Here is a 57,671-nt window from a genome sequence, read left to right as displayed (position 1 = left end):
GACAGACCAGATCGTTCCATTGCATCACCCCCATCTTGATAACTTTTTTTTCTTCTGCAAATGTGGCAGTGGAAATACACAACATCATCAAAACACTGATTAACACGGTAAGCTTTAACTTCATAATTTCTCCAGATTGATTACTTGTTATTGTTTATATTTTCACGGTTTTTCACCGGAACCGCCTCTTGTTTTTTTTTCGTGGGATACCGTTTCTCAGTTCATATTTTCCATGGGTTTTCCCTGAATGCCCCGGAGAAGACTTCTGCGCGTCACAACCCCCACGATTTTGCCCTTGGAAATCACGGCAACCCGATCGGCGTCCACATCTGTCATCATTTCCACCAGATGATCCAGATCATCTGTTTCATCCACAGTGGGAAAACTGTCCAGTTTGGCATCTTCAAATCGCTGTAAAAAATCCTCAACAGGATACATGACCGAATGGGCCGTAACAAGGTGCAGTCGGGAGATCCCGGCCACAAAATCAGCCACATAATCATCCGCAGGATTGGTGACGATCTCTTCAGGTGTGCCTGTTTGAACAAGAATGCCATCCTTCATAATGGCAATGTGATCACCGATGCGTATGGCTTCGTCCAGGTCATGGGTTATAAAAAGAGTGGTTTTTTTAAGCTTGGACGAAAGCTCTAAAAACTGGTCCTGGAGCTGGCGTCGAATCAGGGGGTCAAGGGCACTGAAAGGCTCATCCATGAGCAGAATATCCGGATCAGAGGCAAGGGCCCTGGCAAGTCCCACCCGCTGCTGCATTCCACCGGAAAGCTCTTTGGGGAACTGATCGCCCCACCCGTTGAGCTGCACCAATCCCAATGCCCTTTCTGCAGCCTCATTTCTCTCCTTCCTGGGAACCTTTCTTACCTCAAGTCCAAAGGAAACATTGTCTCTTACATTTCTATGGGGCAAAAGGGCCATGTTCTGGAAAACCATGCCGATCTTTTCCGATCGTAACTGTCGCATTTCCGGCTCACTCAAGGCGTTGACATCCTGGCCGTTGATGAGAATCTGGCCGTCGGTGGGCTCTATTAATCGATTGATATGACGCATCAAGGTGGACTTGCCGCTGCCGGAGAGCCCCATGATACAAAAGATTTCACCCCGGTCAACGGAAAAAGAGGCATCCATCACACCCACAACACAGCCATAGGTTTCCAGGCATCTTTCCTTATTGAGATTTTCATTTTTCACCGCTTCATGGGCACGTCGATGGTTTTTCCCATAAATTTTCCACACATTGCGGCACTCAATGGCGGGCACCCCGTCCGGTGTCCCTCCCCGGGATATCGATGAATCGGTGTTCACCGTGGTGTCTGAAGATGATTCACTGTTTTCAAATGTCATAAAAAGCCTCTATTCCTTAATATAACTGCCACGGGCAGACCGTATTTTAAACCGGATCTGCCCACAGCAAAGCATGAAATACGCCCCTGATTTACGGCGTATTTCATATAAAAATCAGCACATTCCCTTTAAAAGGAATGCATTATCCATTACCCCCCAACTCTTACACGCAGCCCCATATCCTTTAACAAATCCACTTTACGGTTCATCTCATCATCCCCTGGAGAGCGTATTCCCTCCAGACCATAGGAAAGAGACAAACGCCGATAGGTTTCAATGCCCAGGCGATGGTAAGGCAGCAGTTGAATTTCTTTTAATTTTTTCAATCCCCGGCAAAACAATCCCAACGCTTTGATGTTGGCATCTTGATCATTTAAGGTGGGAATCACCGGCATACGCACAATAACGGGAAAAGAACGGTGGGTTTCATCTATTTTTTTCAAATTCTCAAGAATCAGCCCGTTGTCCACCCCGGTAATCTGTCTGTGAATATTAGCATCCAGATGTTTAAGATCATAAAACAGAGTATCTATCCAGGGAAGAACGTTCTCAATGTTCTCCCAGGGGACATGACCACTGGTTTCAACAGCAGTATTTATCCCCTGCATCACACATCCTTCCAAAAGCGCCGCCACAAAATCTTTCTGCACAAGGGGTTCCCCCCCACTGACAGTGACGCCGCCACCGGAATGGTAATAAAACACAGAATCCTTACCCAGTTCCCTTAACATCTCATCCACAGTGGCATTGTATCCATAGGCAATGCGGGCACCGGCAGGACAGCCATCAACACATTGCCTGCAATCCTTACAAAGTGTCATATCCGTTGTGAAAATATCCCCTGCATCATCATGGGAAATGGCCCCTTCCGGGCAGGTATCCACACAGGTAAAGCAGTTGGTACATTTATTTTTATGGATTCCAAAATCCGTTGTTTTTTTCTGGGACTCGGGTGTGGAACACCACCGACATCCCAGCGGGCATCCTTTGAGGAAAATCACCGTGCGCAGTCCATCCCCGTCAAAGGTGGACAACTTTTCAATTCTCAATATTCTGCCAACGGTCATATTAACAGCATCCCCCGGCTTTGGCAGGTACAAACTCCTCTTGGACCGTACGATGGATAATCTCATCTTGAACCTCGGGACAGAGCTCCACAAAATAAGCTGTATAACCCGCCACCCGGATCAAAAGATCTTTGTGTTGTTCCGGATGTTTCTGGGCATCCATGAGAACTTTTTTATCCACCACATTAAATTGAGCGTGGAAAACCCCCAGGGAACAAGCACTTTTTAACAGAGACATAAGATTTACCGGTCCCCTTTCATCCTTCATCAATTCATTGGAAAGCTTCATGTTCAAAAGCGTTCCCGAAGAAAAAAGATCATGGGGAATTTTGGCAACGGACTTAAGCACGGCACTTGCGCCATTGACATCGGTGCCGCCGGTGGGGCTCAGGCCGTCCGTGAGGGTGGTCCAGGCCTTTCTGCCCGACGGCAGAGCACCCACCACTTTTCCCAGGGGGACATGGGCTGTGACAGGAAGCACGCCGGACATGAGCTTACCGTATTTACTGTCCTGCTTATTGGTGTTCACAGCAATGTGGGTCATCATTTCTGCTGCCACCCGGTCTGGATTGTCCAGGTCATTGCCGTATTTTTCCGCATCCAGACATTTTTTCTGAATGGCTTCAAAGCCCACAAAATCAGCATCCAATGCCTGGATAAGCTCATCCATGGTCACCATTTTCTTGTCAAACACCAACTCTTTTACAGCGGCAATGCTGTTGATGAAATCGGCAATACCATCATAGATAATACCGTTGCCACACTCGTATTTGGTGCCGCCATGGGCGTAATCCGTGGCCGTATCAATGCAATTTCTAAAAGTCAAAGAGATAAAGGGCACCGGCCGGTCATCCCAAACCTCATCCAGTACATTATTGGCCTCCACCACTTTTTTAATGATGTAGTCGATCTGCTTTTTGGCGGCATCGGCAAACTCTTGGTAGGTGGTGAAACTTCTTGGATCACCGGTGTCAAGACCGAGTTTTTTGCCGCTTTTACGATGAACGCCCCGATTCATGATAAATTCCACAATACTGCCAAGATTCACATCGGCACTGACATATCCCCGGATACGACCGCTAAGATTGGTTTCAACACATCCGCAGGGGTTCCAGTCATAGGCTTCGTGCAGGGGAACGCCTTTGTTCTGCATCATCCGGATGCCGATCTCATCATTGTGAAAGGCAGGAAATCCATTACCGGTGTTGATGCAGTCGGCACATTTTCTAAGAAAAGAATCCGGATTCTTGGCAAGGTTATAACGCACGGACAAAGACGGTTGATAAAGCATGGTATCCATGGATGCCTGGATCACCATGTAAGACAAATCATTTACAGCATCCTGACCGAATTTATCAATACCGCCGGCACACACGTTTTGGAACATGGTGTATCCATTGGCATATTCTGCAGTGACCCCATCCTGGAACAAGCAGGGTTCTGCAAGTTTTACCCAGGTACAGCAAAACAGCTCCTGGGCCTGTTCCGGAGTGATGCGTCCTGCCTCAAGATCTGCTTTATAGTAAGGATAGAGGTATTGATCAATGCGTCCCAAGTTATAGCTTGCAGCATTTTGCTCCATGAAAATGCTGGAATGATACAGATAAACAAACTGAATGGCTTCATGGAAAGTACGGGCCGGTCGGGCCGGGATCCGGGAGAACACTTGGGCAACGGCCTCAAGTTCTCCACGACGGGTGTCATCGGTCTCCAGGGCTGCCAGACGAAGGGCCTCTTGTCTGTATCGCTCTCCCAGTATTTTCATGCCTTCCGCTGCTGTGATCATGGCATTGAGGTAGGCAATTTTGGGATAATGGTTGGGCTTGGACAGATCATATTCAGATTTTTTCTGTTCAATGTAGGCGATGATGCCGTCCATGCCTTCGCTCAAAAGTTCTTCATAATCCGGGGTGAGCTCGCCCGGTCCCCGCACGGCTTTTCTATCAATGTAGATAACGGCATTTTCTTTAAGATCAACAATGTCTTGGGGAGCCTGGGCTTCCCATTTTTCAAAATTGGATCGTCCCAGCCAATAGGGCTTGATCTCCTCTCTGAACAGTTTTTTATCTTCTTCAGAGATGTAAAAAGGATCGTAGGGACGATTGCTGATGGTATCCAGCTCTTTATCAAGCACAGACCAGCACACGTCGGCACACAACACGCCCCCCCGGGCCATCTTGCCGGAGCAGCCCACAATGAGTTCATTATCCCAGATGGTGACGGTTTTTTCTGCACACACATCTTTAAAGGCCTGGGCTTTTCGCATTTCCCTGGGAAGGGCTTCTGTTTTTTTGAAACTTTTGGTCAAGATCAGAGCATTTTCAATGTCCATGGTGGGGGTGGCATTGATAACGCGGTCACGGAGTTTATTTATTCTGTCCATGTATGAAGCTGTTTGATTTTCAGTTCCCATTTCAATATCTCCTTAAAATATAACATTTAATATCGCAACTCTGTAATATATGATAATAAAGCCGCCGCCGGGAACCGGACAAGGGCATTGTATTTTAAAAATTCAGTTGACGGTGTGCGATTTCATACCTTTGCTTTTTCCACCGTTTGTCATGCGAAATGCCGACGAACTTCCCAATATGAGCATTTCCTACATCCATTGTACCAGATGACCGTTGTTGTATCTGTGTATCTAAAACACAATGCAAAGCATGTGCCACAAAATAAAACAACCCAAACCACAACTCATAAATTCTTTATTATTAAATAGTTACGCTAAAAACTCCCACTAAAAACACTGAATAAAACATGAAAATCCCCATTTTTTAACTTTAAACGGATATTGTTAAATTTAAAATTTTATTTAAATAGGTATTCTTTTTTTTAAATGGTGTGATAAAAACAAGAGCTTCGCCAAAGTCAAAATAAATTTAACACTTGGCATTATGTAAAAAGGCAATGTTCAATTACCCGGCAGAGCCCTGGGGGGCCGGCCTGTGTGGAATATTGGAAATTAAAGGAAAGGAATATAATGGGGCTTGGTTCTAACTTGGCCCAGTGCATATGCACAAAACACCCAACAATTTAATATTGCAAATGATTTCAAATAATTAACTCTTTATACCTGATACATACTGCCAACGGTGGGCGAACATGAAACCAAGCACAAATAATGCTTATTCAACAGCCACATGAATACCCAGTTTTTTAATTCTGTATCGAAGGGCCTGGGGGGAAAGATTGAGGAATCTCCCGGCTTTTGAGATATTATAACCGGCTCTTTTAAGGGCTTTTTCAATATAAATTGTTTCAATGCTTTTTAAAGTGGAAGACAGGCATATTTTCCCTGTATCTTCAAATCCGGCCAGAGGGCCCGGAAAAGCCTGATTGTGGGTGGATTTAGATGCAGGAGAAAGCAATTGCCCGTTGATCATCCTTGCATCACTGCTTGTCCCGCCATCGCCCTGGGTCAGGCGACGATAATTATTCACAAAATAAGACGACAGGTGATGTTCATAAATAATACTGCTGCCATGGAGCAGGGTGAGACATGCTTTCAAGGTATGCTCCAGCTCTCGGACATTACCCGGCCATGGATATTTATATAAAATTTCATACACAGCATCGGATATGCGGATGGCGCTCCCCTTGGATCGGGCCACCCACCGTGCCAGAAAATGCCGACACAGCAAAGGGATATCGTCCCTGCGATGTCTCAAAGGCGGAATCTCCAGCACCACCACCCCCAGACGATAAAAAAGATCTGCCCGGATTTTATTTTCTTCCAGGGCCCGGGCCGGGGAGATATTGCAGGTGGAGATAAATCTGACATCCACAGGGATTTCTTTTAGTGCGCCCACCCTGCGGATTTTTCTCTCCTGGATCACCCGAAGCAGTTTGGCCTGGAGCTCCAAAGACATGGAGTTCAACTCATCCAGTAAAAGGGTTCCCCCTTTGGCCTCTTCAAGCAGCCCTGCACGGTCCAGGGCCCCGGTAAAGGCCCCTTTGGAGGTACCAAAAAGGGTGGTTTCAAGAAGATTGTCCGGAATGGCGGCACAATTGATGGCCACAAACGGGTTTTCTTTTCTATGGGAAGCCGTATGAATGGATTGGGCAAACAGTTCTTTACCACAACCGCTTTCCGCCCAGATGAAAACGGAAAAATCTGTGTTGCTGGCGGATTTTGCATAATTAATGGCGTGCTTAAGCTGAGAATCTTCACCAATAATGGAATCAAACCGATACTGTTTTTTTTCCCGGGGAATGGGACTGGGCACCATTTGGGCACTGCCATTTTCATGACGTTCCATGAGCCGCTGGCTCACCTGAAGATTCAGGGAAAAATGAATCACCCCCTCCACCTGCCCCCGGGACATGAGGGGAAAGGTTGAACACAGAGAATTCACCAGCTTTTTCTTATGGGTGTAGTAAACAACCGTCTTTTTGAGAATGGGTTTTTCTGTTTCCATGGCCATGATGGACATGTGGCAGTCCCTTTCCAGGGGATAAAAATCCACCATGGATTTGCCCAGGGCATCTTCATCCTGGAGATCATCGGTCAAGAGAAAAAGACGGTTCATATATCGAAATATACCGTTTTTATCCAACACCATCACCCCAAGCAGTGAATTGTCCCAAATTTCACAATAGGCCGGAGAAAGCACCGTATCCATGTTTAATTCTTTGTCCGGCATCACATGATTCCTATATCTGTTTCAAGATCCTTTAACACTCGATAATCCGTGATATCGCACTGAAGGGGAGTAACAGAAATAAAACCTGCATTGACAGCGGCATCATCTGTGGTTTCAATTTCACTTTCGGGCAACATATTTCCATACCAGAAATAGGAGCGCCCCCGGGGATCATCCCTTTTATCAAACCGTGTGGAGATATTTTCCATGGACTGACAGGTGGTTTTAACGCCCTTGACTTCACTGATTTTTCCTGCCGGGGCATTGATGTTCACAAAAGTGCCCCGGGGCAGGGCATTGTAATTTATTTTCTGAGAAATGGTTTCCGTATACATGGCCATACCTTCAAAATCCATTATTTTGCCGATTTTTATGGACACGGCCAAGGCAGGCAATCCGTTCAAGGTGGCTTCCCTTGCGGCCCCGGCAGTGCCGGAATAATGGATATTCACCCCGGTGTTGGAACCGGCATTGATACCGGAAATTACCAGATCCGGCGGGGTGTCAAAGATATCAAAAAGAGAAAGCTTCACGCAATCCGCAGGCTTACCGCTCACGGCATAGATACAGCTGGCACCATTCTGGGAAATCTTTTGCATGCGCAGGGGTTCATTAATGGTGATACCATGACCCACGGCGCTTCGCTCACCTTCCGGGGCCACCATAATCACTTCATGGTGCTGTTTAAACTGTTTGTAAAGTGCCTGGATTCCAGGCGCTTTGTAACCGTCGTCATTTGTCAGTAATATTCTCATTGCCGTGCCTTTTATGGAATTTTTCATTTAACAATCAAAAGGGAAACAGAGTGCGGTGTGCCCATGGCAGTTATAATCAAAAAAATTTATATTATGCCACTGCCCACGATTTGTCAAAAAAAATGCCCTGCACCGCAAAGAGCTAAAAAAAAGGACAGAATGTCTTTCATTTTTTTAACTTGAGATTTTCTCTTTTTTTAGACACCCCATTAAAATCAACACCCCATATATTTTTATACTTTTATTTACAATGGGTTACAATCAACATTCTCCCATACCCCTTTGGTGGCACTTGTCTTGCTAATATAATAAAAAATACCGATCACACCAAATCATATTTTAAAAGAGGAGCATTCAATGGGTACAGATCAAAACTTAAAAAATCTGCACGAAGCAACAATGGAAGTCATTGAAACTTCAGGGGTAAGGCTTCACCATGACCGGCTGTTGGAAATCGCACAGAGCAAAGGCATTAAAGTTAAAGATAAGAAAGTTTTTTTCACCCGGGAGCAGCTCATGGAATGGGTGGGAAAAGCCCCTTGTGAATTTAAAATTTTTGCCAGAAATCCCGCCAATGACATGACCGTTGGCGGGGATCACATAGAGCATGTTTCCTACAACTCCGGGTTTCCATACATTGCAGACATGGAAGGCACCCGGAGGATGGCCCTTTTCAGCGATTATATGAATTTTGTCAAACTGGTCCATACCACCCCGTTTTTTAATATTAACTGCGGTGTCATGGTCACACCGGATGATATCCCCAATGATGATAACCTTTATCCCAGAATGCTCTATGCCACACTGCTTCATTCAGACAAGTGCATGTTCGGGGGCATGGGCGGCAAAACAGAAAGCCAAGTCACCATGGAAATGCTCAAAATCATGTTTGACACTGACAAAGAGGGCCTGATAAAAAAACCAAGAATCATCAATCTGGTAAGCTCCCTTTCTCCTTTGCAGTTTGATGAAAAAATGCTGGACACGCTTCTGGTCTATGTGGAACACGGTCAGCCTGTTATTATTGCTCCGGCTGTCATGGCAGGCTCCACCGGCCCCATGACCATGGCAGGCGCCATTGTTATTTCCAATGCCGAATCACTGGTGGGGGTTGCCATTACCCAGCTGGTACGACCGGGGACACCGGTTGTTTATGGCTCGGCCACTGCCAACACAGACATGAAATCCGGTGCCTTTACCATTGGCACCCCGGAATCTGCCCTGGCGGTTAAATATTGTGCCCGCCTTGCCAAAATGTATGGGGTTCCCTGCCGGGGGGGCGGTACCTTAAACGATGCCAAAAATCTTTCCGTCCAGGCCGGGTACGAGAGCATGATGGTTCAGTTTGTGGCAAATCAGGAAAAAATCAACTTTAATTTCCACAGTGCCGGGGGGCTGGACAGCTATGGCTCCATGTCCTATGAAAAATTCGTAACGGACCTTGATATTCTGGGACGAATTAAATATTACCTCAACGACTTGAACACAGACACGGATCACCTGGCCGTGGATGTGATCAACCAAGTGGGGGTGGGCGGAGAATACATCACCAACATGCACACGGCCATGAATTGCAGGAAAACGCCTTTTCTGTCTGACATCAGTGTCCAGGGCCCTGCCAAGGCCGGTACCACAGCCAATGAAGCCCTGGTTCAAAAAATGCACAAAAAACTGGATGCCATGTACAGTGCCTACAAACAGCCGGAAATTGATCGAGCCGTGGTGGAAAAGCTGGATGCATTCATGCAGTCCATTGATGTGGATCTTGATCAATTAAAAGAAAAAATTTCATCGTAAATATTCGGGCCCCACCCCATATTCACTCATTTGGGCCTGCTCACCTTAGCAATAATATGCTACGCAGTCCCAACTAAGCAAATATGGGGCACCGGCCAAACATTTACAGAACCAACCCGAATATTTACATTTCATCTTGAGAAAACACAATGGATTCAGTCCCATAAGACGTGTAACTTTCAGGTTCATGGTTGTAATTTTGCCCCAGGCAAAATATAACCATGGACATGACTGAGCTGATCTTAACTGAAAAACATTCTGTGGCCGCTGACTTTGCCAAGGCCCTTGGCGTTAAAACAAAAAAAGACGGTTTTTTTGAAGGGGAAAACTACGTCATCACCTGGGCTGTGGGCCATCTGGTGGAACTGTATGCCCCGGATGATTATGATCCCGGATTAAAAAAATGGCGCATGGAAACATTGCCCCTGATTCCAGACACCTTTAAATACAAGCCCATGGGGAAAACCCTCAAACAGTTTAAAACCATTAAAAATCTGGTTAAACAATCCCGGTTTTCCCGCATCATCATTGCCACGGATGCCGGTCGGGAGGGGGAAGTGATTGCCCGCACCATCCTTCTTCAATCCGGGGTGGTGGACAAAGAACGCATGGTGAGATTCTGGACCAGCCAGGCCCTGGTACCCAAGGTGGTGAGAGCCACCATGGAGCAGCTGCAGCCCCTGACCCATTACGATCGCCTGTGGCGGGCAGGCTACTACCGCCAGGTGGCAGACTGGCTGGTGGGCATGAACCTCACCCGGGCCCTCACCGTGCGCCTGGGGGATCTTTTTTCCGTGGGCCGGGTGCAAACGGCGGTGCTGGCCCTTCTGGCCCAACGGAAACAAGAAAGAGAAACCTTTGTGCCGGAGCTGTTCTGGCTGATAAAAATTCGGTTTAAAAGCGATAAAGGGGAATGGACCGGCCACTGGTTTAAAAACAAACAGACCCGTATTACCCAAAAAGAGACAGCCCGGACGCTTCACCAACATCTTAAACAGGAGACCGATCCCGGCACCGTACTTTCCCTGACAAAAGAGAAGAAAAAAGAGCCACCGCCCCTGCTTTTTTCCCTCACCGACCTCCAGCAGGAGGCCAATGCCCGCATGGGATTTCCTGCAAAAAAGACGCTGGCCGTTGCCCAGTCCCTTTACCAGGATAAAAAATGCCTCTCCTACCCCCGTACGGACTCCAGGGTCCTTGGCACCACAAGCCTTAATCTGGTCCGGGATATTCTTGCAAAATGTCAAACAGCCTACCCCGATATCTTTGCCGGGGTGGACCCGCAACAGGTGGCGCTATCCAACAAACGGGTGTTCAACGATGCCAGACTCACCGACCACCATGCCCTGATTCCCTTTAAACCCATTCCCGCCGGTGCAACCCCTGATGAAAAAAAAATTTTTGACCTGGTGTGCCGACGCTTTGCCGCAGCATTCCACCCCCATTGCCATTTTGAAAACACCCACCTCATCACAGAGTTTGGCAAAGAAACCTTCCAGACCCGGGGCAAAGTGATCCTGGAGCCCGGCTGGCGGCGGGTGTATCACATCAAATCCCGAAACAAAGACGAAGCAGAGCCCATTCCGCCCCTGTGCAAAGGGGACACCGGCACCCCGGAAAAGATATTGTGTGAAGAAAAAAAGACCACCCCGCCCCCGGACTACTCCGATGCGCTGCTGTTAAAGGACATGACCAACCCCGGAAGATATGTGGCCGAAGAAAACATTAAAAAACTGTACCGAGGGGAGATCGGCATCGGGACCCAGTCCACCCGGGCCCAGATCATTGAGACCCTGATCCGGCGCAACTACATTGAACGCACCGGCAAACGCCTGGTGGCCACAGATAAAGGCATCTATCTCATTGAGCAATTAAAAAAATGTGCCACATCTTCGGTGCTCACCTCCCCGGAGGAGACAGCCCGGTGGGAGATGAAGCTCAACGCCATTGCCCTGGGCGAGGCCCCGGACGGTCAGTTTCTAAAAGAGATCAAAACCTTTGTAACCCAGGCGGTGGGTGAACTGCAGACCAAGGTGTTTGATATTAAAAAATTCTCCCAGGCCCTGTCCCGGGCCAATGCAAAGGAGGTGGGCAAATGCCCGGCCTGCGGCAACAGTGTCCGGGAACTTCCCAAACTGTATGCCTGTGACGGAACCGGGTGCGATTTTGTGATTTGGAAACGCATGGCCGGGAAACAGATTTCTCCCAAGATGGCATCCAATTTGTTAAAATTTCGCAAATCAGGTCCATTTAAGGGATTTATTTCCAAAAAGAAAAAACGATTTTCAGCAGGGCTTGTTATCAATAAAGTGGATGGAAAGTGGAAGGTAAATTTTGATTTTAACACATCAAAGGCCCCTGACACCTGCCCACCGGAATCCCCTCTTCATGTTGCCATGGATATGGGTATAATGGATATGAACGAAACGCCTTTTAAAACCCCGCCGGCCCTGTCCCATGAACCATCTTCTTCCGGCACCCCGGACAAAAAGGGCTGCTGCCCCATGTGCAAAGGAAAAATCATTGAGGGGAAAACCGCCTTTGGATGCAGCAACTGGCGACCGGAACACGGCAATTGCCGGTTTGTGATCTGGAAAGAAATTCTTGGTAAACGTCTCACTGAAAAAAATATCGAGACCCTTTTACAGGGTAAAAAAACCCGGGCCTATGTATTTAAACCGTTAAAAGGGGAAAAATTTAAAGCAGCCCTTAAAATGGTGGCAACCCATGGCAATGCCTTTGCCATCCAGATACTTCCTGCTGACATAAAAAACAACACCCTTCACACACAGATTCCCTGCCTCCGGTGAGACATTCAAAGGGCAAAGGACAAAAAAGTTTCGTTATTGACATTACCGAGGCTTTTTTCGTTGGCAAAGGCCTTGGTCGATAACATCAATAACAAAAACCTGACCCCGTCGGCACACTGAGCCCATCGGTACATTTAAAAATACCGGCTTTGAAATGAAGCCCGAAAGTTGAGTTAATAATGGAAGATAAATTGACAATTCACAACACACATCATTATAATACAACCTGTGTTGGAGCCCAACTGAAACCCTCCAATACCTTACTCAACTTTCGGTGTTCGCATTTCCTGGTGGGGTCAGGCTTTCGTTATTGACATTATCGAGGCTTTTTTCGTTGGCAAAGGCCTTGGTCGATAACATCAATAACAAAAGCCTGACCCCGTCGGCACACTGAGTCCATCGGTACATTTAAAAATGCCGGCTTTGAAATGAAGCCCGAAAGTTGAGTTAAAAAATAATTGATTATAAAAAAAACGTCCCAAATCCTTTAAATCAGAAAATTAAAATAAAGGTAAAAATAACACCATTATGCCCAATCCCCCCCAAAGCACTGTTGAGTGGCCCCCGCTTCCTGTGAAGCTGAAAATATTATTTGTTGATGATGAACAAAGCCTTCACAAACTATTCACCCGGATTATAAATAACAGTGCCGTTGAACTTAAAACCGCCCTTAACGGCCTGGAAGCACTGACCATACTGGAAACATTCCCCGCAGACGTAGTCATCACAGACGTTAAAATGCCCCATATGGACGGTATGGAGCTGTTAAAAAAAATACAGGAACACTACCCTGACACCTTTACCATTTTGATCACCGGCTATAGCAATGTCCCGGACGCTGTGACCTCCATCAAAACAGGTGCCTATGATTATCTGAGCAAACCCTTTGACTTTAAAGAGATAAGGGCGCTCATCGAAAACATTGCCCACCACAAAGACCTGTTAGAAGATGAATATCTTGACGTTAATACCACCAATGACCGACGCAAAAATCATCGATTTGAAAACATCATCGGCCGTGACCGTGGTATGTTTGAAATATTTAAAAAGATTCAAGATGTAGCCCCCACCGATGCCACGGTACTGATCACAGGAGAAACAGGGGCAGGCAAAGAACTGGTTGCCAAGGCCATCCACTACAAAAGCTTAAGAAAAGATCAGCCGTTCCTTGCCCTGAATTGCGGTACGGTCAGTGAATCACTCATGGGCAGTGAATTGTTCGGCCATGAAAAAGGCGCCTTTACCGGTGCTGCCACCATGAAAAAAGGCTATTTTGAAATGGCAGACAAAGGCACCCTGTTCCTGGATGAAATTGGTGACGTTCCCCTGCCGGTTCAGGTATCTCTTTTACGCCTTCTGGAGGAAGGCACCTTCCAGCGGGTGGGCAGTACCCGGACCATCAAGGTGGATGTAAGAATTGTCTGTGCCACCAACAAAGCACTCCAAGATCTGGTGCACGAAAATCGCTTTCGGGAAGACCTTTTCTACCGACTTAATGTGGTTCCCATCCATCTGCCGCCGCTGCGGGAAAGGCCATTGGACATTCCTGTTCTGGTGAACCATTTTATTAAAAAATACGCAAAAAAACTCAATAAAAATATATCAGCCATTTCCAGATCAGCCATGGAAAAGCTCAAAACATATCAGTGGCCCGGCAATGTCAGAGAACTGACCAATGTCATTGAGTTCATCGTCATTTTCTGCAAAGGCAGAAAAATTGATGAAAAAGACCTCCCGGCATTGTTTCAAACCGCCTCTTCATCGGAATCTGACAATTTTAATATTCAGCTTAAATCCAGATCCATCAGCCGGGCAGAATCAACACTGATACAAACAGTATTAACAGAAACAGGATGGAACCTGAAACAATCGGCCGAGCTACTGGAGATTGCCCGGGGAACCCTGTACAGTAAAATAAAAAAATACGGTCTCAAAAAACAAGAGGAATAAGGAAATCAATTATTATCAGTATAGAAACGTCTCTTTTTTCTTGTAAAATTCAGATAAGAGATTTAAAAACAACTTAAGCTCCGGTTTGCCAAAGTTCTATTCTTGCATAATGATTTTTATAGATCACTCACCCTCCCTGGATAATGGCGTTTTTGAGTCTGATTTTACAAAAACGGGGTCAGGCCCGGCATCATATGGCCCAAGCCCCATAAAAAGTGAGGAATGAAAATTTTGGGCATTATATCATTCAATTATATTTTCAACCTGCCGGAAAAAAAGCAGATTCACAAAAAAATCCAACTTGATGCCCAGAAACTGAATATCATCAACAACACCCCCAAGACACTTCCGGACTGGACCCGCCTTGACTTCTGCCAATGCCCCCACTGCCCCCTTTCCATGAACACCCACACCCACTGCCCCTTGGCAGTGAATTTGGTGAATATCATCAATGAACTGGATACGCTCTACTCCTACCACAAAATTCATGTAAAGGTGATCATGGAAAACAGGACCATTTCCCAGGAGACAACGGTGCAAAAGGCTCTGGGATCTCTCATGGGGCTGGTAATTGCCACCAGCGGTTGCCCCCACACCCGTTTTTTTAGATCCATGGCCCGGTTTCATCTTCCCCTGGCCGATGAAGAGGAGACCATCAGCCGGGTAACCTCCATGTATTTACTGGGGCAATATTTCACCAAAGAGGAAGGAAATCCTGCGGATTTTCATTTCAAGGGGCTCATGCAGATTTATGAAAATATGCACATCGTCAACAAGGAAACCGCCAAACGGTTGCGGGTGGCAAGCAAGACAGACTCTGCGGTTAATGCCATTATCCTGTTGGATATGTTCACCTATGTTCTTCCCATGTCCATTGACTCCCAGCTCCAGGAGATCCGGCATTTGTTTGACATTGATCCCCAGAACCAACCTGTAAACGATACTACATCCGCAACCCGGATCAGACAAAATCAAGATTAAGCCCCCAATGTTATCCCGGCAAAGAAAATAAGGAAATAACACCATGAAAAAATTGCCCATTGGCGTTCAAACCTTCAGCAAACTGCGGGAAGGTGGCTACTGCTATGTTGATAAAACAGAGTTAATTTATCAATTAACCCACAGGGCCGGTGATTATTATTTTCTTGCACGGCCCCGTCGTTTTGGTAAATCTTTACTGGTAAGTACCTTAAAGGCAGCCTTTTCCGGCCAAAAAACACTTTTTAAAGGGCTTTATCTGGAAAACAACTGGGACTGGGACATTAAATATCCTGTCATTGATATCAGTTTTGGCAGGGGCATTGTTGAAAGCAGGGCCATTCTGGAACAGCGTATCAAAACCATGCTGGAGGAGCATGCCCACGCCTTCGGCATTGAATTAAGGAATGAAAACCTGGCCGACAGATTTGCCGAATTGATTCAAAAGCTTGAACAAAAATACCAACACCGGGTGGTAATCCTTGTGGATGAATATGACAAGCCCATTCTTGATAATATTGATACCCCTGATATTGCCATGGAGATACGGGAGGGTTTAAAAAATTTTTACTCGGTGATCAAGGACAGGGATGCCCACATACGGTTTGCCTTGCTGACAGGTGTGAGCAAATTCAGTAAGGTGAGTATTTTCAGTGGTCTTAATAACCTCAATGATATCAGCCTTGAAAAACGATATGCCACCTTGTGTGGATATACAACCGATGAAATCAAACAAATTTTTGCTGATTATCTGAATGACGTTGATTTTAAAACGCTTGGGAACTGGTATGACGGCTATAATTTTATGGGAGAACATGTTTATAATCCCTATAATGTGCTCCTCTACCTGGATAATCGGACTTTCCGGAACTACTGGTTTGAAACCGGCAGCCCCTCTTTTCTTGTTAAACTGATACAGAAACGGCAGTATGCGGCACCACAATTAGAACAGGTGAAAATCAGTGAACGCATGCTTTCCAGTTTTGATATTGATCACATTGAAATTGAAACCCTTTTATTTCAGACTGGCTATTTGACCATTAAAAAGGTCACTCAACAGGGTCCAAGAAGAATTTTCCAATTAACTTATCCCAACCTGGAAGTAAAAATGAGCCTGGCTGAAAGTCTGCTCACCGGCTTTGTCCGCCACCCTCTGGAACAGGAACAAAATCTGTCTGCCACCTATAAAGCCCTGCAGCAGGGGGACATGAATGCATTAAAATCTGTTTTCCATGCCTTTTTTGCCTCCATTCCCCATGACTGGTATCGTAAAAACCAACTGGCCGGGTATGAAGGGTATTATGCATCCATATTTTACTGCTATTTTACGGCCCTGGGATTGGCGGTGACGGCGGAAGACACCACCAATAAAGGACAAATTGATTTAGCGGTGAGGCTTGATAACAATATTTATGTCATGGAGTTTAAGGTCATCGGTAAAACAGGTGATGCTGGAAGCGCATTAAAGCAAATCAAAGACAAAAACTACCATGATAAATTCCTGGGAACGGGGGTTGTTATTTATATTGTTGGTGTGGCTTTTAATAAAGAGGACAGAAATATTGCCGGGTTTGAGTGGGAACAGATCTCCCACTGAAATGTTCACGCCATGATTAAATCTTGATTGCCCACTCAGCCATTGTCCACCCTCCCCAATCCATAAAGTAGTACGTTATCAGCAATATTCCCCGGTGTGTGCAAAAATCACACACCCTGAATTCAAATCACAAAAAATCATACTACAGAATTTCAAGCAGCCTATCCCACCGTTATTATCTATCATTATCCCATCTCACAACATGCCCAATTCCATAAACGTCCCTTATTCCGGTCGATTCAACTTACCGTGTTGAAATTTGAACACAATCAAATTTCTATGATTTTTATATTTAATATCAATTGGTTAGCAACAGATAAAGCCCATCACCCCTCTTTGAGGTTGAATTTTAAACACTTTGCAGGGTGATTGTGAATAAACCATTTTGAGATTTCATATACAACTCTAAGGTAGTTGAGAAATCAGTATGACAAAATCCTAATAAAAAAGCTGTGATAAGCGCTGTGACTCTATGTTTGAATAAAAACATTTTTTTTATATGGAAATTTACCAAGGATGGCACGGTTGCTGCTAAATAACATAAGCAAGAACAAAAAATGACATAACATGAAAATACACCAACACCGGAAAGTTAAAAGAACCGATTATATTTTAATACAATTTAAAGATAGCAATTCAAACAGCAGAAGTAAGGAGGCACAACATGAAAAAGAGATTTACAGCATTAATGGCAATGATTATGACCGTTGGAACGATCTGCATGGCAACTCAAATTATGGCAGCAGAACCAAGTTCAACAACAAATACCGTGGGGGGTGCGGTAACGTTTACAGCGGATTGGACAATTACTGAGGCGACAGCATGGACACCGTTTCAAGCAATTAGTGTAGAGAATCTAAGACAAGATGAAATGACACAACTAGACTTCATCGCCTGCACAGACTTGGATGTTAATGGAAAATTTAAAATTTCTGCCAAAATGGATAATTGGACTCTTCCTAACACATATAATAGAACCCATACTGATGCAAAATATAAAGATGACACAACCAATACAGGCCTCTCGATAAAAGTAACAGTCGATGCAGGTGGCGAAACAGGAACGGGAATACTGGCAACAACAGGAACTTTTGGTTCGCAATATACAACAATTACTAATTCAGACGCTCAAATCCTTACAGGTGGTAGTTATACTACAGGTCATGTGAGCGGTGTAGAAAACGCACAATTTAGCGTGGATGCAAAAGTTCTCATTGATTATAAGACAACCGTCACGGGAACCTATGGAAACACAATCACCCTGACATTTGCAGAAGATGCAACTGCTGATATTTAAAGTCAATAAAAGATAGCTTAAAAAAGAGGAAGCTTTAAAAGCTTCCTCTTTTTTTGTCATAAAACAAAAAAATACTGTCTATAACCTGTTATTACCCCGGGTTAATACGAACTTACAATATATGATCCCAAGGCGTTGAAAACTTCTGCATAAGCCAGACCCCACATGGTAAAACGCATGACACAGCCCTAAACAAATTGAAAAAGGTACTTGCATATGGTAGGTAAAATTAAATGGAGTTGAGTATGGACCTTTTTTATATATTTACACTTCTTCCAATATTTTTTTAGTATTTACAAAGCCCATCATCACTAAAATGGCCTATAGACTGCTCAGAGGTGCGAATGAAGTCCAGATTAATCGTAGATAGAAAAGGAGCTAAATCATGCCCAAAAACACAATATTTTTTTTATTGTTTATAGCAATCAACATATGGTCCCCTTTGGTCAACGCAAGTTTTGTTACATCTCCTCTGCGCCTTGATTTTAAAATCAAGCCAGGGGAAACAGCCACCCAGCACATCACGATCACCAGCATCGGTAATTCCCCAATTACCGTCAAGACGTTTATAAAAGATTTCAAAATCAATCCAAATGGCAAAGATATAGAGCTATCACCTGGTGAGGTTAATCGTAGTTGTTCCAGTTGGATCGCGTTGCAAAAAGAATTTGAATTAAATCCTGGTGATAAAAATCAAGCTCGCGTCACCATTTCAGTGCCAAAAAACGCCAGCGGTAGCTATTGGTGCGACGTTTTTGCAACTCAAACTTGTGATCCTAAACCCCGTACATTAAAAAAGGGCGAGGTCCAGATGGTTATTGGAATAATACAACGCTGGAAAGTAAGGGTACATGTTGATGTGCCTGTAAACAACGTTAATAATGGTGGTATTACAGATATGCAAATAATACCAGCATCCCAAGATAAGTCACCCAGTATTAATGTTGAGTTTGACAATACTGGGAACACCATCCTGCGATGCAGTGGACGTATTGAACTTAAAAATGAAGAGGGTGAAACCATTAGAGAAATACCATTAGGCAAAAACAAAAAATTTACGGTGTACCCTGAAAGCAAAAAAAATATATTAACTCAAATTACAGAAAAAATATCACCTGGAAATTATGTTGCGCTTGCAGTTATTGATTATGACGGTGATAATTTAATTGCTGGAGAACTGGAATTTGAGGTCAGATAACCGCATCTTACACGTTCCCGTTTACATATCAGAGAGTCAGCAATTTTCAATAGCCCCCTTTATCCTGGGTTTTATCCATGGAATATAACGGCCAGATCTTGTGAAATGGTAAAACAATAATTTCTGACTTCCTCAATAACATATCTCTAAAATGCCGAAAAACATATCGCTATAAATCATAAAGCTGACGTTCCAACCTGAAAAATGGGGCTTCTTCAATAAGGTCGGCCATTTTATGATGGGTTTTTAATGGCAATAATCAAACTCAATCATTACGGTAGGTTGCAACAAACAAGCTTTTATCTCTCGTACGGGGCCCCAGCTTATGCTCAGCCCCGAAAAATGAAAACGTGACATTCAAGCCTACCCCCAAACCAAAGTGGCCGATTTTATGGTCAAATGGTCAAACCCACTACCGCCAATTGAGTTTCTTCATACTGCGTACAAGTTACTTTATTTCTTTTAAAAAAACATATCTCTGCATACGCCCCCGATTACAATAAAAAATCAGTCCCTAAACCATGTACAAGCAAGGACTAAAGATTTTCTATTCTTCCTGAAATGGCATGTATTATGCATTATTTGTTTTAGTATGTTGATAATTAAAAACCATCTTTTGAAAATTACTATAATCTTAGCCATATCCATGCCAATCATATGTCTGGCTGATTATGACACACAAGACAATCAGACAATACAAAAGGTGGGGGGTGCCATACCTGTCATCCAGAAGGTCTATGTTTCCGGCGAGGGCTATCCAGACCTGTTTTCTTCCATTGATGTTAACGATTTTTTACGGGGATTCAAAGAAACCAACACAGGTAAAATCCTTCTTACCGTTATCTCCAACACCCCCTGGAAGGTGTCTGCCCGGGCCGAATTTCAACCAGTAGGAAACTATACCAAACCACCAAGTGATTTTTTTATTAAAATCAAAGATAAAGTTCTGCTCACCAAGGACAATGGTTCCGGTGGAACATTTAATGACGCCTTTGTGGATTTCGGCCCGTTAAAAAATAAAGACCAAGTTATTTGGGCCAACAATAAAGGAGGGGACCATTGCCAGGCCAAAATGGATTACAGGTTACGCCTCAATCCTTCAAAGGATGTTCCAGGGAATTACGCAGCAACAATTACCTATACCATCAGCTCCCCTTAAAATAGCTGATTCATGCCTTGGTTGTTGAAGATTGGGTTTAAATTATGTGTTTATATCAACGATATAAACACATCAGACCAGAACCCGTCAATCACAAAACTCATACCTTTGATGGACTGCCCGCCCATAGGGTGATATGTAGAAATTACCATGACAGAAATTATTTTTCACAAAGCATTACCCAGAGTAAAAACAAATGCATAGTTCAAAAGCATTATCATAAATTTAAAAGGAGCATCCCATGAAAAAAACACTTTACAAATTTCTATCAACCCTTCTGGTAATGGGGGGGGTACCCATGATTGCATGGGCGGATGAAACAGATATAGATGATTTTCAATATGTGGGGGGTACCATTCCCATCATAAGAATCGTTGAAGTTTCCGGCTCAGGGTATGCAAACTTTTTTTCCAGCATTACTGCCGAGGATTATGCAGTGGGTTACAAAGAAACAAACAATGGTGCCACCACATTGACAGTAACCGCAAATACAGAATGGAAAGTGCTGGTAAAAAACGATTCTTTCACCCCCATAGAAGGGTATGTAAAACCAGCATCAGATTTGCATCTAAAGATAAAAAATAAAACCGTTGTTAACGAAGGAGAAGGAGATGGGGGAACCCTGAGTGACGTATTTACAAATTTTGCCCCACTCAGTGAAACTGCCCAGGTGCTCTGGAGCAACACCTCCACCGGAGATAACCGCTGCACCGCTGACATAGATTTTAAAGTCCTTCTCAATGCTGCCAAAGACATTCCAGGTATCTATACCACAACCGTTACCTACACCGTAAGTGCACCATAAAAAATAATTCAATTGCCAAAAGAGACTGGTACAGTTTATCAACAACGATTACGCTTGGCAAATGAACTAATGATCAAATACCGAGTATTGACTTTTCAAAAAATTGCCGATAAAAAATATGATAAATAATCAATGTATTATTAAAAAATTCATACTGACATTAATGCTCCTGTGTCTATCTGTACCTGCCATGGCCGGATACACCGTTGTACCCATGCAGTTCACCCTCCATGCAAAACCGGGGGAAACCATTACCCGCACCATGAATGTCGAAAATATGGGAAACACGCCCATTTCCCTTGAAATCTCCACAAAGGATTTTATCAAGGCGCTCCATGGTGAAGAAAGACAGGTTGAACCTGGAACCGTCCAGCGCGGTTGTGCGCCTTGGATACGGTTTTCACCCAAAAAACTGAATCTGGCCCCCCATGGCATCCAAACCATAAATTTTTCCATGACCATTCCCATGGATGGGAAAGGTACCTATTGGGGAAATATCCTTGTTGCACAGATATCAAAACCCACTCTCAGTAAAACCATCCAACAAGGAAAGACATCTTTTCAGATATTTGCCATGCAGGATATGCTCATCCGTGTCCTTGAAACCGTACCGGGAACAGAAGATAAAAAAGGGACCATCACCGATATTTCCGTAAAAAAACCGCAATCAGGAGGTCAGCCCACCATTGGTGTAATTTTTAAAAATCAAGGAAACTGCCTTCTGAAATGCAGCGGCTACATAGATGTTATGGATGACAATGGCCAAAAAGTTAAAACCGTTCCTCTGGAGTCTGGCCATGCCCCTTTTACGGTCTATCCCGGAGGTCAAAGACAGGTTTATGGACACATTGGAGGAGACCTTCCCCCGGGTGATTATCTGCTTTTAACCGTCATTGACTACGGTGGGGAGGATTTGGTCGCCGGTGAACTGGAAATGGAAATTCAATAACCAGAATAAATTCAACGCTCAAAATAGAAAAGTTAAAAACCGTTCCAATGAAGTGCACACAAAAAAGGTCCAGACAGTGAAGAAAATAAAAAGACAAAACACCTGTTTCATAATAATGGTTGTCATCACCTCCCTGTTTTTCTTCCAACCATCCATTTTGCAGGCAGACGAAACCGCCTCCCCCTCCACCGGGGTGAGTATACCGGTGCTTCAGTCCATACACCTGAGCCCTGGCTCTTTTATTTTCCCCGATGTATCCAGCACAAATCTTGATAAAGGCTTTTTAGAAGCAAGGGATGCGGCCACGGTAACGGTGTCCAGCAATGTGGCCTGGCAACTGACCATCCAATCCGAGGATCCAAACATGGGAAAAGTGAAAAATAATGTAAAACCATTATCGGACTTTCTATGGAAAAAATCCAACGACTCACATTATACGACCATATCCACAGACGGAAAAGTTGTTGATTCCAACTCAGAGTATGCAGATCAGCAAAAAATTAAACTTGATTATAAAATGCTTGTGGGTTGGACAAAAGATGCTCCTGGAACCTATGGCTTGAATCTGAGATTCAGACTCTCCACATTGGAATGAACTCAATTGAAAGTTCCATAATCAAATACTGACAACTCAAGGGAGTCAGCAGTTTTCAATTTACCGTTTATCCAATGTGCCACTTATAAAATTGTGGTGGTCTGAATTTTGTAAATGGTAAATCAATAAGATCTGATTTCCTAATCGTTGAAAACAAATTATTTCAAACTCATAAAACGCCTCCAACAGGGAAATCTTAAGAAAAAAACGGATGGAATGATGAGACAAATCAAAACAATTGTGTTCTTCCTGGCCATGTTGCTTTTTTCATACAATGCCATGGCAGAAGAGCCCACCCTCTCTTTACAGACCTTTTATGCAAGATTTTCCACCCCCACAAAACAAGATCTTAATAGAGGCTATATTGAAAAAGACCGCAGAAATAATATCAATGCTTTTAAAATAACGGTTTATGCCGGAGACGGTCAGGGATGGGAACTCTATGTAAAAGCAAACAGCCACATGTTCTCACCCGGAGCTTACGGCAAAAAATGCGGCGACTTAAAATGGAAATTTGATCATGAAAATAAAAATTCCTACCGGAGAATAAAAACCGGCAATCAACTTGTGGCCACGGGATCCGGCAAAACAGATATCACAAAATATATTGATCTCAAAATGGTGTTAGATTGGTCCGACCCTCCGGCTGATTATAATATCGGTCTCATTTTTTCACTGAAAGTTAAATAATGCTCTTTGAACCCAAATCGTTAATTCTGAGAACAATCGTGCCGGGCAGATACATTCAACCGGCACTGTTAATTGCTATCCTTATTTTTCAAACACCTGTTTTTGCAGCACCCCATGGTGTCACAGTGACACCGCCCGCCTCCAGAACAGTTGAACCCAGAGCATTTACAACCCTGGCTTTTACCATTACAAATACCGGTACCAATAAAGATACCTTTCTTTTATCCCCCCATTTACCACAAGGCTGGAGTACCATCAGCTCCCTTGGTCCCATTACCTTAAAACCCGGTGGGCACAAAAAAAAGCTACTCACTGTTTCGGTTCCCCCCACAGCACTATCCACCATCGCTTACCCCATTGGGCTTACGGTGACATCCAAATTAGATGCCGCAGTCACTGCAACAGCAACGGCCCGGCTGCATATTAAAGACATGCTGGGTCTGCGCCTGACACCAGGCCCCTATCCCGAACTGGTATGGGCCGGTGAAACAGTTCATTATGATTTTGAAATTAAAAATCTTGGCAACAGCAACGATGTTTTTGAAATAAAAGCAACCTCCAGCAGAAAATGGAAATTTAAACTATCAGAAAAGAGAGTGGCACTGGGTCCATATAAAAAGAAAAAAATTCATCTTATTTTAAAAGTACCTTCAGAGGTTCAACAGGATCAATTGCATGTTCTTTCATTCCAGGTGGTCTCAGTGAAAGCAACTCAACAGGGCATGGATATTTCTGATGAAGCAAAAATACGACTAAAAACCATCACCGTGCCGGATAAAGACGGGTCAGTATATCTGGAACTACCGGCGTCCATGGAATTAGAAGTCTCCCAAAGTAATGATCAAAACAATTCCATGCCGGAAACAAGGCTAAGAATTGAAATGGCCGGAGAATTAAGTGAAGAGTACGCCACCCGATTATACTTTAACAATACTTTTTTTGAGGACGACGGCGCAGAAGAGGACTACCGTTTTGATCTGAATAAAAAGGACCAATGGGATCTAAGCATGGGGCATACATTTGCTGACTTTACAAGACTCACCGAAGATTTATCAGGAAGGGGCATCAGCACCAGAACCTACAGCAAACATCTTGAAACCGTTTTCTGGGCAGGCCTCAGCAATGATAATGACAGTGACATTATTATTGATGATGGGGACGAAAAAGATGACAATGACGAATATGATAATGACACGGAAGAGGATGCCTATGCCGTGGGTGCCAGCCTCATAGGATTAATCAATAAAAGGGGAAAAATCAAAGCCACATCCACATTTACCACCCGGAAAGACAATGATTGGAAACGACACTTATACAGCGTTGCAGGTGAATATCAACTTTTTGAACCACTGACAATTTCAGGGGAAATAGCCTATGGGTCTGAGGGCATAAGTGACCGGGAAAAAAAGGACTCTGCCTGGTTCACAAGAAGCGACTTTAGCTGGAATTCAATGGGTTTCAGTGCAGAATACTATCATGGCGGCACCGATTATCCCGGCGGGATCACAGATGAAGAAGGCATTGGTATTTATTCCCAGTATCAGCCCATTGAGCCCCTGACCTTGTGGGTGGATTACCAGAGATATAATGATAATGTGGACAATAATCCTGAAAACATAACAACAAAAACAGAAAAACTCAGATGTGGACCACAGTTCAGATATGGCATATGGCCCACACTTGATATCACATGGGAACTGGAAAAAGAAAAAAACAATAATGAGACCCCCCTGTCCGGAAGGGACAACGTAAAGGAGACCATCTCCCTTGGAATGTACAAAGCCTTCCCGATTTTATCCCTATCCACCAGGGGGAAATGGGGAAGAGACAAAGATAAGCTAAGAGCTAACAGCACACGGACCAGCGAGTACAATGTAATAGTGAGCGGTTACTTCAAGCAATTTAACTGGGAAGTGGGTTATACCAGAGACGAATCCCTGGAAGATGATAGAGACTCTTCTGAAATAAAAGAAAAAATGGAATACAGATTGGGATGTCGCCTGTTCAATCTTCTGGATCTCAATGCAGAGTACACCAATGAGACCTCCCGATGCGACAATGACGAAACAACCAGAGAAGAGACCTTTGATGTTGATTTGACCTTGAGTAAAAAAATAGGCATTGGTAAAAATAATTCCCTTGATATTAAATTTGAAAGTAACAATCTCACGGAAGATAAAGATAAAGAATGGAAAATAGGCCTTATCTGGCGATCAGAATTTGCAGCTCCCATTCCATGGATGAAAACAAAGGGCCGTGTAAAGGGACAACTTTTTCTGGATGAAAACGGTGATGGAAAACGTGGACCAGACGAAAGCGTTTATCCCAAAACCAGGATTACAATGAATAAGATTCATGTGTATACCGATGATAAAGGTATTTTTGAATTTCCTGTGCAAGAGCCGGACACCTATGTTCTGGATATGGATATCTCAAATCTTTCCAGTGGCATTGTGCCGGTGACACCATTGCCAATGAACATTGACCTGAAAAAAGGGGACTCTGTTTTCATGGATATCGCCCTGGAACAGGTTGGCACGATTCAAGGTATGGTCTTTGATGATGTTGACAAAAATCTCACCATCAATGATGACGAGGAAGGATTATCACCCATCAGATTGATTTTATTACGTGGGGACAAAGAGGTCCAGGAAGCGTTCACCGATCAAAAGGGTAAATATGTTCTAAGCGATGTGAAACCCGGTGATTATATCGTCAAAATAGACAAAGCATATCTGCCCCGGAGATATGTCATGACCACACCTGAAACCGTTCCGGTCAAAATCGTGTCCAAAGAACAGCTTTTGGATTTAAATTTTGGAGCCCATGAAAAACCACGCAAAATCATCAAAACCTTTTTCAAAAAGAAAAAATAGCAGAACTGCCATTTTTCTCACACATGTGTTCAATAACTAAACATACCCACCGTTCACTTATTAAACCACTCTGTCCCAAAAAACATTAAGAATTAGCAATTTCCATGCATCATAGCCAAACACATTCACAAAAGCAAAGCGTTCTTAAAAACAAAATCAACAAAAAAAATTAATATTATCAACATATTAACAAGCAATAACAAATCATAAAACCATCGCCGGACATGGTTTGGCACACAGTTTGCTGATGAGGATGAAATACTTTGAATATTAAAAAAACGTTTAAAAGACACCATGGCACATAAAACCGCCATGGAAATCATAAAAAAGGAGTTACAATGCAAAAAACAGATATACTCGTAATCGGTGCAAGTGCCGCCGGATTTGTGGCAGCAACCATGGCAAAAACCATGAATCCCAACAAAGATGTCACCATCATCCGCATAGAAAAGCAGACATTGGTGCCCTGTGGTATTCCCTATTTTGTGAGCCCAGGAGTGAACAGCGATAAAAATGTCATGCCAACGGACAAGGTTTTCCAGGATGCCGGTGTCAACCTTACCATTGGTGAAGTGACAACCATCAACACCGAAGAAAAAAAATGCACCCTTAAAGACGGCCAGGAGATTGCCTATGACAAACTAATCCTTGGCACCGGGTCCACACCGGTGGAGCCCGCCTGGCTTGCCGGTACCCACCTTGACAACGTGTTTTACGTACCCAAAGACAAAGTATATCTGGATAAAATGCAGGGCAAACTTGCCCAGTGCAAAAAAATAGTCACCATTGGTGCGGGCTTCATCGGAGTGGAAGTCTCAGATGAGCTGGTGCAAAATGGCAAAGATGTGACCCTCATTGAAAAACTGCCCCATGCCCTGGCATTGGCCTTTGATGAAGAAATTGCCATTAAGACAGAAGAGGCCATGAAGGCCAGGGGCGTAAAACTCGTCACCGGCATGGGGGTTACGGAAATCCTGGGTAAAAATACTGTCACCGGCGTACGCCTGGAAAATGGAGAAACCATTGAAGCCGATGCCGTGCTTCTGTCCATGGGATATCGTCCCAACATAAATCTTGCCAAGGAAGCCGGTATCACCATCACCCGGGAAGGGTTTATCAAGGTGGATGAATACATGCGAACAGAAACCCCGGATGTCTTTGCCGTGGGTGACTGTGCAGAAAAGATTGACTTTATCACCCGGAAACCCAGCAATATCATGCTGGCCTCCACCGCATGTGCCGAAGCACGGACAGCGGGCATGAACCTGTTTAAACTGTCTGCTGTTAAAACATTTAACGGTACCATTTCCATCTTTTCCACAGCCATTGGCAACCAAGGCTTTGGCGTGGCCGGATTAACGGAACAACGGGCCAAATCCGACGGATTTGATGTAATCTCCGCCAGTTTCCAGGGCGTGGACAAACATCCGGGCACCCTTACGGACACCCACCCGCAGATGGTGAAACTCATTGCCGGCAAAGAAACCGGCATCATACTGGGTGGTGAAGTTGTGGGCGGCCCTTCTGCCGGGGAACTCATTAACACCATTGCCTTTATTATTCAGAACCGCATGACCGTCAATGGTATTTTAACCTCCCAGATTGGCACCCAGCCTCTGTTAACGGCATCACCGGCAGCCTACCCGCTGATGAAAGCCGCAGAAATTCTGGCTAAAAAACGCCTGGGCCTCTAACACGACAACGACATTTTTGGCGACTCACCCCATAATTCGGATAGAGAGTATTGTTCATGGGTTGTTGAAAATTTTTCACAATCAGATGAAATCTAAATGGATTATAAATTCAACTTTCGGTGTTCGCATTTCGTGGTGGGCTCAGGCTTTCGTTATTGACATCATCGAGGCTTTTTTCGTTGGCAAAGGCCTTGGTCGATAACATCAATAACAAAAGCCTGACCCCGTCGGCACACTGACCCCATCGGTACATTTAAAAATGCCGGCTTTGAAATGAAGCCCGAAAGTTGAGTTATAAAATAATCGCCATAGTGCCACGGCCAAGACAAAAAAGGACTGCTGCTTCGCAAATGCATGAAATTCGCGTGTGTCAGCAGTCCTTTTACGCTATTTTCCCCTCCTTATACATTGAATTCCATACCACACATCGGGCTTGATCATAACGTCGACCATTTTTGCAATAAAATTTTAATGGTAAAATAATATCTTTAATTACAAGACATTACGGACTATAAAATCCTATCCACGTATGGTAGCCTAATTGATAATCATCTCCCACGCACCCCACCTTTGATGATTGGCGTCCCCCCCGGATTAACTGTATTGTTTCATCCGCCGCCATGCCTCCAAAAACCGTCAACCATTTTTAGGATCATATGAATTATTTTCTTACAAATTATTGTTTGATTTTACACCGCCACCGGGATATGGTCTTTTTTAAGGCCATTTCCCAAAAGATCCTTTCAAAAAGAGGTGATTTTCATGACCCATCAATGCATTATTTACGAAAAAAAACAAAACATCGGTGTGATAAAACTCAACAGGCCCCGGGTGCTCAATGCCATGAATCGTCAATTGTGGCTGGAGATGCTGGAGGTGCTGGAAGCTGTTCAGCAGGACAGCAAGATCAAGGCACTGATATTCACCGGAGAAGGCCGTGCCTTTTCCTCCGGTGCAGATCTTAAGGATTCCCGGGACAGAACCATTGAAGATTACAGAATTTATCTGGAGTCTCTCCAGGAGGCATCCCGGAAAATCATCCGTTTTGAAAAACCCACCATTGCCGCCATCAACGGATATGCACTGGGTTCGGGGTACGAACTTGCCCTGGCCTGCGATATCCGCATTGCAGCAAAAGATGCCCTTATCGGTTCCCCCGAGGCAAAGGTGACCTCTTCGGTGACCGGAGGGGCCTTTCGCCTGGTTCAGGACCTGGTGGGACCGGGCAAGGCCCGGGAGCTTCTTTTCACTGCAGAAAACATCACAGGAGAGGAGGCGGCCCGCATCGGTCTTGTGAACCTGGCGGTTGCCCCTGAAGTGTTAATGGATGAGGCATTTAAAATGGCCGAAAAAATTGTGGCCAACTCGGCATTTTCTTTAAAATTGATCAAAAAAGGATTGCTCATGGCCCAGGGGGAAACCGGCCTTGAAGCCCTCATGGACTATGAGGTGGAAGCCTGCCTTGCCTGTGTGTCCACCAAAGAACGGGAACAGTCACTGACAAATTTCGAGCAACGTAAAAAAGAATAAAATAACGACATGTTTCATTTTTCAGACAGATGTACCCATTTTCCGGGAAAACTTTATGAAAAAGTGTAAACTACTTTTGAAGCTGTATGAAAGATGCCAAAATAACAAGGGAGTTCAGCCATGCTTGATAAGGTACTCAATGCCAGATCCGTTGCCATTGTCGGCGCCTCAAAAAATAAAACAAAACGAGGATTTCAAGCCATAAAAGCCCTCCAGAACGAAGGATTTGAAGGCGAAATATATCCCATTAATCCCAAGGAAGAGATGATTGCAGGTCTCTGCTGCTACAAGGATATCACCCAGATTGACGGCCCGGTTGACCTTGCCCTGATCACCACGCCGGCCCGCACCATTCCCGGTATTTTAGAACAATGCGGAAAAAAAAAGGTGGCAGGAGCTGTCATCATTGCCGGGGGATTCCGGGAGCTTGGCACCCGGGGAAAAGCCCTGGAAGAGGAAATGATACACACCGCCCAAAAAACAGGGGTTCGCCTCATCGGCCCCAACACCTCGGGTATTATCAACCTTAAATCCCACATGAACCTTGCGGGGATCCCCAATGTTCCCCAGGGGAAAATCGCCCTGGTGTGCCAGAGCGGTAACATGGCCCTAACCCTTATCACCGAAGCCACCGTAAGAAAACACGAAGGATTTACCTATTATGTGGGGGTGGGCAATGAATCTGACATAAAATTCCATGAATACCTTGAATTCTTTAGAAATGACCCCGACACCAAAGCCATCCTCATGTATGTTGAGGGTATGAGTGAAGGGCGAAAGTTTCTCCAGGAAGCCCACAAAACAAGTGTTGAAAAACCCATTATTTTGTTAAAAAGCGGACGATCCGCCACCGGCAAAAAATCAGCAGGCTCCCACACCGGCTCCCTGGCTGGCATGAACGAGGTGGCAAAACCGGCCTATGAACGGGCCGGAATTATTGTCATTGAAAATTCCGATGAACTGTTTCCCGTGGCAAATACCCTGGCCAGCCAGCCGGCCATAAAGAATAACGCCATTGCCATCCTGGCCGACGGTGGCGGACATGCCACCATCGGGGCCGACCTCTTGTCCGATTACGGAATTAGTCTGCCGGAGCTCACAGAGCAGACCCGGAACAAACTGCGTGGCATCCTGCCCCAGGCAGCTTCGGTGGTGAACCCCGTGGATGTGGCAGGGGGTACCGATTCAGATCCCAGCTTGTTTGCCGATTGCGCCCAGATTATTTTAAATGATCCCAATGTGGGGGGGCTTCTCATTGTAGGACTTTTTGGCGGTTATGGTATACGGTTTGAACAAAGTCTTGCCATAGGAGAAGAGGCCGCGGCCCATCAGCTGGGAAACATGGTGAAGAAAAAGAAAAAACCCATTATTGTTCATTCTCTGTACAGCGCCTATGATTCCCATGCCCTGGATCTTTTACGACATTATAATATACCGGTTCACGATTCTTTGGATGTGTCGTGTAAATGCGTGGCCAGTCTTTGTAAATACGGTGCTTATTTAAAATCCTACCATGCTGTCACAAACTTTGTCTTTAACTGGCATGCCCGGGCCAAAAAAACCGGCCAACAGATCATTGCAAAAGCCCTGGAAGAAAATCGCCATGTACTCCTGGAAAACGAAGCCAAAAAACTCATCAAGCTCCACGGTGCCCCCACCTCTGTGGGACATGTGGCAAAGAATGAAACAGAGGCCTGGGATATTGCAAAAAAAATTCCCGGAAAGGCGGTGTTAAAAATTGTTTCACCGGATATTCTCCACAAAAGCGACGCCTGCGGCGTAAAGCTAAACCTGAAAACAGAAACCGAAGTTAAACAGGCATTCCGGGAAATCATTAAAAATGCAGAACACTATCTTTCCGGTGCAGATATCCGGGGAGTCCTTGTCACCCCCATGGCCCAGAAAGGCCTTGAAATCATTATCGGTACCAAAGTTGATGAGCAGTTTGGGCCGGTGATCATGTATGGACTTGGGGGAATTATGGTGGAGATCATGAAAGATGTCACCTTCTGGGTGTTACCTGTTTCTCCCACTTCCTGTAAAAAAATGATTGAAGATACAAGATCTTCTGTGCTTCTGGACGGTGTCCGGGGCCATAAAGGATATGATAAAAAATCATTGAAAAAATTAATTTCCATGTGCTCGGAACTCATTGAAGCCTATCCGGAAATAGAAGAAATGGATCTTAATCCTGTGATTCTTTACGAAGAAGGACTGGATGTGGTGGATGCCAGAATTATTCTGAAAAAACCGCTCCCCGGAACTTGATGTACAGGTAAAACAAATTAACTCTTTACAAAAATAATTTGAACTTGTAACGTTTACGGGCAGTACATTAAAACTGTGTTTCATAAAAAAATGCCCGGTTACCCGGTTTTTTATCATACAAAAGGCAGGGATCTGCCCTGCCATCCACCCCCCAATTATAAAACCGGTTCACGGCATCCATTGTTTGTATCCTTCAAGCAAGGTCAAAAGCACTTTACGCTTTTTACGGCTACCCCGGGTGGTCTTAAAATCCAGGGAGTATTTCAAGTGTCGTTGTGGGCAGACTGAAATCAAAATAAGGTCTGCCCATGGCAGTTATATATGCAATGATGCACAACCTTTTAACTTGGGAGATCAAAATGAAAAAAGCATTTGTTTTAAGCACCGCCATTTTATTTGCAACCATTCTTTTTCTGGGAACCGGTATCACTGAAAGCCATGCAAAAACCACCTTTGTCACCATTGGCACCGGTGGTATCACCGGCGTATATTATCCCACCGGCGGAGCCATTGCTAAGATCGTCAATAAAAAAAGAAAAGAGTACGGCATCAGATGCACTGTGGAATCCACCGGCGGGTCTGTTTTCAATATCAATTCAATTTTATCCGGAGATCTTGATTTCGGCATTGCCCAGTCCGATCGTCAATACCAGGCAGTAAAGGGCATTGCCGACTGGAAGGACAAAGGCCCCCAAAAAGACCTTCGGGCCGTGTTCTCCATCCATGCGGAAACCGTTGACCTCATTGCCGCCGTGGATGCCGACATCAACAGTTTTGCAGATCTTAAGGGAAAAAGGGTTAACATCGGAAACATTGGTTCAGGGCAGCGCCAAAACGCCATTGACGCCCTCGCTGCCAACGGCTTGAACTGGGAAACCGATTTTCATCCAGAAAGCCTCAAGGCAGCCGAAGCACCGGGACTGATCCAGGACGGCAGAATTGATGCTGCTTTTTACACCGTAGGTCACCCTTCCGGATACTATAAAGAAGCCACTTCGGGTGTGCGTAAAGTTAAATTTATCCCCATTTTAAATGTTGAAAGCCTGCTTGCGAAATTTCCCTACTATGCGAAAGCAGCCACCCTGATGAAAAACTACCCAGGGGCAGCCAACAAAGAAGCTTCTGTCCCCACCTTTGGCGTCAAGGCGACTTTTGTAACCTCCGCCGCAGTATCCGAGGATGTGGTGTATGCCATAACCAAGGAGGTATTTGATAATTTTGAAGCCTTTACCAAACTTCATCCCGCCTATGCAGGTCTTACCAAAGAGGCCATGCTCACGGGCCTGTCTGCGCCCTTCCATCCGGGAGCCTTAAAATATTATAAAGAAGTCGGTCTGAAATAACCGCCATGGGCAGGCCTTATTTTATCCCCGGTCTGCCCACAACACCCCATACAACCGGTGAGGTTTGGCAAAGGTTTTTTTAGTTGTCTATATCCTTGATGGTCTCGTAAAAAGTCCAAGGTGCACTCTTTAACCACAACCCATTGAGAGCAATCAAGGCCCAACCCCGCATATGTTGTGGTAAAAAAAATCGTGGACTGACTTTTTAAAGGTCCATCATCCTTAATTTTGGATGAAGAGATATGAGTTATTCCGAAGTTGATACACAAAATAAAGGTCTGGAACTGGCCAGGAAAATGGCCGAGGAAGAAGAAGGCATTGCCCGGCGCCCCCGGGGGGCTGAAAAATGGGTCATCCCCACCATTGCCGTGGGCTGGAGTTTATTTCAACTTTCCATTGCCAGCTGGCTCATCCTGGATTCCACCTATATCCGCTCCATCCATCTGGGGTTTGCCCTGCTCATCGTATTTTTGAATTATCCTGTTCTTTCCAAAAAACGATTTGGCCTGAAATTTCTCTCAGCCACCCACAGAATTCCGCTGTCTGACTATGCCACCGCCATTGTTGCCTGTCTTTGCGCACTCTATATTGTCCTTGATTTTAAAGGTATTACAATGCGTTACGGCGCACCCATTCCACGGGATATTGCGGTGGGAATTCTCTTGACCCTGATGCTTCTGGAGGCTGCAAGAAGAGTCATTGGCCCTGCACTTCCCGTCATTGCTGTCTGTTTTTGCATCTATGCCTTTTTCGGCCCCTACATGCCCGACCTCATTGCCTTTAAAGGAACTTCATTAAATCGATTTGTGGGCCAGATGACCATGTCCACCGAGGGTATTTACGGCATTCCCCTGGATGTATCAGCCACCATTGTCTTTTTATTTGTTCTTTTCGGGGCCATGCTGGACAAGGCCGGAGCCGGGCACTATTTTATCCAGCTGGCCTTAAGCCTTTTGGGGGGATTCAAGGGCGGACCGGCCAAGGCCGCCATCCTGGGAAGCGGGCTCACCGGCATGGTGTCTGGCTCCAGCATTGCCAATATTGTCACCACCGGCACCTTTACCATTCCCATGATGAAAAAAGTGGGATATCCCCCCACCAAGGCGGCAGCCGTTGAGGTGGCCGCAAGCACCGACGGACAGCTGGCACCCCCCATCATGGGAGCGGCGGCCTTTATCATTGCAGAATATGTCAATGTCCCCTATGTGGAAGTGATCAAAGCTGCCGCCATTCCGGCCTTTGCCTCCTATGCTGCCCTGTTTTACATCACCCATATTGAAGCATCCAAATTGGGATTAAAGGGCATGTCCAGAAAAGAGCTGCCGGTATTTTTTAAAACCTTTCTGGGGGGCCTTCATTTCATGCTGCCCATTGGCCTTTTGCTTTATGAACTGGTGGTGGTGCGGCACTCCCCTGAACTTGCCGCATTTCATGCCATCTGGGTGATGACCCTGATCATGCTTTTCCAGGAACCTGTCAAGGCGTACATGGCCAAAGAGCCCGTTGTTCCTGCCATACACCGGGCCGTGAACAACATTTTTTCCGCCATGGCTTCAGGGGCCAGAAACATGGTGTCAGTGGCTTTGGCAACGGCGGCGGCGGGTATCATCGTGGGGGTGGTGGCCCTGGGCCTGGGAGGCTTAATAACGGAAATCATTGATGTGATCTCCATGGGCAATATTTATATCATGCTGGCCATCACCGCCATTGCAAGCCTGATCATCGGCATGGGACTTCCCACAACAGCCACCTACATTGTCATGGCGTCTTTAACAGCCCCTGCCATTGTAACCATTGCAGGTTATCAGGAGTGGTTTGTACCACTGATGTCAGCCCATCTATTCTGCTTTTATTTTGGCATCCTGGCCGATGACACCCCTCCGGTGGGGCTTGCAGCCTATGCTGCGGCAGCCATTGCAAAATCGCCCCCCATTGCCACGGGGCTCCAGGGGTTCATGTATGACATTCGAACAGCCATACTGCCTTTCATGTTTATTTTTAACTCCGATCTCATCCTGCATGAGATTTATTCCTGGCCCCAGGGACTTTTAATTTTTTTCATGGCCTGCATGGGAAACTTTGCCTTTGCATCGGCCACCCAGGGCTGGTTTGTGGCAAAAAACAAAATCTGGGAAGTGCCGTTGTTTTTAAGTGTCACCGTCTGTGCCATGCGGCCCGATGCCATAGCTTCCCTGGTGGGGCTGCCCCATGAACAGCGCTACTATATTTATCCCGTTGCCCTGGCCATTTTCGGTATTATTTACCTGATCCAGAAACCCAGAATGCCCAAAAAACCGGCCATGGCTTCTGTTCTGGAATAACCGGCATGTTCTGTCAGACACAATGAATATTGAAAATGGTATTATGCCGCCGCCCCCCCCCGATGGGCAATGGTCCCGGACCGGAACTGTAGACAGCTCAATTGTCCGGTTCCTATTGCCCATCGGGGGGGGCGGCTCTGCTGAGGTTATCTTGGAGGCTGCCTTTTCTTATAAAAAAACGTCCCAATTAGCACCACGGACAAAGCCACTCTTAACTTAAATGGCTTGCACGAGTTTTTAATTATTAAAATCCTGGACCTTAAGTTGATGGGTCAGGCACTCCAGGTGATCCCTGGGGTCATGACTTACAAAGAGGATGTGGGTGTTACTGTTGGCACTGATGTAATCGATAAGGGCCAGCACCCGGGCCCGGTTGACATTGTCAAGGCCCTGGCAGGGTTCGTCCAGTATCAGGATCAGGGGCAGCTTGACCACGGCCCGGGCAATGAGGGCCAGGCGTTGTTCGCCATAGGACAATGTGGAAAAATATTTTTGCTCTTTTTCCCCAAGCTTTAAAAGCTCAATCCACTTTTTTGCCACATCGATCTGGGTGGCCGTGGGGGTATCATAAAGGCCAATGGTGTCAAAGAATCCGGAAACCACCACCCCGAGCAAGGTGGCACCGGCCCGGTAATCCCGGTGCAGCTCGGCCCCCACAATGCCATAATGGCGCTTTATATCCCAGATACTTTCCCCGCTTCCCCGTTTAATGCCAAACAGGGTCAAGTCCTGACCATAGGCCTTGGTGCTGTCACCGGAAATAAGCTTTAAAAGGGTGGATTTGCCACAGCCGTTGGGCCCCAGGATGTGCCAGTTCTCCCCGGGACGGAATGTCCAGTCAAGGTTGCTGAACACTGGAATGTCATTAAAGGAAACAGAAATATTCTTTGCCCGGACAAAGGGGGCCTCCGGGTCCAGGTGATCGTAGGTAAAACAATCGGGCAGGTGGTGGGGCAAGGAGATATCATGGGCATTGTGCCGTTGCCAGGCCCGGGAAGCTGTCACGGCTTTGCGATCTCCTTTTAAAACGATTTTTCCCTTTTCAAGATAAATCATGTTTTTAATGGCATGGGGAAGATCCGGGTGATAAAAATCCACCAGGATCACGGCAGTACCCTGCCCAATGACCGTGTTGATGATGTGGGTCAACTGTTCCCGGGACCCAATGTCCAGACCGGCATAGGGGGCGTCCAGAACAAGAACATCGGGATCTGCTGCCAGGGCCCGGGCCATTAAAACCTTGCGGATCTCACCGGTGGACAAAATCTTAAAGGGTTTTTCCAAAAGGTTGGCAATGCCCGACAAATTGACGGCAGCGGTGCGGTTGGGACCCTGTCCAATGATTTCTCCGGCGGTGCGGCCCCAGTCAATGCCCCCTTCCATCTCCTCGCTGCAATCCATTTTGCGATCCTGTTCCAGTATCTGATCTTCCAGGGCAAAGCCAAGAAAACCCACCCGGGGGGAAAGCGATACAGTGCCCTGATCCGGGATCTTCTCCCCTGCAAGAATGGCTGCCAGCAGGGATTTTCCACTGCCGTTTCTGCCACACACCAAAAGGGGTTCTCCCGGGGGCAACTCGTAATGATCAATGGTAAGCACAAGGCTGTTGGTCCCGGCACAGCAAAGGTTTTTAATTTTCAAGGCTTTTTCCTCCGGGATAATCAAGAATCACACCTTGGGGGCCGGGATTGATCACACAAACCCCTGAAATGGAGTCCCGGCAATTCCAGGCTTCATGGATATGACCGCACACGGCAAGACCCGGGGAACGGGTTTCTATGAATTCCCGGATGGCCCGGCTGCCAAGATGCTGATTGTTCCCGGCAAGATCCAGGCAATTCAACGGGGGGGAATGGCTGATCAGCACACAATTATCCGGGGCTTTGGCAAGAAGGGTCCGGGCCACGTCTTCAGCCACATCCACGGACCATTCTCCAAAGGGGGTCACCGGTGTGGAGCCCCCAATGCCAAAAAAAGTATGACCATTGATGGTGACCCCGCGGCCATGGAGTATCCGGGCTGCCGGCCATGGGGCACAGGCCCGGGCAAGTTCCTCCGGGCTTTCATGGTTGCCAAACACCAGCAGGGTGGGTGTTTCAATGGCAGAGAGCCGGGCAATGGTTTTATCAAGTCCCTTGCGAAAGGTGGCGTAATCACCGGCTCCGATTACCACATCCACCTGCTTTGACAATTGTACAATATGCTTACACACATTTTCATCACAGTGAACATCACAAAATAATAATAATTTCACAAATCAATCCTGGATGGACGTCTTGCACGTCCGTTTTAATAACTGCCATGGGCAGACCTTATTCTGATCCCGTTCTGCCCACAAAAAAGCTTGAAATACGCCTCTGATTTGCGGAGTATTTCATATAAACTGCCACGGGCAGATCATATAGGGATTTGACCTGCCCACAACGAAAGTTAAAACTTTAATCATTGCAAGGCTTTGGGTGGAGTTTCATATAAAAAAAACACCAGGCCCATCAAGCCCCCACTGTTCCTTTTTTCCAGTTTCGAATCACATCAATAAAGGTGCGGGCCCCCATGCCGGACGGTCCTTTGGGAATGTATGTTTTTTCTGTAAAATTCCAGGCAGTTCCGGCAATATCCAGATGTGCCCAGGGAGTCTTTCCCACAAAATGCTCCAGATAGGCGGCCGCAGTGATGGTTCCGGCGGCTTTTCCCCCAACGTTTTTAATGTCCGCCACCTTGGATTCAATCTGTTTGGTGTATTCTTTACCCAGGGGCAGTCGCCACATGGGTTCTCCGGTGCGTTTTCCCGCGATTTCCAGGCATTGAACCAGGGCATCGTTATTGCTCAAAAGAGAGGTGTAGTGGTGCCCCAGCCCCATGATGGCAGCCCCTGTCAATGTGGCAATATCCACCACACAGGTGGGCTCAAAGGTTTTAATGCCATAGGCCAGGGCATCGGCCAGGATCATGCGACCCTCGGCATCTGTGTTCACGATCTCCGAAGATGTGCCGTCGTAATGACGGATGATATCCCCGGGTTTTACTGCCCCGCCTCCGGCCATGTTGTCCGTGGCCGGAATAATGGCCACCACTCCGAGTTTGGGTTTTTCCCGTCCCACAGCTTCCATGGCAGCCAGCACGGCAGCCCCGCCGCACATGTCATATTTCATCTCTTCCATGCCCGGCCCCGGTTTCAGGCTGACCCCTCCGGAATCAAAGGTGATGCCCTTGCCCACCAGGAGCAGGGTTTCATGTTTTCCAGGGGGATGATATTCCAGAATCACCATCTTAGGCGGCTCTATGGAGCCTTGATTCACAGCCAGAAGTCCCCCCATGCCCATTTGTTTCATGTCCGCCGTATTGAGCACACTGAGCTTAAATTGAAATCGTTCAGCCAATTCACCGGCATGGGTGGCAAAATCAGAAGCAGTCCAGCCATTACCGGGCTCATTGGCCATATTTCTTGCAGAACAGGCTGCCCGGGCTGCAATCCCACCCTTTTTCACCCCTTTTTTCAAATCATTCATGAACTGATCTGAAAAAAATTTAATATCTTTAATACCTTTATAAGCCTCTTCATCCGGCTTTTCTTTTTGATATTTGTCAAAACGATAATCCCCCAGCACAAGGCCTTCTGCCAGGCATTCCCCCATGGTTTCAAGGGAACAGATCTCCAGGTCAGAGGTCCGGACCATGATGCTTTGCGCCTTTATCTTTCCTGCGGTTTTGGCAATGGTTCCCCCGGCCTTTCTAAGGGCCTCCCTCACGGCGAACTCATCTGCCAGGTCCTTTTCCCCACCAAGCCCCACAACCAGCACCCGTCTGGCAGAAAATTCGGGGGTAATTTTGCTCTGCTCCGGATAATAGAGAAGGGTTTGATTTTCTTTACCGGAAAAGTCACCCAGTTCATGGACATGGGTCACCATGGCCATGATTTCATCATCACACAAGGGCACTTGCTTTTCCCGTTTCAGCGCACAAAACACAAGCAGATCGCCTTTAAAGTCATAAATATTTTTCTGGGTCACCGTTAATCGGGTTGATTTCATTATTATAACACCCCCTGTCAAGCAATGTGCGGTTTGATGACGGCACCATTGCATAATTAAAAACAAAAACGTAACCGGAGCCCCACAGAGCCCGATCATGTAAGATTAAAATTCACCTTAATAATTGTATCAGCAATTGTAAAGAACAAAGAACGTAGGCGGAATCATTTTACTTTAATGACTTTCCAGATACGGGGAGCCCAGTAGGGATTTTTCAAGGTGGAAATAATGACCCCTTTTTTTGCAGAGGCGTGGAGAAATTTCTCATTGCCCACATAGATACCCACATGGCGGGATCGGGTGCCGGTTTTGAAAAATACCAGGTGACCGGGCTTTAAATTTTTTCTATTAACTCTCTTACCCACCCTGGCCTGACGGGCCACAGTCCTTGGCAGGCTGATACCAAATTTCTGTAAAAAAATCAGATGAACCAGAGCAGAACAATCCACCCCTTCTTGCCCCATGCCGCCGCTTCGGTATGGGGTGTTTGCCCACTTTTCATATTGATCCATGAGGGCTTGCCTGGTTTTTTCTGCATGGTCCAGCTTTACAATGGATTGTGACGGGGGGGCCGGAGAAATGCTCCCGGCATATCCGGATGAACCGCCGCCACAGGCAGGCAGATACAGCAAAAGCAACATGAAAAAAAGGGCTTTCACGGTATACATCCATCTGGAACATTGGAACTTGGATTGTGATCAGAAAATTTAAACAAACGCATGGCATTGGCAAAAGTTGCATGGGCCAGGGTATCAATGGATTCGTCCCTCAATTGGGCCAGGGTTTTCAAAACCAGATGCACATGGGCCGGTTCATTGAGCCCTTCCGGGGCACCGGTGGGCAAGATATCCGGGGTATCTGTTTCAATGAGAAGCCGCTCCAGGGAAACCACACGGGCCGCCTGTTGAACTTTTTTATTGCGGGGGCGGGTCAATGATCCTGAAAAAGAGATGTATGCCCCTGATTTTTCAAACACCTTTACCATGTCCGCTGACCCGGAATAGGAGTGAATCACACCGCCATGGGGCAGCCCCCCATTTTCTTTTAAAAGGTCTGCCAGCAATCCAAAGGCCTTTCTGCAATGGATATTGACAGGTCGTTTATATTTTTTGGCAAGCGCCAGCTGGGACAGAAATACAGAAATCTGATCCGCCTCATTCCTGGGGGAAATGACCCTGTCCAAACCGATCTCCCCCACGGCAGCACCGGTTGTCTGCAAAAGGTTTTCAAGATTATCCAGCCAATGGGGGGATCTTGGGGCGATGAACCAGGGATGAAGGCCAAAGGCCGGAACAATGCCGGGATATCTGTCTGCCAGGATAACAATATCGTGCCAGTCATGCTCCTGCACCCCGCAGCACACCATGTGGGTCACCCCGGCGGCCATGCTTCTGTGCATCACCCGCTCAATGGTGCTGAAAAGGCGCGAGTCCTGAAGATGGGTATGGGCATCACATAATCTCATGGTAAAATCCTCCTACATCCCATTCTGAAATATGAAATTCCATTTAAAGACAAATATACCAAGGCCGTGCAGTTTCATTTTTTCCACGCTTTTACCAATGATATCAGATTTATGAATGGCTGAATTTCACAGTACCGTTTTGAAATAGGCGGTGTCAAGATTTAACCGGAAACACCGTGTGGTCCATAGTGTAAAATTATCTTCAGCCTGGGTGGGTGATCCTCAACCGGACCGGAAAAGGCACACAGAGTCAATTAAAATCACTGCATTTATTTTTTATGCGGCCAATCTGCCAATTAATCCGGCAAAAGCCAAACCATTAAACCCTTGTTAATTAAAATAATACAAACATATATGGTAGTTTAAACCTATAAATGAACCCCCTTTTCTTAAGCATTGCACTACTGTGGTGAGTGCATAGATTATTTCCAACAAAGAAACACCGCAGCCAAGAAAAATTTCAAATGCTGCAAAACAAAATACCTGCCCCAGAATGGCAGGGATAAACAAAAAATAAAGATTAACATACTAAGGGGTATGTTCGCATATATGGAGGCTACCATGGAAAATACAGAAAAAAATTACATCGAATCTGACAGCGAGAGAGAAGAAGGACACGTAGATACCCGTCACCATAACTTCGAGTGCAACAATCCAGATAAAAATCTGGGATGTGACCCCGGTATTGATGTGGCTGGATAATCAATAAATTTTATTTTCATCAGAGCATCTTTTTAAATCTGAAATGACACTTGAAATATGTTATAAATTTCACAAATCAAACATACAAACTAATCCTTCTGAGCGCATACGGAACTGAGTTAAAAATCTGATGAAATCTTTAAAGGCAAACTCGAAAATTTTGGGTTTGCCTTTTATGTTTTAGAAGGGCCATACCCCTTTTTTTGCATAAAATTTATCAAATGATCTGTTCTCTATTTTTGCACAGATGTCTTTCGTGCCTGAACAACCGGTGCAAGAACGATTGCCAATACAATGAGAATGGCAGCAATCACTTCCCGGGCTCCCATAGTTTCATCAAAGGCCAGCCAGCCGATGATGAACATTGTGGGCAGCTCAAAGGTGCCAGTAGCTGCTGAACGGTTAGGTCCAACACAGGGGCAGGCCCATGTGTACAATAATTGGGGCAACAGCGCAGTAAAAAAAGTGATTCCGGCGATGGCAAACCAGTGGTCTGGTATGGCGTATATAAATTCGGCACCAGTGGATTCAAGCACCAAGGGTATCAGCCCCATGGTAGCGCCAAGGGTTGCGCACGCCAAGCGCTCATAGGTGGTTAGTCTGTGCAGACAACCGCTGATAACAACAATGATAAATCCAAAGCTTATGGGCGCCGGTAATGACCAGAGAAGTGCCTTCACCGACGTTCCGGATAAATTATCCGGTGAAAAAATCAAACAAACGGATACCATCACCAAACCCACGGACATGACCCCGCGCAATGTTGGCCGCTGTCCCACCATTGGCCAAGCAAATAACAGCGTAAAGACCGGATAGGACATATAAACAATGCCTGCTACGGCAATGGATGCCACCTTGATCGCTTCCAGATATCCAATCCAGGACAACCCCATGAATAATCCACTGAATATCAGCAATAATGCTTCACGCCATTTTTCACGGGAAAAGGGAAGAAAAGGAGCCATTAATAAGGCTGTGAATCCATACCGATATAAAGCGATTGCAGCTGAACTTGTTCCGGTTTCCTGAAGGGTTTTGGCAAAAAGCGGCACGATGCCGAAACATACCGCTGTAAAAAGCAGAATCAATGTTGCGCCCAGATGACCCAGATGGGCATAATTCTCAATGATGAAATTCAATTTAAAGACAAATTTACCTGGGTTATCAATCTTCATTTTTCCCACGCTTTTATAAATGATATCAAATTTACGAAAAACTGAATTTGACATTAGCGTTTTGGAAGATGAATTGTCAACATTTAAGCTGAAACACCGACAATTCAAAAGTGAAAGGTGTGAGTGTGAAGTTTAGATTTTCATTCGGATTAACCTGAATATTTAAAAGTCCTGAATGAATGGTCATTTATCCTTGATGCAATATCAATAAGCCCATGGCTTTCCGGAAGTTCCAACAGATCTTTATTCAGTGGACTTTCTCTTTTCAATCGGAATCTATCCAATTTATCTGCATCACTTACAATTTTTGCTTCAAGCGCAGGATACGTCCAAGTAAATGCATCCGATTGACAATGATATCGTATTGTTTTTATAATCAATTCTTCATTGCAATCTATATAATGTGTATTAATAAACCGGCTGGCAATTTCAGCAGATTGATCCGCATGAAAAGGATCTTTTCCATCATTTTCTCTACCATTATCATGCAAAAGTGCTGCAATCGTTATGATACGTAAATCAATCTCTTTATCTGCCTGGAGCATGCCGGAAAGCATGTTAACAAAAAATAAAACCCAATTTGCATGAGCCCTCCCATGAATATCATATCTTATTGTAACAAAAGGAAAAATTTTCAAAACCATTTGAATTATCTGAGTAAGATTGTCATGAGATGAAACTTGACCACTTTTTTCTCCATAACCCGTTTTGGGCTTAGTTCTAACTTCGCCCACTTTGAGTAACACGCATCAGGTAATAATTATTAACTCATTTGAATTTATCATAATTTTTTCATCATTGAGTGTTTGGAGTATATCCACTGGGCGACGTTAGAACCAAGCCCCCCGTTTTCTTTTTCTTTAACATAAATTTATCTCTATCTGTCGTGTTGAACATCTTTGCCGCCACCATAAATTGCCAAGTAATCGTTAACGTTATAAAAGCTCTGCCATGGCGATCCATGATCAATGGTGATGGCTGACATTATATTCAAAATATATAGTCATTCCAATTGTTTGCCCCTTTAATCTCCTTTATCATCATCATCATCATCTTCTTCTTCTTCTTCTTCTTCCTCTTCGTCACTGGTAAGCTCATAAAAATCTGCTGGCAGATCAGAACCTTCATAATAGATAAACAGTTCAATAGCCGTCACAATTTTTTCTGCAGTATCACCTGCTATATTCTGTTGAGAAAAGAAGCACTGCCCAGTTCTTAAACATTTGATTGCGCGATTGAACAAATTTCTGTCCTCTGGATTGTCTCCATCCAGAAAACTTTGATCCACCATTCGAAATCGCAACAAATAAAGAAAAAGCAACGCAGCCTGAAAAAATTTTGGATATTTTTTTTGATTATTGGAAAACTTTTTTGATTCCTGTTCCATTATCTCAACCGTTTTTTCTGTAAATACTTTTGCTTCCTTTCGTTTCATGGCCAGTGGGCTATTCTTTCTCAAAGTCAACAAACGTAAGAGAGCCCTTGAAGAGTTTATGGGAAAAGGGGTTCCATGGTTGGTATTAATCTTTTTTAAAATGGCTGCGTATAAAAACTCAAACTCCTCGGTTGATGTAAATGATCGAGCAGCAGCGTCCACCATATAAAGCCAGTCTCTGCCATCACCCCGTTCACTGCTTAAATATTGTCGAATCCCCCGTTTAAGATTGTCCGGTGTTTTGGCAAAAAGCCAGCTCATTCTACTCAGAAATTTTCTTTCATAATGTATCGGGATGTTATGATAATCATTCTCAACTTTGGTGGCCACACGATCTATGGTTACAGACCCGATTGCATTTCCTGCACAACCGTCCTGATCAATGGGTGGGGACAAAATTATCCGTTCCCCATTGACAAAAATGATTCTTTGTTCTGTTAAGATCTTTTTAACCTCATCCACAGCCCCTTCAAATTCAACAGAAAAAATTCTATCTCCAAAAAGATCTTCCCTGCAAACAGGTGTGTTTAAATACTGTTGAATCTGAATCTTTCCATAATTTAAAAAAGAAGCATCGGGGTCGACTTTAATTAGCTTTAACGGAGGCCAACCCAATTTGGGAGAAGGGGGCGGGTCAGTTATCCGCATCGTGGCATAATCCATCAAAATTCGGCCTCCCCTCAAAAAATTCCTGTCCCCAACATTGCTTGGATACAGTTCAATCCGTGCAAGTCCACTGGCAGGACGAATTTCCAGGTTAAGATCCAGGGAAATATCTTTGTGTGCCACCGATGGGAATGAAAATTCCACCCTGCGAAAAGGATTTCCGAACAAATGATCAGATAATTTTCGGATATAATTTAATACTTCTCCGTCGTGATCTTCTTCTTTGTATTTTTCCCGATAAAGAGTGATGGCAGAGTCATATGACCCGGATAAAGTTATTTTTTGATCAATGCCAGGGAATGGTTCCTGCTCTCCACCATTCTCCCACTCCAGTTCCCTGCCACCATCCAGTTGATCTTTTCTAAGATACACCTGAAGCCTTTTTCCGCCTGCCTTTATGGCGAATTTTCCACAAATGGATTCCGGTTTGTAAGGGACGCCTCCCTTACATGTGGCTGCCTTGACGAGATCCAGCCAGAAATGTTCTCCCCGCCTTTCCACCAGCATGGAAAGGTTAGGCAGCGTATCAACATAAGTTGGCTCTCCCCGGTCAAGGCGAAGGGCATACTCTGCACACCCATGCCCCCATATATTCTGATCATGTGCCAACCAAACACTGTCAATTTGTGGTGATGCTTGCGACGGCTTCTTAATACCTGCCTCACGGAGTTCCTGATCTGCGGAAAATATCCACCCAGGCAACTTCTGAGGACAAAGTGGGCCGGAAATAATAACACCACGCAAGCGACTTCCAGGTATTGCCTGCAACCTATCCTTAAAAAGATTGCTCAGATCATCCTGACTGGATACGGCAGGCCCAATTGATTTGGCATTGAGAATATGACAGGATTTTCCCAGGAGCTTACGCAAACGATGATTGGGGCGAGCCGAAGTCGTTGGCACATGATATCCCATCATTTCGCCGGGATGCCAAAAACGCCACTGATCTTGCCTGGACCAAATTTTTTTTTCGGAAAGGGGACGTTGAGCCATGGATTCCCATATATGCGGAAAATTCATAAAAACCTGCCAGAAAGCCCCTATCTCCAGACCAGGCATGGCCGATTGAAAAATATTGGCAGCCCAGTCAAAACCAGTCAGGGGAATTATCTCACGTGGGCGATCACGCACCGGAATCACAAAAAGACCATTTTCACATTGCTCCCGGTGTAATCGGAACGGGGTCATTTCCACACCATCCGGACCCAGGCAAACCACAAGAATGTGCTCTTTAACATCCATATCCGGTGCAAATGCATTATTTTGATCCACTGCTGACAACCATGAAAGAGCTGCAGCCACAGGTCGCCACAATAATTGAATATTCCCAAAACCGGCTTTACGCAGATCCCGGAGTAACGCATCCTGTCCAAATTCATCCAGCGCATCGGGGATGGCAAGCACCACGGTATCCCGGGGTCTGCAATGGGATTGTGTTAAAAGTTCAGTTACATGTGCCGCAAGAATGGCACTCAAAAAAGAACTTGAGCCTTTTCCCGAATCCCATCGGACGGGACGATCCCCCGCGGCGACCAACCCCCTCCAGGCGCAGGAAACTGGAACACGGGACATCCGTTCATCCTCCTTTATGCGAGCTTGAACGGGCCAATGCAATCCGGAATGTACCCGTTTGTCCTTTGCCTTTTTTCCAGCTTGAATCTCCCCAAAGGAATTATCCGGCAAAACTACGTCAGCAAGGATAAGGGGTTCCTGAATAACGTTGCGCAAAACAAGCGGCAACGTTTCTTGATCTATCTTCAAAACATGATCCTGTAACCCAAAGGCAGAACAGCCCACTATAGTTTTATTATTCATCGCAATCCATTCAGTCTTTCAAGTAAACGCGTGGCAATAAACTCAATGGCGTGGTGTCGCCACTGGAGAACATCCGATGGAATAATAAAAACAGGTGCAGAAGTAGACAAACCTTTCACATCCGCCTCCTGTATCATGGAAAGGGAATTGGCGATAACAAGACCATCCAAGACAAGTTCATTGCACAACCCACGGTCACGTATTGCCTCACCATGTTTTTTCAAGGCAGCTGATGCAGACATGGAGATGTCCGTCCAATTTTTTTCTTGATCAGACCCTGCTGTATTCACTGCCCACACAATAATCACATAGGTTGTACCCAACGCATTTTCCAAAGGCCGGACCACAAGGTAAAGATGTCCTCCGGTGCGACCAAAGTGTTTCACAATATCATGCATATGCCCTTGATCAGGATGCACCACTTCCAGAATGGCAACCGGTACCGCCCGGCCATGGGAAATTCGTTTGACAACATATGGGCCAGGTTCAGATCCACTGGCGGTGCGACATCCAAGAATCTGCTCTCGAATGACATGGAGGGATGAGCCAAAAATCTCTTCAATGCCGAAACCATTTTGAACCATCTTCCCCATACCATCTTCCTTATGCAGCATATCTATGGCAAGATTGACAAACATGCGTACAATATCCGCCCATGTCCGGGCCTGCCAGTCCCACAGGCGATCTTCATCGTCTTCCCGTCTCAACAATTTGGAATACCAGGCCCAAATCTGGCGATATCTGGCATCATTCTGGAGTACATAATTGGGCCTGACACCGGAACCCGGCAACGGCACGGTTTGCAATCCCGGATGATCCAACAAGTTCATGCATAATCTCCGGAATTCAAACACCCTTAATGCCTTTGGTGCACCCTTGAAATTAGGATTAATATCCACCTCATTTATGATGTAACGCATTGATTCCAAAGCACAACGACGCAAAAAATCTTTTAGCACCCGATTTTCAAGTACATCAAAGGACTCCCTGCGGACAACAGCCAAAAGCTCCTGGCGACTGCCGGCCTTTTCCGCATGGGATGCGCCCGGTTGTCTCACAAACCACTGCAGGCACCCAAGGTCCATTTCTTTGATTCTATTAACCCGCTGCATGTCACGAGCCCTTAAAAGAATACGACGCATACGTAAAACGGTTTCAGCAAGGTTTTTCCTTTGGGATTCTGCAATGCTTACAATCAGTGAACGTCGGGGAGCACCACGTTCTTCCTTCTGCTCTTTGATAAGGGCCAGCACCTGTTTCCAGGGGATTTTCTCCCGTTGTCCTCCTGTTTCCGGCTCACAGTCCTTTGTCTTTGCTTTTATCTCCATCATATTGTCAAAAATCTGAGACCAACCCAAAACGATTCTTGCCAGATATGTCTCTTTTTTTCCATCTTCCCTCGTGCGGGGACGGGCACCAATGGCATTGATGGGAAATAATTTCCGTCTGCCATTAGAAAAAATCATTACCTGATTACTTGCCTGCCTACCATGGGACAGTACACCATGGGGGGCTTCGTATACCCTGTTACCATTTGTACAACAGGGGCCAAGGGGAAAAAACCTTTCATATCGTTCGGGAAGCAGAATTTTTGCTTCATGTGGCAGGATAAGAACTGGAGACCCCAGGAAATGAAATTCAACCCCGTCTTCATCCAGAGGATAGGATTCATCTTCAATACCCACTGACCATGGCCAGCGACAAATAGCAGGAATCATTATCAGACCTCTAAGCTACGGGGTACACCATTCCATTGAAACAAGCCTAAATGGTTGTTTTCCATTGCATTTTTAAAAGCGTTGGCAAGTTCCTTATCTTCAAGAGAATTGACGACGTCCTGTATCTTCATCAGACATTCCTGTGAGTGCTGATCCATAAGTTCAAGGCCCCTGACCCTCGGTAAAATTTTTTGTTCAACCTGATCTGCAAAGGCTTGTTTATATACACCTTCAATCTCCCCGGATTCGGGATAATTTGCCACATAGGCCTTGATGGCTGACTCCGTTCTGAACCCAAATGCTCTGCTGACTTTGTGCAGGGCTTTGTTAATTTCATCTGTCCAGACGCCAACCTTATCGGTCCAGGGGAAAATCGCATCATATTTTTTTATCCAATGGTTTTGCCACAGATCGTGGGGCAGAAAACCGCCAGCATCTGGTACATCAATAAAATAATAATCCTGTGGGTTCACTTTCTCGGGCTTACCAAAGCGCAGTACATTGGAACGATCCAGTACCTTATCTGAAAGGCTCAATGTACTTTCATCTTCATTCATAGTACCCACAAAAAGCACATTACTCCCCACCCATAATCTGGACATCTCTTTGAGTCCCGGGCCGACATCAAGAACAATTTCCCCTTTCTGACGATCTGAAAAATCAGAAAAATCCCTGATTTCCCTTCTCAATTCAAGTTTTGATAAAAATTCGCTGAAATAATATTCCGTCCGGGCCAGATTCATTTCATCCATCAAAACCATGAGCATGCGATCTTTACTTGTTCCTCCCACATCTCCAAAAGAATTGTATTCATCCATGCGCACCAAAGCCCGGGAGAGGTCAGTGGCCTTGTATCGGTTTTCCAGATAATTGTAGAATCCAAACATGTCCTGGGGAGAATCCCAGCGGGGCTGCACAGACAGGATCAGCTGATGCATCCCCATAAACTGGGCATATTTAATGGGAAGCAGTGTTTTTCCGGTGCCGGAAATACCTGCCAATACGGTCAAAGGATTAATTCCGACACATTTCAATGAGGTATGAAAGGCATTGATGACGCGGTCGTGAAAAAACAATTTATCGTTTCTCAGGGATTGCTTAAAATTCTGGAGCATCTGAACTTCATCGGTGTGCAAAGATTCAGCTGGAAAAATTGTTGCATCGAAACAAGCGGGCTTTTTAAGGAGATCTTCAATAGAATCGATATTATCCCCCGGCTGCTTCATTTTTTTCATTTTCTTTAATTCATCTTCCAGCCGATTTTTTTCATTTTCCAGTCGATTGATCCCCTTTTCAATTTTGACCAACTCTTCTCTTCTATCCTCAATTTTTGAAATAAGGCTGTCCAAATCAGCCTGACTCTTATTTCTTGTATTGTTCATTTCATCAATGGCCGCCTCATGATCGTTTATTTTAGAGCTCAAGGTTGCCAACAAATCGTTTTTCTGCTGTTCAAGCTCTTTAAGCGTCTCCAAATTCCCCTGTTTTTGAGAACAGTTCGATTCAAGCAATTGCAATCGAACTGTCAAATCAACGATTCTGCTTTCAATTTCCAATAAATCTTTTTTAGCCTGTTGAAGTCTTAATAGCTCCTCTCTCAAGGATTCGATTTGGCTTTCCTTTTTTGTTTTCTCTACTTCCAGCCCATTTATATGGCCTTTAAATTCAGCCACTGCATCATTTTTGTCCATTTCTAATTGTTCAATCATATCAGCGATATTTGAGCACAATGCCTCTTTTTTCTGACAATCCGTATCCAGTTGAAGCTTGGTTTTTTTCAAATCATCAACAATCTGCTTTATATTTGTCAGTTCATTCTGGGCCCCAAGCAGTTCGTTATAGACCTCTTCCAATTCTTTAATTTCCATAAGCAGGCCTTGTATTTTATCTTGAGCATCCGAAATCCATCTTTCCTTATTGCCGCATTCAGTCCCAAGGCTCTGTAGGCGGACTTCTTTTTTATCAATGTTGCTGTTAAGCCCTTGGAGGTGTTCAGAAGCCTCTTGTCTGCGCTGGGTTAAGGCCTCCAATTCATCATTTAATGCTTGTATATTAACTTCCAAGGCAGCTATGGTTTCTTTTTTCTCCAGAATCGGTTTTCTAATTTGCTCTAAAAGTTGCTCAACCCTTTTCTTATGCTCCTCCTCAGCTTCAGTAAACAAACGAGTATTTATATTCTGCTGTTCCTCAAGCGATTTCTCATGCTCCCTCTGAAGTTCTATTAACTGATTTTTATTTTGTTGTTTCTGATCCTGAAACTCGGCGTTGCATTCTTCTATTTTCTCAGTCAGCTCATCACGCCGGGATGCAAGCAAGGATAATTCACTTTGGATTTCATTTTTGTTATCATTTAACAAACGATTTTCGATTTCAAGCGTTGCCACTGTAGCCCTGAGCGAGTCACTTTGAGCCCGATTATCCAATAATTGCCGGGTCATCTCATCCAACTCCGTCCGCAGCTTTGCATGCCTGGCTTGCTCTGTATTCAACCGAAGCAAATCCTGCTTTTGGTTTTGAATGTAATCCTCTACTTTTGATTTATCCTCATTTAACTGCCGAATGTTTTCAATGAGACGTTCTTCCTTGACACTGAGAGACGCAACAGAACCTTGAAGTCCTGTGATCAAGGCCGTCCTTTGACGCTGAAACAAATACAGAAAAAAAATAATCAACAAAAGGGTCATGGACAATGCGATTGCCAGAAGCCATGCAAAGGATGGAATAAGTGGGATGGCGACGTTCATTTTGACTGCTCCTTGTGTTCATTGATTGCTCTATATGAATCTACAATGGAATTTTCAGGTCTGAATATGTACATGGGCGAGTTTTGCTCCATAAGCTCATTTAAATTTTTCACCGCTGTTTTGACGGCTTCAACTTGATGATTCAAAGCCATGGTCGTATCCGTTAATTTTTGACCACCGCTTTCAATTTTAAGGGCACCGGCATGGAGAACGCCTACATCGACATTGGCAGAATCCACGGATTGCTTGAATTTTTCCATCAATTCCCCCACACCCTGCTGCTTTATCTCCATCTGTTGTTGCAAAACACTCAATTCATCAACTACTTTTTGTATAGCCAAGCGCTTTTCTGTAAAATCCAACCCACCCAGATCAAGAGCCGTTTTCTTTAATAATGCCATTGTATTTTCAGCAACATGAACACTGATTTCAAACTCGGAAAGGCTGCCTCCCAAACGTATTTTCTCTTTTTGTAACAAATTAACTTCCTGACCCAAGAAAATTTGAGATGATTCAAGTTTACGGGTAACCGATGTGAAATCCTTTTCACTGCTTGTTATTTTTTCCTGTATCACTGCCAATACGTCAGCATATTCACCAACGGCCTCGGTATGGATGCTCAGTGTTGCAACATCTTTGTTCAAATTTTCAATGGGAGCATTCAGCTGCCTGGATAAACGTTTTACCTGCTTTCCGGCTTCTGTTCCAGCTTCACCTAAATCCGTTATAGCTGTTTTTAATAAATTTTTCTCATTGCCCATACTTTCCATCAGCCCTGACAAATCAGCATCAGCACGTGTCAATCCCTGGACAGTTTTTTCTGTGGTTTGGGCATGTGTTTCCAGACTCACCACAGCATTTTTTGCCTTTGCTGTGGTTTCCTTTAAAACATTCACTGCAGCATCAGCCATTTTTCTTGATTCATCCATGGCTTTTGCAATTTCCACTAAATCGGTATTAACCTTTGCAAGCCGCTTGTTGTCACGGGTCAAACCTTCCAGTTCCAAAAGGTTTTTTTCTTTAGTTCTGTTCAAGATATCTATATCTGTTTGCAAGGATTGCACTTTGGAAGCTAATGTTTCTGCAATGGCTTTTTGCCGAACTTCGTCCTGCCGAAGCTTTTCCACAGTTATTTCCAACGTGCCTTTTTTTGATTCCTTTGCAGATATTTCCGACTGCAGTCGTCCTGTCTCTTTCCGTGCAGACATTGCAGCGGCATCAGCCTGTGACCGTTGTGCAACAGCTGTATGAAGTTCTTTTTTACGGGTTTCAATATTTTGTATCAATTCCGTTTCCCGGCGTATGAGGTCACTTAATTTTCCCTGCAAATTGACAATATGCTTTTTCAATTCACCCCTCTGGGATTCCAGACTGGGAAGTGATTGAAGGATATCGGTGTGCCTTTCAATATCAGCCTGAAGGGCAGTTTCTTTTTGTTTCAATATATTTTTTTCAATTTCCAACGTCATGACTTTGATGATGCAAAAAAAATTTAAGGCAAATATCAGCACAAGACCAGCTACCATTACCCACACCGGAGGCGATAAAAACCATCCCTCCTTCTTACCAGTCCCTTTCCCACGTCCATCCGCCTGTTCCGCCACACGTTGATTTTTTTTTACATCATCTGAATCCGTCATCAGAACCTCTCCATATTTTGAGGATTGAATTCACACATCCGTCCAGATTTTCCTTCAATTGGTACACCCAAAAACGTTTTATATCCCAACCCAATCCTCTGAGCTGATAATCCCGCCAGAGATCTTCCTGTTTCCGGGAACCATCCGGATTCCTATGGTACCTGTCACCGTCCACCTCTATGTCCAGCTTTAATGGGTTGTCACCATTTCGGACCAATGCTATGTCCAGTCTTCTTCCGGCCACCGGGTACTGGGCAATGGGCTCAAGTCCCCTATCCTTCAAGGCGATGTACAGCACTTTTTCCCATGGGGAATCATGGGGAGCCCAGGGGCCCTGAGCACCACCACCTGATTTTTGCCTTGATCGCTCCACAGCAAGCTGTTCAATGTGTTTGATACCGCAGGTGCGTGCCCATGATTGATTCCCTACCACATGAAGCACGGCCCGGGCCCGGCTGACCGCCACATTAAACAAATTCCCTTGCTCCCTTAAAAAATGAAGTGAACCCCGGGGCATATCCGGCCCGGCGCAAAGACTGAAAAACATAATATCCCGCTCATCTCCCTGGAATCCGTGGGAGGTATCCACATGCAGGCGGGTTTCTTCCATAATCTTATGGGAAATCTGTTTTTCATACAGGGCATCATTGATTCTGTTGGCCTGCTGTCGAAAGGGGCTCACCACACCGATACTTCCCCGAAAACCCGTTTCCAGAAGATCAACAATCACCTGAACCACCTTTTCACACTCTTCCGGGCAATGGCATCCACTGGGGCCCCCGCTTAATATTTCAGCTTCCACCCTTGTCCAATGCATCCCGGGACGTGTGCCAGGTGGAATATTCAAACGAGCCGGATCAACTGCCACCCGGAGCCTGTTATGATAAAAAGCGTCATTGGAATATCCGGCAATTTCCCCATGGTTACGATAAGTTTCATTAAGGAACACCGGCTCCACACCTCTGGATTCTGCAAAGAGATCGTAAAGAGAGGTTTGAGCATAGGAAAACCGGTTGTCAGAATAATGGGTAAACCCCGTCCCCTGACGAATCATGGCATCCTGCCCCATGCCGAGATGGGCAATATGCCTGAGCTGAAAGGGATCACCAATGACACCCACCCGGCGTGCCCGGTATAGAATCGGGATGGCCGAGGCCATATCACATTGACTGGCTTCATCCACAATAGCCAGGTCAAACATCCCCGGCACCAGGGGTAAACGTGAACCCACCGATAAATTTGTCACCGCCCAGCAGGGAAAATGTTTGAGTAAAAGCGCAATATCATCTTTCACCTGTTCCAGGGTTTGACGGGAGACAGTCTCCGTCATCATACCACTGGACAATCCTCTCAAAGCAGCCCGAAGGTTTGCCAATCTTTCACGCGCATCCCCCCGGGGCAAGCCACTGCTTCGGGCAGATAGATCAAGTGGTAAAAGCTCCTGGGTGATTGATTGAATCTTTTCTGACAAGACCGCAATTCTTTTATAAAGGACATCCACAGCAGGAAGGGGTCTCAAATTTTTCGCAGCTTTCCTGCCTTTTTGTACGGCATCTGCATAAAGGGCCATTTGACGTAAGGTGGCAAGATCTGCCTCCAGGGCAGTGAGCCCTCCATGCCTGATTGCACAGGAAAATCCGGGTAAACCGGGCAAATCAGATTTCTTGAAATATTTTTTAAAACGCAACAGGGCAAGCTGAAAACGGGCAGAAAGCATCTTCATCCATGGGTCATGTTGCAGAGAAGTCACAATGTTCTCCAATACCTCTGTCCAGACAACCGGAAAAATTTCTGGAAATTTACCTACTTTTTCACAAAAGGACTCGGGCAGACCCAGTGCATGAAAAGCCGCAGCTTCTTCCTGTTTGGCCATGTGGCTTCCAAGCCTGTTAATCTTTCGAGCCATTTTCTCTCTGGCTCCACGAATTTCAAGCTGTTTTTCTACATCTTTCAACAATGCTACACATTTTTTTTCAGCTTCAAAATCATGACCGCCTTCCAGCAAAATTTGAATCACAGTCTGAAACGTAACCTTTAAATTCGGGTCATCCTTGGAATTGGCACGCACCACATAGGGACGACCGTCTTCAACTTTAAGGCGTTCCATAACTGCATCAACGGCCTTGTGATTTTTACTGGCAAATAATACGCTCTCACCCCGTAGTCGCATGCCAGCCATGGTTGTGGCAGCCACCTGACTTTTACCCGTACCGGGTGGCCCGGTGATCACCGTCTGTTTGGCCCGCTGTAAAGCACTAACGGCCCGGCGCTGGGCCGCATTCATGGGAAGAACATCCAGAATAGCAGAATGCTCATCCTGGCTGGACAACACCTCACAGGCCTCATCATTAGGAAAAAGCCCTCCCAATGCCGTGTCTCTTAACTCCGTTTCTGAACATTGTGCAATATGTTGAAGCTCGGAAAGCAGGGTCTTGACATATTTCCCCCTTTTTCCCATCATTAAAACAGCACGATTGTATATACCTGATGCTTTTCCTTTCAAAGATTCGTCCTGCACACGATTCGGAGAAAGGGGTTCTTTAATCAATTGAGGAAACATGACGGAAAGAGTGGACGTCAGATGCCGCAGGGACTGGGAACTGTTTTCTGAATAACTTCCAGACCCTTCATCAATATCCATGAAGCCGCAGGCCGTGAGAAAGGCTTTTTTCTGATCCAAACGTTTTAATCGTTTATTCAGCCAGGAAGAATTCACCTCCGTCACTGGATCATTGCAAAAAAAACACCTGCGAACAGGGTCATAAGATACTTTTACCTGAAACACAGGCTTTACAATGCTACTGGAGAGGATATTTTTGTGAGCCTGGGGAAGGCTCCATACCTCCACAGGATAGCCCAACACCACAGACATTCCCGGGTTTTTGCCAGCCAGGCGATTGAGTAAAGCAGCATGATCCGCCTTTGGTGGAACAAATCCCATAAAGGCCTTCCCTGGATGAGGCATCCAGTTGCCATGCAGGGGAATATAAGTAAATTGCTCTCCCTCCTGATCTTCAAAATGTTGTGCCACGGCTCCCGCTTCCTGTTGGACACATTCAATAAGATAACAAATGAATTTACGAAACCCCTTAAAATCCATAGTTTTATGAAGTGAATTGTGCTGGGAAGATCTGGGGGTTTCCAACCCAAGCAATGTCATTGCCTGGTGGGATAATTGTTGTAGCAGCCTGTTAAAAGATGTTGAGTGTGCAGACAAAGAAGTGCTATCATAAGAAACATCACTGCATGTCGGCTCAATCCCCCGCCATGAAAACAAGGCATGATCATTATCCACAGCATGTCGCACCGTATTCAGAATGTCTATGTATTGATTTTTGGATTGGGAAGGAAATTGCCTTAAAATATCCAGGCAGGAAAATAAAGGGACGTCATTGTCCATGGCGTAATTCAAATCATGGGTATCAAATGACAAAAGCACTTCCCCTTTAATGAGTCAGATATCTGGAAAAAACCCCAACGGCATGATACATTAGCCCAAACCAGAGAAGCATTTCAGTATGATAAAGTTACTTGAAAAACATACATTAAGGGAAAAAATCTGTCAAAGACTATATTTTAAACAATAAAAAGGCAAATCTTGATTTGAAAACCTGGTTTTCATATTTTGTATAATCTGAATAAGTACCATGGTAGACCGTATTTAACGCGGTTCCACCCACAACGAAATCAGAACAAAGTCTGCCCATGGCGGTTTTATATGAAAGTCCGTCAAACCAGGCAGGACTTTCAAGCTTCGTTATGGGCAGAACGGGGTCAGTATGCGGTCCGCCCGTGGCGTTTTATAAGAAAGTAATTTTAAATATCATAATTTCAGACATATACAGAACGGTAGAACCATTCGGATATTTTTATAATAGACTTTCATTATTTGTTGTGATGCAGCGCATCATGGCCGTTATAAAAAAAGGCTGCCTCCAAGCCAACCTCAGCAGAGCCGCCCCCCGATGGGTAATAGGAACCGGACAATTGAGCTGTCTACAGTTCCGGTCCGGGCCCATTGCCCATCGGGGGGCGGCGGTATAATACCATTTGGCTCCGCGTCTACGACCCTATATTTGTTGTGTCCGAAAGGAGATGCCCGTTTATATGAAATACTCCGTTAACCAGGGGGAATATTTCTAACTTTGTTGTGGGCGGAGCGAGGTCAGAATGCGGTCTGCCCGTGGCAGTTATATAAAAACCACCAAAACCAAATTTTACGGTAAAACTTTATCATTGATATGAATCAAATTTTATAATAACCTCAGCCCCATTCAAATAGACATCAAAGCTCCCCGAGAATGCCACACATAACCAAAAGGCACCCTGTAAATTCAAAAAGGATCTAAAAAAAATGCAAAATATTCTGTTTTATCTCTTAACCATTCTCATATGGGGCTCCACCTGGCTTGCCATCAAGTTTCAACTGGGAACAGTGGATCCTCTGGTGTCAGTGGTGTATCGATTCTTCCTGGCTGCTGTGATCCTTCTTGCATGGTGTCGTATCACCCGATTGAACATGCGATTTTCCCTGAAAGATCACAAGTTCATGGCTTTGCAGGGAGCCCTTTTATTTGGATTCAACTACTGGCTTTT

Annotated in this window: 38 protein-coding genes (2 of these 38 cut by a window edge); 20 read left to right on the top strand and 18 right to left on the bottom strand. The window is 45.2% G+C overall.

Going from position 1 to position 57,671, the window contains the following annotated elements:
- The 6 genes from B9A32_RS07230 to surE form a co-directional block, all read right to left on the bottom strand.
- A protein-coding gene (locus B9A32_RS07230; protein WP_084068001.1) for a glycine betaine ABC transporter substrate-binding protein crosses the window boundary here: on the bottom strand, positions 1–124 show its 5' portion. The gene continues 731 nt to the left of window position 1, outside the view; the window shows 124 of its 855 coding nt (coding positions 1–124); it begins with the start codon at positions 122–124; its stop codon lies beyond the left edge, outside the window.
- Positions 125–216: 92 nt separating this feature from the next.
- Positions 217–1,359 carry a quaternary amine ABC transporter ATP-binding protein gene (locus B9A32_RS07225; RefSeq protein ID WP_084067999.1) on the bottom strand — a complete coding sequence of 381 codons (1,143 nt, stop codon included), beginning with the start codon at positions 1,357–1,359 and terminating at the stop codon, positions 217–219.
- Between the two features lie 149 nt (positions 1,360–1,508).
- Complete coding sequence (locus B9A32_RS07220) at positions 1,509–2,426, bottom strand: glycyl-radical enzyme activating protein (protein WP_084067997.1); 918 nt, start codon at positions 2,424–2,426, stop codon at positions 1,509–1,511.
- Position 2,427: 1 nt separating this feature from the next.
- A complete protein-coding gene (locus B9A32_RS07215) occupies positions 2,428–4,839 on the bottom strand; it encodes a glycyl radical protein (RefSeq protein WP_084067995.1) in 2,412 nt (803 codons plus the stop codon).
- A 715-nt stretch (positions 4,840–5,554) separates the two neighbouring features.
- Positions 5,555–7,072 (bottom strand): sigma-54 interaction domain-containing protein, encoded by a 1,518-nt coding sequence (locus tag B9A32_RS07210; RefSeq protein ID WP_084067993.1) that lies wholly within the window; start codon positions 7,070–7,072, stop codon positions 5,555–5,557.
- Positions 7,072–7,827, bottom strand: coding sequence for a 5'/3'-nucleotidase SurE (surE, locus tag B9A32_RS07205; RefSeq protein ID WP_084068223.1), 756 nt, complete (start codon positions 7,825–7,827; stop codon positions 7,072–7,074). Before surE ends, B9A32_RS07210 begins: the two co-directional genes overlap by 1 nt.
- A gap of 357 nt (positions 7,828–8,184) precedes the next feature.
- Here surE and B9A32_RS07200 point away from each other — a divergent pair, with 357 nt between their 5' ends.
- The 18 genes from B9A32_RS07200 to B9A32_RS07110 all read left to right on the top strand — a co-directional run bounded on the left by B9A32_RS07200 (position 8,185) and on the right by B9A32_RS07110 (position 35,684).
- Complete coding sequence (locus tag B9A32_RS07200) at positions 8,185–9,624, top strand: trimethylamine methyltransferase family protein (protein WP_084067990.1); 1,440 nt, start codon at positions 8,185–8,187, stop codon at positions 9,622–9,624.
- A 227-nt stretch (positions 9,625–9,851) separates the two neighbouring features.
- The gene (locus B9A32_RS07195; RefSeq protein WP_212637847.1) at positions 9,852–12,434 is read left to right on the top strand and encodes a type IA DNA topoisomerase; all 2,583 of its coding nucleotides are present in this window, start codon (positions 9,852–9,854) and stop codon (positions 12,432–12,434) included.
- 528 nt (positions 12,435–12,962) lie between these two features.
- On the top strand, positions 12,963–14,384 hold the full coding sequence (locus tag B9A32_RS07190) for a sigma-54-dependent transcriptional regulator (protein ID WP_084067984.1): 1,422 nt from the start codon (positions 12,963–12,965) through the stop codon (positions 14,382–14,384).
- A gap of 231 nt (positions 14,385–14,615) precedes the next feature.
- A complete protein-coding gene (locus tag B9A32_RS07185) occupies positions 14,616–15,365 on the top strand; it encodes a DUF6901 family protein (RefSeq protein ID WP_139795747.1) in 750 nt (249 codons plus the stop codon).
- Positions 15,366–15,408: 43 nt separating this feature from the next.
- On the top strand, positions 15,409–16,959 hold the full coding sequence (locus B9A32_RS07180; RefSeq protein ID WP_084067980.1) for an ATP-binding protein: 1,551 nt from the start codon (positions 15,409–15,411) through the stop codon (positions 16,957–16,959).
- Positions 16,960–17,623: 664 nt separating this feature from the next.
- Positions 17,624–18,256 carry a hypothetical protein gene (locus B9A32_RS07175; RefSeq protein WP_084067978.1) on the top strand — a complete coding sequence of 211 codons (633 nt, stop codon included), beginning with the start codon at positions 17,624–17,626 and terminating at the stop codon, positions 18,254–18,256.
- Between the two features lie 385 nt (positions 18,257–18,641).
- A complete protein-coding gene (locus tag B9A32_RS07170; RefSeq protein WP_084067975.1) occupies positions 18,642–19,454 on the top strand; it encodes a fimbrial biogenesis chaperone in 813 nt (270 codons plus the stop codon).
- A gap of 646 nt (positions 19,455–20,100) precedes the next feature.
- Positions 20,101–20,613: a hypothetical protein gene (locus tag B9A32_RS07165; RefSeq protein ID WP_139795746.1), complete on the top strand. Its 513-nt coding sequence runs from the start codon at positions 20,101–20,103 to the stop codon at positions 20,611–20,613.
- Positions 20,614–20,854: 241 nt separating this feature from the next.
- Complete coding sequence (locus B9A32_RS07160) at positions 20,855–21,418, top strand: hypothetical protein (RefSeq protein WP_084067970.1); 564 nt, start codon at positions 20,855–20,857, stop codon at positions 21,416–21,418.
- A 118-nt stretch (positions 21,419–21,536) separates the two neighbouring features.
- Positions 21,537–22,367, top strand: a complete 831-nt coding sequence (locus B9A32_RS07155; RefSeq protein WP_139795745.1) for a fimbrial biogenesis chaperone — start codon at positions 21,537–21,539, stop codon at positions 22,365–22,367.
- A 115-nt stretch (positions 22,368–22,482) separates the two neighbouring features.
- Positions 22,483–22,962, top strand: a complete 480-nt coding sequence (locus tag B9A32_RS07150) for a hypothetical protein (RefSeq protein WP_212637846.1) — start codon at positions 22,483–22,485, stop codon at positions 22,960–22,962.
- 216 nt (positions 22,963–23,178) lie between these two features.
- Positions 23,179–23,652: a hypothetical protein gene (locus B9A32_RS07145; RefSeq protein ID WP_139795744.1), complete on the top strand. Its 474-nt coding sequence runs from the start codon at positions 23,179–23,181 to the stop codon at positions 23,650–23,652.
- Complete coding sequence (locus B9A32_RS07140) at positions 23,652–26,528, top strand: SdrD B-like domain-containing protein (protein WP_084067960.1); 2,877 nt, start codon at positions 23,652–23,654, stop codon at positions 26,526–26,528. Before B9A32_RS07145 ends, B9A32_RS07140 begins: the two co-directional genes overlap by 1 nt.
- 338 nt (positions 26,529–26,866) lie before the next feature.
- Positions 26,867–28,222 (top strand): FAD-dependent oxidoreductase, encoded by a 1,356-nt coding sequence (locus tag B9A32_RS07130; RefSeq protein WP_084067955.1) that lies wholly within the window; start codon positions 26,867–26,869, stop codon positions 28,220–28,222.
- A 762-nt stretch (positions 28,223–28,984) separates the two neighbouring features.
- Entirely contained in the window at positions 28,985–29,752 is a 768-nt protein-coding gene (locus B9A32_RS07125; RefSeq protein WP_084067953.1) for an enoyl-CoA hydratase/isomerase family protein, read from the top strand.
- 120 nt (positions 29,753–29,872) lie between these two features.
- The gene (locus tag B9A32_RS07120; protein ID WP_084067950.1) at positions 29,873–32,020 is read left to right on the top strand and encodes an acetate--CoA ligase family protein; all 2,148 of its coding nucleotides are present in this window, start codon (positions 29,873–29,875) and stop codon (positions 32,018–32,020) included.
- 359 nt (positions 32,021–32,379) lie between these two features.
- Positions 32,380–33,363 (top strand): TAXI family TRAP transporter solute-binding subunit, encoded by a 984-nt coding sequence (locus B9A32_RS07115; protein WP_084068222.1) that lies wholly within the window; start codon positions 32,380–32,382, stop codon positions 33,361–33,363.
- A gap of 242 nt (positions 33,364–33,605) precedes the next feature.
- A complete protein-coding gene (locus B9A32_RS07110; RefSeq protein WP_084067948.1) occupies positions 33,606–35,684 on the top strand; it encodes a TRAP transporter permease in 2,079 nt (692 codons plus the stop codon).
- A gap of 237 nt (positions 35,685–35,921) precedes the next feature.
- Here B9A32_RS07110 and B9A32_RS07105 read toward each other — a convergent pair whose 3' ends face one another.
- The 5 genes from B9A32_RS07105 to B9A32_RS07085 form a co-directional block, all read right to left on the bottom strand.
- Entirely contained in the window at positions 35,922–37,325 is a 1,404-nt protein-coding gene (locus B9A32_RS07105; protein WP_170923744.1) for an ATP-binding cassette domain-containing protein, read from the bottom strand.
- Positions 37,315–37,938, bottom strand: coding sequence for a metallophosphoesterase family protein (locus B9A32_RS07100; protein WP_084067943.1), 624 nt, complete (start codon positions 37,936–37,938; stop codon positions 37,315–37,317). The genes B9A32_RS07105 and B9A32_RS07100 overlap by 11 nt, the downstream gene beginning before the upstream one ends.
- Before the next feature lie 238 nt (positions 37,939–38,176).
- On the bottom strand, positions 38,177–39,715 hold the full coding sequence (locus B9A32_RS07095) for a leucyl aminopeptidase (protein WP_084067941.1): 1,539 nt from the start codon (positions 39,713–39,715) through the stop codon (positions 38,177–38,179).
- Positions 39,716–39,879: 164 nt separating this feature from the next.
- A complete protein-coding gene (locus tag B9A32_RS07090; RefSeq protein ID WP_212637845.1) occupies positions 39,880–40,356 on the bottom strand; it encodes a C40 family peptidase in 477 nt (158 codons plus the stop codon).
- 14 nt (positions 40,357–40,370) lie between these two features.
- Positions 40,371–41,180, bottom strand: a complete 810-nt coding sequence (locus tag B9A32_RS07085; protein WP_084067936.1) for a TatD family hydrolase — start codon at positions 41,178–41,180, stop codon at positions 40,371–40,373.
- 561 nt (positions 41,181–41,741) lie between these two features.
- Here B9A32_RS07085 and B9A32_RS21315 point away from each other — a divergent pair.
- Positions 41,742–41,882, top strand: coding sequence for a hypothetical protein (locus tag B9A32_RS21315; protein WP_170923736.1), 141 nt, complete (start codon positions 41,742–41,744; stop codon positions 41,880–41,882).
- A 233-nt stretch (positions 41,883–42,115) separates the two neighbouring features.
- Here the strand turns inward: B9A32_RS21315 and B9A32_RS07080 are convergent, their stop codons facing one another.
- The 7 genes from B9A32_RS07080 to B9A32_RS07050 all read right to left on the bottom strand — a co-directional run bounded on the left by B9A32_RS07080 (position 42,116) and on the right by B9A32_RS07050 (position 56,508).
- A complete protein-coding gene (locus B9A32_RS07080; RefSeq protein WP_084067934.1) occupies positions 42,116–43,111 on the bottom strand; it encodes a DMT family transporter in 996 nt (331 codons plus the stop codon).
- A gap of 95 nt (positions 43,112–43,206) precedes the next feature.
- A complete protein-coding gene (locus B9A32_RS07075; protein WP_212637844.1) occupies positions 43,207–43,803 on the bottom strand; it encodes an HD domain-containing protein in 597 nt (198 codons plus the stop codon).
- Positions 43,804–44,081: 278 nt separating this feature from the next.
- On the bottom strand, positions 44,082–46,730 hold the full coding sequence (locus tag B9A32_RS07070; RefSeq protein WP_139795742.1) for a hypothetical protein: 2,649 nt from the start codon (positions 46,728–46,730) through the stop codon (positions 44,082–44,084).
- 239 nt (positions 46,731–46,969) lie between these two features.
- Positions 46,970–48,691 carry a hypothetical protein gene (locus B9A32_RS07065; RefSeq protein WP_084067927.1) on the bottom strand — a complete coding sequence of 574 codons (1,722 nt, stop codon included), beginning with the start codon at positions 48,689–48,691 and terminating at the stop codon, positions 46,970–46,972.
- Between the two features lie 2 nt (positions 48,692–48,693).
- The gene (locus B9A32_RS07060) at positions 48,694–51,375 is read right to left on the bottom strand and encodes a hypothetical protein (RefSeq protein WP_212637843.1); all 2,682 of its coding nucleotides are present in this window, start codon (positions 51,373–51,375) and stop codon (positions 48,694–48,696) included.
- A 56-nt stretch (positions 51,376–51,431) separates the two neighbouring features.
- The gene (locus B9A32_RS07055; protein WP_084067922.1) at positions 51,432–53,075 is read right to left on the bottom strand and encodes a hypothetical protein; all 1,644 of its coding nucleotides are present in this window, start codon (positions 53,073–53,075) and stop codon (positions 51,432–51,434) included.
- Complete coding sequence (locus tag B9A32_RS07050; RefSeq protein WP_084067919.1) at positions 53,059–56,508, bottom strand: AAA domain-containing protein; 3,450 nt, start codon at positions 56,506–56,508, stop codon at positions 53,059–53,061. The genes B9A32_RS07055 and B9A32_RS07050 overlap by 17 nt, the downstream gene beginning before the upstream one ends.
- A gap of 921 nt (positions 56,509–57,429) precedes the next feature.
- Between B9A32_RS07050 and B9A32_RS07040 the strand changes: the two genes are divergently transcribed.
- On the top strand, positions 57,430–57,671 hold the beginning of the coding sequence (locus tag B9A32_RS07040; RefSeq protein ID WP_084067914.1) for a DMT family transporter. The gene runs 670 nt beyond the window's last position; the window shows 242 of its 912 coding nt (coding positions 1–242); it begins with the start codon at positions 57,430–57,432; its stop codon lies off the right edge, out of view.

The organism is Desulfocicer vacuolatum DSM 3385 (genome assembly GCF_900176365.1).
GTDB lineage: Bacteria > Desulfobacterota > Desulfobacteria > Desulfobacterales > Desulfobacteraceae > Desulfocicer > Desulfocicer vacuolatum.
Note: the sequence above shows the minus strand (reverse complement) of the source record. Positions and strands in the feature narration are given on the sequence as shown.

Bases quoted from the DNA above. Each gene is read 5' to 3' on its own strand.
- B9A32_RS07225 (WP_084067999.1), bottom strand. From the start codon at position 1,359: ATGACATTTGAAAACAGTGAATCATCTTCAGACACCACGGTGAACACC.
- B9A32_RS07220 (WP_084067997.1), bottom strand. From the start codon at position 2,426: ATGACCGTTGGCAGAATATTGAGAATTGAAAAGTTGTCCACCTTTGAC.
- B9A32_RS07215 (WP_084067995.1), bottom strand. From the start codon at position 4,839: ATGGGAACTGAAAATCAAACAGCTTCATACATGGACAGAATAAATAAA.
- B9A32_RS07210 (WP_084067993.1), bottom strand. From the start codon at position 7,072: ATGCCGGACAAAGAATTAAACATGGATACGGTGCTTTCTCCGGCCTAT.
- surE (WP_084068223.1), bottom strand. From the start codon at position 7,827: ATGAGAATATTACTGACAAATGACGACGGTTACAAAGCGCCTGGAATC.
- B9A32_RS07200 (WP_084067990.1), top strand. From the start codon at position 8,185: ATGGGTACAGATCAAAACTTAAAAAATCTGCACGAAGCAACAATGGAA.
- B9A32_RS07195 (WP_212637847.1), top strand. From the start codon at position 9,852: ATGACTGAGCTGATCTTAACTGAAAAACATTCTGTGGCCGCTGACTTT.
- B9A32_RS07190 (WP_084067984.1), top strand. From the start codon at position 12,963: ATGCCCAATCCCCCCCAAAGCACTGTTGAGTGGCCCCCGCTTCCTGTG.
- B9A32_RS07180 (WP_084067980.1), top strand. From the start codon at position 15,409: ATGAAAAAATTGCCCATTGGCGTTCAAACCTTCAGCAAACTGCGGGAA.
- B9A32_RS07175 (WP_084067978.1), top strand. From the start codon at position 17,624: ATGAAAAAGAGATTTACAGCATTAATGGCAATGATTATGACCGTTGGA.
- B9A32_RS07170 (WP_084067975.1), top strand. From the start codon at position 18,642: ATGCCCAAAAACACAATATTTTTTTTATTGTTTATAGCAATCAACATA.
- B9A32_RS07165 (WP_139795746.1), top strand. From the start codon at position 20,101: ATGCCAATCATATGTCTGGCTGATTATGACACACAAGACAATCAGACA.
- B9A32_RS07160 (WP_084067970.1), top strand. From the start codon at position 20,855: ATGAAAAAAACACTTTACAAATTTCTATCAACCCTTCTGGTAATGGGG.
- B9A32_RS07155 (WP_139795745.1), top strand. From the start codon at position 21,537: ATGATAAATAATCAATGTATTATTAAAAAATTCATACTGACATTAATG.
- B9A32_RS07150 (WP_212637846.1), top strand. From the start codon at position 22,483: ATGGTTGTCATCACCTCCCTGTTTTTCTTCCAACCATCCATTTTGCAG.
- B9A32_RS07145 (WP_139795744.1), top strand. From the start codon at position 23,179: ATGATGAGACAAATCAAAACAATTGTGTTCTTCCTGGCCATGTTGCTT.
- B9A32_RS07140 (WP_084067960.1), top strand. From the start codon at position 23,652: ATGCTCTTTGAACCCAAATCGTTAATTCTGAGAACAATCGTGCCGGGC.
- B9A32_RS07130 (WP_084067955.1), top strand. From the start codon at position 26,867: ATGCAAAAAACAGATATACTCGTAATCGGTGCAAGTGCCGCCGGATTT.
- B9A32_RS07125 (WP_084067953.1), top strand. From the start codon at position 28,985: ATGACCCATCAATGCATTATTTACGAAAAAAAACAAAACATCGGTGTG.
- B9A32_RS07120 (WP_084067950.1), top strand. From the start codon at position 29,873: ATGCTTGATAAGGTACTCAATGCCAGATCCGTTGCCATTGTCGGCGCC.
- B9A32_RS07115 (WP_084068222.1), top strand. From the start codon at position 32,380: ATGAAAAAAGCATTTGTTTTAAGCACCGCCATTTTATTTGCAACCATT.
- B9A32_RS07110 (WP_084067948.1), top strand. From the start codon at position 33,606: ATGAGTTATTCCGAAGTTGATACACAAAATAAAGGTCTGGAACTGGCC.
- B9A32_RS07095 (WP_084067941.1), bottom strand. From the start codon at position 39,715: ATGAAATCAACCCGATTAACGGTGACCCAGAAAAATATTTATGACTTT.
- B9A32_RS07090 (WP_212637845.1), bottom strand. From the start codon at position 40,356: ATGTTGCTTTTGCTGTATCTGCCTGCCTGTGGCGGCGGTTCATCCGGA.
- B9A32_RS07085 (WP_084067936.1), bottom strand. From the start codon at position 41,180: ATGAGATTATGTGATGCCCATACCCATCTTCAGGACTCGCGCCTTTTC.
- B9A32_RS21315 (WP_170923736.1), top strand. From the start codon at position 41,742: ATGGAAAATACAGAAAAAAATTACATCGAATCTGACAGCGAGAGAGAA.
- B9A32_RS07080 (WP_084067934.1), bottom strand. From the start codon at position 43,111: ATGTCAAATTCAGTTTTTCGTAAATTTGATATCATTTATAAAAGCGTG.
- B9A32_RS07070 (WP_139795742.1), bottom strand. From the start codon at position 46,730: ATGTCCCGTGTTCCAGTTTCCTGCGCCTGGAGGGGGTTGGTCGCCGCG.
- B9A32_RS07065 (WP_084067927.1), bottom strand. From the start codon at position 48,691: ATGATTCCTGCTATTTGTCGCTGGCCATGGTCAGTGGGTATTGAAGAT.
- B9A32_RS07060 (WP_212637843.1), bottom strand. From the start codon at position 51,375: ATGACCCTTTTGTTGATTATTTTTTTTCTGTATTTGTTTCAGCGTCAA.
- B9A32_RS07055 (WP_084067922.1), bottom strand. From the start codon at position 53,075: ATGACGGATTCAGATGATGTAAAAAAAAATCAACGTGTGGCGGAACAG.